General features: G+C 60.1%; 46 protein-coding genes and 1 tRNA gene (2 of these 47 cut by a window edge). 19 read left to right on the forward strand and 28 right to left on the reverse strand.

What is annotated here, in order from left to right; translation table 11 throughout:
• The 5 genes in view from K3819_RS12715 to K3819_RS12735 are tightly spaced (at most 15 nt apart) and all read left to right on the forward strand, a layout consistent with a single transcriptional unit that may run on beyond the window.
• Positions 1–2,443: the 3' portion of a non-ribosomal peptide synthetase gene (locus tag K3819_RS12715; RefSeq protein ID WP_221399443.1), read on the forward strand. 1,670 nt of this gene lie to the left of the window's left edge; only the last 2,443 of its 4,113 coding nucleotides appear in the window; its start codon lies off the left edge, out of view; its stop codon occupies positions 2,441–2,443.
• Positions 2,440–11,535 (forward strand): non-ribosomal peptide synthetase, encoded by a 9,096-nt coding sequence (locus tag K3819_RS12720; protein ID WP_221399444.1) that lies wholly within the window; start codon positions 2,440–2,442, stop codon positions 11,533–11,535. Before K3819_RS12715 ends, K3819_RS12720 begins: the two co-directional genes overlap by 4 nt.
• Positions 11,532–12,221 (forward strand): hypothetical protein, encoded by a 690-nt coding sequence (locus K3819_RS12725; RefSeq protein WP_221399445.1) that lies wholly within the window; start codon positions 11,532–11,534, stop codon positions 12,219–12,221. Before K3819_RS12720 ends, K3819_RS12725 begins: the two co-directional genes overlap by 4 nt.
• On the forward strand, positions 12,214–12,420 hold the full coding sequence (locus K3819_RS12730) for an MbtH family NRPS accessory protein (RefSeq protein WP_007958563.1): 207 nt from the start codon (positions 12,214–12,216) through the stop codon (positions 12,418–12,420). Before K3819_RS12725 ends, K3819_RS12730 begins: the two co-directional genes overlap by 8 nt.
• Positions 12,421–12,435: 15 nt before the next feature.
• Positions 12,436–13,305 (forward strand): TauD/TfdA family dioxygenase, encoded by an 870-nt coding sequence (locus K3819_RS12735; protein ID WP_221399446.1) that lies wholly within the window; start codon positions 12,436–12,438, stop codon positions 13,303–13,305.
• A 47-nt stretch (positions 13,306–13,352) separates the two neighbouring features.
• Here K3819_RS12735 and K3819_RS12740 read toward each other — a convergent pair whose 3' ends face one another.
• The 5 genes from K3819_RS12740 to K3819_RS12760 form a co-directional block, all read right to left on the reverse strand.
• Positions 13,353–14,042, reverse strand: a complete 690-nt coding sequence (locus K3819_RS12740; protein ID WP_260329054.1) for a hypothetical protein — start codon at positions 14,040–14,042, stop codon at positions 13,353–13,355.
• Positions 14,011–15,051, reverse strand: coding sequence for a GSCFA domain-containing protein (locus K3819_RS12745; protein WP_085610223.1), 1,041 nt, complete (start codon positions 15,049–15,051; stop codon positions 14,011–14,013). Before K3819_RS12745 ends, K3819_RS12740 begins: the two co-directional genes overlap by 32 nt.
• Positions 15,052–15,088: 37 nt before the next feature.
• Positions 15,089–15,604, reverse strand: a complete 516-nt coding sequence (locus tag K3819_RS12750) for a GNAT family N-acetyltransferase (RefSeq protein WP_064382008.1) — start codon at positions 15,602–15,604, stop codon at positions 15,089–15,091.
• Between the two features lie 111 nt (positions 15,605–15,715).
• On the reverse strand, positions 15,716–16,291 hold the full coding sequence (locus K3819_RS12755; protein ID WP_085610224.1) for a DUF4123 domain-containing protein: 576 nt from the start codon (positions 16,289–16,291) through the stop codon (positions 15,716–15,718).
• Positions 16,288–18,387 carry a type VI secretion system tip protein VgrG gene (locus K3819_RS12760; protein ID WP_085610225.1) on the reverse strand — a complete coding sequence of 700 codons (2,100 nt, stop codon included), beginning with the start codon at positions 18,385–18,387 and terminating at the stop codon, positions 16,288–16,290. The genes K3819_RS12755 and K3819_RS12760 overlap by 4 nt, the downstream gene beginning before the upstream one ends.
• Positions 18,388–18,656: 269 nt before the next feature.
• On the opposite strand from K3819_RS12760, the gene K3819_RS12765 reads away from it, so the two are divergent.
• On the forward strand, positions 18,657–19,568 hold the full coding sequence (locus K3819_RS12765) for a GNAT family N-acetyltransferase (protein WP_158090091.1): 912 nt from the start codon (positions 18,657–18,659) through the stop codon (positions 19,566–19,568).
• 23 nt (positions 19,569–19,591) lie between these two features.
• Positions 19,592–20,914, forward strand: coding sequence for a hypothetical protein (locus K3819_RS12770; protein ID WP_221399447.1), 1,323 nt, complete (start codon positions 19,592–19,594; stop codon positions 20,912–20,914).
• 108 nt (positions 20,915–21,022) lie between these two features.
• On the opposite strand, the gene K3819_RS12775 is transcribed toward K3819_RS12770, so the two are convergent.
• The 4 genes from K3819_RS12775 to K3819_RS12790 form a co-directional block, all read right to left on the reverse strand.
• Positions 21,023–22,072: an NAD(P)-dependent alcohol dehydrogenase gene (locus K3819_RS12775; RefSeq protein ID WP_221399448.1), complete on the reverse strand. Its 1,050-nt coding sequence runs from the start codon at positions 22,070–22,072 to the stop codon at positions 21,023–21,025.
• Between the two features lie 159 nt (positions 22,073–22,231).
• On the reverse strand, positions 22,232–22,924 hold the full coding sequence (locus K3819_RS12780; RefSeq protein ID WP_409348337.1) for an HlyD family secretion protein: 693 nt from the start codon (positions 22,922–22,924) through the stop codon (positions 22,232–22,234).
• A 71-nt stretch (positions 22,925–22,995) separates the two neighbouring features.
• Positions 22,996–23,409: a cupin domain-containing protein gene (locus K3819_RS12785; RefSeq protein ID WP_221399449.1), complete on the reverse strand. Its 414-nt coding sequence runs from the start codon at positions 23,407–23,409 to the stop codon at positions 22,996–22,998.
• Positions 23,410–23,438: 29 nt separating this feature from the next.
• Positions 23,439–24,194, reverse strand: coding sequence for an SDR family oxidoreductase (locus tag K3819_RS12790; protein WP_221399450.1), 756 nt, complete (start codon positions 24,192–24,194; stop codon positions 23,439–23,441).
• Positions 24,195–24,445: 251 nt separating this feature from the next.
• Between K3819_RS12790 and K3819_RS12795 the strand changes: the two genes are divergently transcribed.
• A complete protein-coding gene (locus tag K3819_RS12795; protein ID WP_221399451.1) occupies positions 24,446–26,014 on the forward strand; it encodes a winged helix-turn-helix domain-containing protein in 1,569 nt (522 codons plus the stop codon).
• A gap of 16 nt (positions 26,015–26,030) precedes the next feature.
• On the opposite strand, the gene K3819_RS29440 is transcribed toward K3819_RS12795, so the two are convergent.
• The 4 genes from K3819_RS29440 to K3819_RS12815 all read right to left on the reverse strand — a co-directional run bounded on the left by K3819_RS29440 (position 26,031) and on the right by K3819_RS12815 (position 29,829).
• Complete coding sequence (locus K3819_RS29440) at positions 26,031–26,507, reverse strand: phage infection protein (protein WP_260329055.1); 477 nt, start codon at positions 26,505–26,507, stop codon at positions 26,031–26,033.
• A gap of 82 nt (positions 26,508–26,589) precedes the next feature.
• On the reverse strand, positions 26,590–26,844 hold the full coding sequence (locus K3819_RS12805) for a hypothetical protein (protein ID WP_039771078.1): 255 nt from the start codon (positions 26,842–26,844) through the stop codon (positions 26,590–26,592).
• 225 nt (positions 26,845–27,069) lie between these two features.
• Entirely contained in the window at positions 27,070–27,708 is a 639-nt protein-coding gene (locus K3819_RS12810; protein ID WP_085611941.1) for a response regulator transcription factor, read from the reverse strand.
• A gap of 153 nt (positions 27,709–27,861) precedes the next feature.
• Entirely contained in the window at positions 27,862–29,829 is a 1,968-nt protein-coding gene (locus K3819_RS12815) for an alkyl/aryl-sulfatase (protein WP_221399452.1), read from the reverse strand.
• A gap of 105 nt (positions 29,830–29,934) precedes the next feature.
• Here K3819_RS12815 and K3819_RS12820 point away from each other — a divergent pair, with 105 nt between their 5' ends.
• From K3819_RS12820 to K3819_RS12835, 4 genes are all read left to right on the forward strand, one after another.
• Positions 29,935–30,858, forward strand: coding sequence for a LysR family transcriptional regulator (locus K3819_RS12820; RefSeq protein WP_221399453.1), 924 nt, complete (start codon positions 29,935–29,937; stop codon positions 30,856–30,858).
• Positions 30,859–31,138: 280 nt separating this feature from the next.
• Complete coding sequence (gene solA / locus K3819_RS12825) at positions 31,139–32,314, forward strand: N-methyl-L-tryptophan oxidase (RefSeq protein WP_221399454.1); 1,176 nt, start codon at positions 31,139–31,141, stop codon at positions 32,312–32,314.
• Positions 32,311–32,547 (forward strand): hypothetical protein, encoded by a 237-nt coding sequence (locus K3819_RS12830; protein ID WP_221399455.1) that lies wholly within the window; start codon positions 32,311–32,313, stop codon positions 32,545–32,547. Before solA ends, K3819_RS12830 begins: the two co-directional genes overlap by 4 nt.
• Positions 32,548–32,758: 211 nt before the next feature.
• Positions 32,759–33,781, forward strand: a complete 1,023-nt coding sequence (locus K3819_RS12835) for a restriction endonuclease (protein WP_221399456.1) — start codon at positions 32,759–32,761, stop codon at positions 33,779–33,781.
• Positions 33,782–33,998: 217 nt separating this feature from the next.
• On the opposite strand, the gene K3819_RS12840 is transcribed toward K3819_RS12835, so the two are convergent.
• From K3819_RS12840 to K3819_RS12855, 4 genes are all read right to left on the reverse strand, one after another.
• The gene (locus tag K3819_RS12840; protein WP_221399457.1) at positions 33,999–34,541 is read right to left on the reverse strand and encodes a hypothetical protein; all 543 of its coding nucleotides are present in this window, start codon (positions 34,539–34,541) and stop codon (positions 33,999–34,001) included.
• Between the two features lie 273 nt (positions 34,542–34,814).
• Positions 34,815–35,315, reverse strand: coding sequence for a DUF3916 domain-containing protein (locus K3819_RS12845; protein WP_221399458.1), 501 nt, complete (start codon positions 35,313–35,315; stop codon positions 34,815–34,817).
• A gap of 154 nt (positions 35,316–35,469) precedes the next feature.
• Positions 35,470–36,006 carry a hypothetical protein gene (locus K3819_RS12850; RefSeq protein WP_260329056.1) on the reverse strand — a complete coding sequence of 179 codons (537 nt, stop codon included), beginning with the start codon at positions 36,004–36,006 and terminating at the stop codon, positions 35,470–35,472.
• A 49-nt stretch (positions 36,007–36,055) separates the two neighbouring features.
• Positions 36,056–36,418, reverse strand: a complete 363-nt coding sequence (locus tag K3819_RS12855; protein ID WP_221399459.1) for a DUF6124 family protein — start codon at positions 36,416–36,418, stop codon at positions 36,056–36,058.
• A gap of 572 nt (positions 36,419–36,990) precedes the next feature.
• Between K3819_RS12855 and K3819_RS12860 the strand changes: the two genes are divergently transcribed.
• Positions 36,991–38,205: an aldose 1-epimerase family protein gene (locus K3819_RS12860; protein ID WP_221399460.1), complete on the forward strand. Its 1,215-nt coding sequence runs from the start codon at positions 36,991–36,993 to the stop codon at positions 38,203–38,205.
• A gap of 328 nt (positions 38,206–38,533) precedes the next feature.
• Positions 38,534–39,940, forward strand: a complete 1,407-nt coding sequence (gene gabP, locus K3819_RS12865; RefSeq protein WP_221399461.1) for a GABA permease — start codon at positions 38,534–38,536, stop codon at positions 39,938–39,940.
• Between the two features lie 59 nt (positions 39,941–39,999).
• On the opposite strand, the gene K3819_RS12870 is transcribed toward gabP, so the two are convergent.
• The 4 genes from K3819_RS12870 to K3819_RS12885 all read right to left on the reverse strand — a co-directional run bounded on the left by K3819_RS12870 (position 40,000) and on the right by K3819_RS12885 (position 43,875).
• Entirely contained in the window at positions 40,000–40,572 is a 573-nt protein-coding gene (locus K3819_RS12870) for a DUF4157 domain-containing protein (protein WP_409348340.1), read from the reverse strand.
• 25 nt (positions 40,573–40,597) lie between these two features.
• Positions 40,598–41,032, reverse strand: coding sequence for a DUF6130 family protein (locus K3819_RS12875; RefSeq protein ID WP_221399462.1), 435 nt, complete (start codon positions 41,030–41,032; stop codon positions 40,598–40,600).
• Between the two features lie 134 nt (positions 41,033–41,166).
• Positions 41,167–41,673 (reverse strand): peptide-methionine (S)-S-oxide reductase MsrA, encoded by a 507-nt coding sequence (gene msrA, locus K3819_RS12880; RefSeq protein ID WP_221399463.1) that lies wholly within the window; start codon positions 41,671–41,673, stop codon positions 41,167–41,169.
• A gap of 600 nt (positions 41,674–42,273) precedes the next feature.
• Positions 42,274–43,875, reverse strand: coding sequence for a sensor domain-containing diguanylate cyclase (locus K3819_RS12885; RefSeq protein WP_085611937.1), 1,602 nt, complete (start codon positions 43,873–43,875; stop codon positions 42,274–42,276).
• A 219-nt stretch (positions 43,876–44,094) separates the two neighbouring features.
• Here K3819_RS12885 and ycaC point away from each other — a divergent pair, with 219 nt between their 5' ends.
• A complete protein-coding gene (gene ycaC / locus K3819_RS12890) occupies positions 44,095–44,727 on the forward strand; it encodes an isochorismate family cysteine hydrolase YcaC (RefSeq protein ID WP_007958138.1) in 633 nt (210 codons plus the stop codon).
• 88 nt (positions 44,728–44,815) lie between these two features.
• On the opposite strand, the gene K3819_RS12895 is transcribed toward ycaC, so the two are convergent.
• Positions 44,816–45,805: a zinc-dependent alcohol dehydrogenase family protein gene (locus K3819_RS12895; protein WP_221399464.1), complete on the reverse strand. Its 990-nt coding sequence runs from the start codon at positions 45,803–45,805 to the stop codon at positions 44,816–44,818.
• A gap of 126 nt (positions 45,806–45,931) precedes the next feature.
• Between K3819_RS12895 and K3819_RS12900 the strand changes: the two genes are divergently transcribed.
• From K3819_RS12900 to K3819_RS12910, 3 genes are all read left to right on the forward strand, one after another.
• The gene (locus tag K3819_RS12900; RefSeq protein ID WP_085611906.1) at positions 45,932–46,813 is read left to right on the forward strand and encodes a LysR family transcriptional regulator; all 882 of its coding nucleotides are present in this window, start codon (positions 45,932–45,934) and stop codon (positions 46,811–46,813) included.
• A gap of 107 nt (positions 46,814–46,920) precedes the next feature.
• Positions 46,921–46,995: transfer RNA gene (locus K3819_RS12905), tRNA-Arg, on the forward strand.
• Positions 46,996–47,019: 24 nt separating this feature from the next.
• Entirely contained in the window at positions 47,020–49,296 is a 2,277-nt protein-coding gene (locus tag K3819_RS12910) for a hypothetical protein (protein ID WP_085611905.1), read from the forward strand.
• Between the two features lie 77 nt (positions 49,297–49,373).
• Here K3819_RS12910 and K3819_RS12915 read toward each other — a convergent pair whose 3' ends face one another.
• From K3819_RS12915 to xylA, 4 genes are all read right to left on the reverse strand, one after another.
• Positions 49,374–50,510 carry a sugar ABC transporter permease gene (locus K3819_RS12915; RefSeq protein ID WP_221399465.1) on the reverse strand — a complete coding sequence of 379 codons (1,137 nt, stop codon included), beginning with the start codon at positions 50,508–50,510 and terminating at the stop codon, positions 49,374–49,376.
• Positions 50,511–52,067, reverse strand: coding sequence for a D-xylose ABC transporter ATP-binding protein (xylG, locus tag K3819_RS12920; RefSeq protein WP_221399466.1), 1,557 nt, complete (start codon positions 52,065–52,067; stop codon positions 50,511–50,513).
• 166 nt (positions 52,068–52,233) lie between these two features.
• Positions 52,234–53,235, reverse strand: a complete 1,002-nt coding sequence (gene xylF, locus K3819_RS12925) for a D-xylose ABC transporter substrate-binding protein (protein ID WP_064595737.1) — start codon at positions 53,233–53,235, stop codon at positions 52,234–52,236.
• 142 nt (positions 53,236–53,377) lie between these two features.
• Positions 53,378–54,694 (reverse strand): xylose isomerase, encoded by a 1,317-nt coding sequence (gene xylA, locus K3819_RS12930; RefSeq protein WP_221399467.1) that lies wholly within the window; start codon positions 54,692–54,694, stop codon positions 53,378–53,380.
• Between the two features lie 188 nt (positions 54,695–54,882).
• Here xylA and K3819_RS12935 point away from each other — a divergent pair, with 188 nt between their 5' ends.
• A complete protein-coding gene (locus K3819_RS12935; RefSeq protein ID WP_221399468.1) occupies positions 54,883–56,058 on the forward strand; it encodes a XylR family transcriptional regulator in 1,176 nt (391 codons plus the stop codon).
• An 8-nt stretch (positions 56,059–56,066) separates the two neighbouring features.
• On the opposite strand, the gene K3819_RS12940 is transcribed toward K3819_RS12935, so the two are convergent.
• The gene (locus K3819_RS12940; RefSeq protein ID WP_221399469.1) at positions 56,067–57,329 is read right to left on the reverse strand and encodes an FAD-binding oxidoreductase; all 1,263 of its coding nucleotides are present in this window, start codon (positions 57,327–57,329) and stop codon (positions 56,067–56,069) included.
• A protein-coding gene (locus tag K3819_RS12945) for an aldehyde dehydrogenase (NADP(+)) (protein WP_221399470.1) crosses the window boundary here: on the reverse strand, positions 57,319–57,671 show its 3' end. 1,240 nt of this gene lie beyond the right edge of the window; 353 of the gene's 1,593 nt are visible here — the last part of the coding sequence; its start codon lies off the right edge, out of view — the gene reads right to left on this strand; its stop codon occupies positions 57,319–57,321. Before K3819_RS12945 ends, K3819_RS12940 begins: the two co-directional genes overlap by 11 nt.

A 57,671-nucleotide genomic window follows, 5' to 3' on the forward strand; every position in this document is an offset into this window, starting at 1 on the left:
CGAGCTCAATGCCCAAGCCAATCGGCTGGCGCGGCACTTGCGCACCTTGGGCGTTGGCCCGGACGTGCGCGTGGCGGTGTGCATCGAGCGCTCGCTGGAGTTGCCGGTTGCGTTGCTGGCGGTGCTCAAGGCCGGCGGCGCTTACGTGCCGCTGGATCCGGATTATCCGCTGGGGCGCCTGAGTCATATGCTCGGCGACAGCACGCCGGCGGTGCTGCTGACCCTCGGCTCGGCGCACGGGATTTTGCGCCAAACCGTGCAAGGCTCGACCTGGGAAGCGCCGATTCTCGACCTCGAACAAGATGCCGCGAGCTGGGCGTCGTTGGCGGCCGACAATCTTGATCCGCGCCATGTCGGCGTCACCCCGGACCATCTCGCCTACGTGATCTACACCTCCGGCACCACCGGGTTGCCCAAGGGCGCGATGGTCGCCCACCGTGGCTTGAGCAATCTGCTGCTGTGGTGTTTGCAGGTCTGCGGCGAAGCAGGGGCGATGCTGCACAAGATCCCGTTCGGTTTCGATGCTTCGGCCTGGGAGACCTTCTGGCCGTTGGCAACCGGCGGGCGATTGGTTATTGCGCGACCCGGCGGGCATTACGAACCAGCCTATCTGGCGCGCGAGGTGCGCGAACGGAAGGTCACGGCGCTGGTGTTCGTGCCGGCGATGTTGCAGCTGTTTCTGGAAGTCGACGAGGTCAGTCAGTGTGTGTCGCTGACCGATGTGTTCAGCGGCGGCGGTGAGCTGCCGCCAGCCCTGGCGCGGCGTTTTCAGGAGCGTCTGCCCCAGGCGCGGCTGCACAACGTCTACGGCCCGACCGAAACCACGGTGATCAACAGCATCTGGACCCTGGAGCCCGGCGCCGAGGTGCCGGCCCGGCAATTGCCGATCGGTCGGCCGATTGCCAACAACCGTTTTTACGTGCTCGATGACCACGACCAGCCGGTGCCGGTGGGTGTGAGCGGGCATCTGCACATAGGCGGCGTCGGTGTGGCCCGCGGTTATCTGGGGCTGGCGCAGCTCAGTGCCGAGCGCTTTATCGACAACCCCTTTGTCGTGGGGGATCGGCTCTATCGCAGCGGCGATCTGGCGCGCTACCGCCCGGACGGTCAGCTGGAATTTCTCGGTCGCAACGATTTTCAGGTCAAGTTGCGCGGCGTGCGCCTGGAACTGGGCGAAATCGAAGCCCGGCTCGAAGCATTTCCCGGTATCCGCAGCGCCGTGGTGCTGATGGTCGGCGAAGCGGCGCAGGATCAACGATTGGTGGCCTGTTGCGTGCTGGCCGAACCCGTGGACGAAGCAGCGGTGCACGCCCATCTGGCGACAACCTTGCCCAGAGCGGTGATCCCCGGCAGCTATCTGTGGCTCGAAGCGCTACCGCTGACCGCCAACGGCAAGGTTGATCGCGCCGCGCTGACAGCGTTGGCAGACGAAGAGATGATCAACCGTCAGGTCAACCTGAGCAGCCCGCGCGATCACATCGAGCTGGCGCTGTACCAGATCTGGAAAAGCCTGTTGCTGGCGCCGCAGATCGGCATTCGCGACAACTTCTTCAATGTCGGCGGCACCTCCATCGCCGCGATCAAAATGGCCCATGAAATCAGCCAGCAGTTCGCGGTCGAAGTGCCGGTGCGCGTGGTGCTCAGCTACCCGACCATCGAAGCCTTGGGCGGCTGGCTGCGGGTCGGGGCGAATCCGGCGTTGGCCCAGAGCAACCTGATCGAGTTCCGTCGCGGCAGCGGTCAGCACAACGTGGTGTGCATTCACCCGGCGGGCGGTACGGCGTTCTGTTACCTGTCGCTGGCCAAGGTGCTGCCGGATGAAACCGGCGTGTACGGGGTGCAATCGCCGGGGCTGAATCCGGGGGAGAGCACCGAGCCGACGGTCGAAGCGATGGCCGAGGCTTACTTGCGCCAGATCGAACCGCTGACGGAGCAACCGCTGATCCTCACCGGGCTGTCGTTCGGCGGCCTGGTGGCCTATGAAATGGCGCGGCGGTTGACGGCGGCGGGGCATCGTCAGGTGACGGTGGTGCTGCTCGACACCCAGGGCAGCGACGATCCGGGTTTCCGCGAACAGATCGGCACCGTGGACATGGCCGAGTTTCGCGACAAACTGGTGCGTTTCAACGGCATGTACCCCGGCATCGATGACGCCCAGGTCGAACGCTATTTCAACATCTACAACCACAACCGCCTGGCCATGGCCGCCTATGAGTGCGCGCCGCGCGCCGGCCGCGTGGTGCTGATTCAGGCGCGGGAAGATTTCAGCCGCCATCAATTGCATGAACTGCGCGGCTTCTGGCGTCGCCGCGCGGGCAGCGGCTATCTGGCGAAACTGGTCAGCGGCGGGCACTGGGACATGCTTGAAAGCGCGGAAATCCACCGGGTCTCGCAAATCATCCGTCGGGAGCTGCAACGCTTCGACGCGCAGGAGGCGAAATGATGAGTGCGTCCAATGACAGGCCATTGCTCGCGCGTTTTGCCGAGCAAGTGGCGGGTAATCCGCAAGCCTCGGCGGTGATCGATCAATCGGTCACGCTGACTTACGCCGAACTGGCCAGCGCCAGCGAGCGCATCGCCCGAGGGTTGCTGGCGCGCGGCGTCGAGCCCGGCCAGTCGCTGGCGTTGTGCATGCCGCGTTCATGGCAATGGCTGGCGGCGATTATCGGTGCGTTGAAGGTCGGTGCGGTGGTGGTGCCGCTGGATCGGGCGAGCCCGCGCAAACGTCGGGAGTTGATGCTGGCGGATGCGGCGTGTGTCGGCCTGATTACCCTGGATGAAGAGCCGCTGTGGTCGCCGTCACTGTGGCAAACCAGCGTCGAGGCCTTGCTCGATCAGCCGGACGCTCCGCCGCAAACACTGGCCGAAGACTTTGCCGAGGTGATGTTCCTGTTCTACACCTCGGGCACCACCGGCACGCCAAAAGCGGTCGAGGTTGGCGAGCGTGGCTTGTTGCGGTTGGCGCACACCGACGGCTATATCGAGATTCGCCCGACGGACCGCTTCGCCTGCCTGTCCAACCCGGCGTTCGATGCGTGCAGTTTCGAACTGTGGGCGCCGCTGCTCAATGGCGGTTGCTGCGTGATGATCGCCGACGAGGACGTGCTGGACGCGCGTCGACTGGCTGAGGTGCTGGAGCGCACCCAGGTCGACAATCTGTTCATGACCGTGTCGCTGTTCAACACGTTGATTGCCGAGTGGCCGTCGTGCTTTTCCAGCATGCGTCAGGTGCTGATCGGCGGTGAGCAGATCAGCGCTGCCGCCGTGCGCGGCTGGTATCGGGCCAACCCTGAGAGCCGCTGCCGGATCTTCAACGTCTACGGCCCCACCGAATGCACCACGTTTGCCCTGTGCTGGCCGATCAGCCGCGATTTTGCCGGTGACTCGGCGCCTATTGGCCGACCGTTGCCGGATACCGGCGTGCAGGTGCTGGATGAGCAGCAACGCCCGGTGCCGGCGGGCGAGGTCGGCGAGCTGTATTTGAGTGGCAGCGGTGTCGCCCGTGGCTACCGCAACCGGCGCGAAGAAACTGCTCGCCAGTTCGTCCGTTTGCCCGACCTCGACGGTGGCGCGCAGGTGCATTACCGCACCGGTGATCTGGTGCGACGCAATGCAGAAGGCTTGATCGAGTACCTGGGGCGGGTCGACCGGCAGGTGAAGATTCGCGGCTTCCGGATCGAACCGGGGGAGGTGGAGCAACGGATCCTGGAGCATCCGGGCGTGGCGCAGGTGTACGTCTGCACCCGGCGTCAGGCGGCTGAAGATCATCAGTTGCTGGCGTTCATCGTGCCGCGCGGGGATCTGGACTATCACGCCTTCGAAAACCATCTGCGGGCACAACTGGCGCCGTATATGCGGCCGCATCAGCTGTTCCTGCTGGAGCGCCTGCCGCTGACGGCCAATGGCAAGATCGATCGTGATGGCTTGCTGGCCCAAGGGTTGAGTCCGTGGCATCCAGTCCTGGCGGCTACGGATAACGAAAACGCTTCACCGGCGCTGGACTGGTTGCTGAGTCAGGCCCGCTCGCTGCTCGGCCAACCGGCTCTGAGCGCGCAGGACGACTGGCTGGGCAGTGGCGGCGATTCGCTCAAGGCGCTGCGCCTGCGTTCGGCGATTCGTGTCCACTGGCAGCGAGAGATCGCCATCGATACGTTGCTCAACGAGCCTTTCTCGTCATTGGCCGCACAACTGAGCGGTGAGACGAACGGCGAGTCGATTTACCCACCCGCGCCTCCGATCAGCAGCGCCAGACGCCTGCCGGCCACCGCCGAACAGCGCCGCCTGTGGCTGTTGCAACAACGCTCGCCGACCTCGACCGCCTACAGCGTGCCGCTGATTCTGCATCTGGCGGCAGGTGTCGAAGTTGCGGCACTGGCCGAGGCTTTGGGGCGTCTGGTGCAGCGTCATCCGGGATTGCGCACGGCATTCGCGGCGGGTGCCGACGGACTCGATCAAGTAATCGCCGAGCAGGGGCCGACCTGTCGCACCTTCGCGGTCGGGCATTTCACCGAGGACAACTGGCAGGCTTTCGCCGAGCTGGTGTTCGCCGCGCCGTTCGATTTGACCACCCCGAAGCTGTTTCAGGCCTGGCTGTTGCCGTTCGCCGATGGCAGCTGCCGGCTGTTGCTGAACCTGCATCACATCATCGTCGATGGCTGGTCGGTGAACCTGTTGTTCGATGACCTGACGCAGCTTTACGCCGATGCCCTGCAAGGCCGCGACAGCCTGCAACCGGCCGCCCGATTGACGACGCTGGAGTTTGGCCAGTGGCAGCGTCAGTGGAGCGTCGATCCGCATTATCGCGACCAGCGCCGCGCCCTCGCCGAATTGCATCGCCGTCAGGAAGAACCGTCGCCTGCATTGATGCCAATGCGCGAGATCAGCCCCGACGCCCGGTTGCACCGCGAACCCTTGGGCACCCTGCGCAGTGCGGCCCTCGAGCGCTTTTGCACCCAACAACGGCTGACCCGTTTCGAAGTGCTGTTCAGTGTCTTCGCCTGGAGCCTGTACGCCCTGACCGGGTGCGAGCGGCCACGGATCGCCAGCCCGGTGGCCAACCGGCCACTGGCGGAGTTCGAAGACACCGTCGGCATGTTTGCCAACACCGTGCTGATCCCCACTGCCGTTGAAAACCCATTGACCCTGAGCGAGCAGTTGCGCAAACAGACCGCCACCGTGCGCGAAGTGCTGGCGTTGCAGGACGTGGCGCTGGCGGATCTGGTGGAAGACCTGCGGCTGTCGTCGAGCCCCTCGTTGTTCGACTTCATGTTCGTGCTGGAAAACACTGACTACGCCGCACTGGCCGACTCAAACCTGCGCGCCACGCTGGCATTCAACGAGCAGTTACATGCCAAGTGCCCGTTGACGTTGTTGATGGTGGGCAGCGGTTCGCAGCTGGAATGCTGGTGGGAATATCAGTGCAGCTATTTCGATGCCGAACAGATGCGGGCGTTGAACGCGCTGTTCCGCCGGGGTCTGGATCTGTTGCTGGAAAACCCGGCGGCCAACTTCAACGATTTGCTCGGCCCGTATCGACATGGTTTGCCACCGGCCAGCGAAGGTCCGCAGACTGCGCTGCCGTTCAACACACTGGCGGACGGGTTCGAGCATCAAGTGCTTTGCACGCCGGAGGCGGTCGCGCTGGTTCAAGGCCAGCAGCGCCTCAACTACAGCGAGCTGAATGCGCTGGCCGATGCTCTGGCGGCAAACCTGATCGAGCGCCATCCGTTGCCGGCCGGGAACGCGCCGTTGCATGTCGTGCTGTTCCTCGATGCCTCGGTGGAGCACATTGTCGCCTTGCTGGCCCTGGCCAAACTCAACCTGACCGCCGTGCCGCTGGATCCCGCCTATCCGGTGGCGATCCAGCGTCAGGTGCTGGAGCAGGCGCAGCCGCTTTGTGTGCTGTTCAGCGACGCGACCAAGGCTGCACTGGATGACCTGAACGCCGGACGATTCGCCACCCATCGGGTTGATCTGCGCGCCGATGCCGGAACATTCGAGCGTCCACGCCACGCCGGCGAACGGCCGCTGTACACGCTGTTCACCTCCGGATCGACCGGCACGCCCAAAGGGGTGCAAGTGTCCGAGCGAACCCTGTGCAACCTGCTGCAATGGCAGCGCACCGAAGGGCAGTTGCCGGCGAAAGCGGTGACACTGCAGTTCTCGATGCTGTCGTTCGATGTGTCGTTCCAGGAGATTTTCAGCACCCTGTGCGGCGGCGGTTGCTATCACCTGATCACGCCGCGCTGGCGTCAGGATGCCGAGGCGTTGCTGGATTACATGGTCGAGGCGCGAATCGAGCGCCTGTTCCTGCCGTACGTGGCGTTGCAGCATCTGGCGCAAACCGCCGTGACTCGGGGCATTTACCTGTTGGCGTTGCGCGAGGTGATCACGGCCGGCGAGCAATTGCTCTGCACCGATGCGCTGCGCAACTGGTTCGACGGCATGCCACAGGCGTCGCTGTTCAACCACTATGGCCCGACCGAAACCCACGTGGTCAGTGCCTTGCGCCTGCCGCCCGTGGCGCGGAACTGGCCACTGCGCGCGCCGATCGGCCATGCCGTCGGCAATGCGCGGTTGCTGCTGGTGGATGAACACGACCGCCCGGTGCCCAACGGCTCTCGCGGCTATCTGCTGGTGGCCGGGCCGATGGTTGCCCGCTGTTATCTGGCCGATCCTGCCCTGAACGCCGCACGGTTTGTCGAGCTGGCAGACGACTGTTTGTACTACCGCACCGGCGATCTGGCGTGGGCCGATGCCCAAGGCTGCCTGCATTACCTGGGGCGTGACGATCAGCAGATCAAACTCAGCGGCCATCGTCTGGAGCTGGGGCAGATCGAGGCGGCACTGATGCAGATGCCGGAAGTGGTCAACGCGGTGGTGGCGGTGCAGGCCGATCCGCCCCGGTTGATCGCCTGGCTGCAACTCGAAGGCGAACCTCCAACGTCGCAAGCGCTGGATCGTCAGGTCGCGCAGCTGCTGCCGGCCCATGTGCGAATCGATGAATACCGGCGGATCGACCTCTGGCCACGCACCCCCAGCGGCAAGATCGACCGCAAGGCTTTGCCGAACCTGGGCGAGGCGCTGGAGCGGCGCAGCACGCCACAACCGGTTGTTCAACTGAGCGCACTGGAACGGCAACTCAGCGAGTTGTTCCAGGGTGTGATCGGCCGTGACATCGAGCCGGAGCAGACCTTCTTCGAGGCCGGCGCCACCAGCCTCGGCCTCATGCGTTTGCATGGTCGTTACGCCGAAGAACTGCCGCACAAGGTGACGATGGCCGACCTGTTCGAACACGTCACGGTGCGGCGTCTGGCGGCGCATCTGTCGACCGCGCCAGTGGCAGCGGTGCAGCAGGTACGGCAAACCGATGCTGGTCATCAGCCGATGGCGATCATCGGCATGGCGGTCAATGTGGCCGGGGCGCAGAACCTGTCCGAGTTCTGGGCCATGGTGCAAGGCAATGAGCTGGGCATCGAGCACTTTGCTGCCGAAGAAGGCCTGGTCGGTGCCCGCAGCCAACTGGCGGGCATGCTCGATTTCGATCCCGAGTACTTCGGCATCAGCCGCCAGGAAGCGCGCCTGATGGACCCGCAACAGCGGCATCTGCTGATGGCCTGCGTACAGGCCCTGCAACACGCGGCCATCGTTCCGTCGGCGGACGGTCCGCGCATCGGCCTGATCGCCAGTTGCGGCGAAACCACGTACTTCCAGCAAATGCTGCGCGAAACCGCCGACGACGATCTGCCGGACGGTTTTCAACTGGCGCTGCATCACGACAAGGATTTTCTGGCGACCAAAGCCGCGTATCACCTGGACCTCAACGGTCCGGCCCTCAGCGTGCAAGCCGCTTGCGGCAGCTCATTGATCGCCGTGCACCTGGCCAGTTCGATGCTGCGGCAGGGCGACAGCGACGTGATGCTCGCGGCCGGGGTGCTGATCGACCCGACCCTGACCGAGGGCTACCGGCATCGCTCGCAGCACATCTTTTCCGCCGACGGTCTGTGCCGTCCGTTCAGCGACGACGCCAGCGGCACCCTCGGTGCCAGTGGCTACGGCGTGGTGGTGCTCAAGCCGCTGGCCAGGGCGCGGGCCGATGGTGACCGGATCTATGCGCTGCTCGAAGGCTCGGCGTTGAACAATGACGGTCGGGCCAAGATGAGTTACACCGCACCGTCGGTGGCCGGGCAGAGCGCGGTCATTCGCGATGCCTTGAGTCGGGCCGGATTGACTGGTGCCGACATTGGCTACATCGAGGCCCACGGCACCGGCACCTTGCTCGGCGATCCGATCGAAGTCGCGGCGTTGACCAAGGCTTTCGGCGATGCGCCGGCCGGCCAATGTGCGCTGGCCTCGGTGAAAAGCCAGATCGGTCATCTGGGCGCGGCGGCGGGGGTCGTCGGGCTGATTCGCGCCAGTCTCGCGGTGTTCCATGGCGTGCTGCCGCCGAACCTCGGTTTTGGCCGGATCAACCCGCAGATCGATCTGCAGCATTCGCCGTTCTACGTGCCGACCACGTCCCGGCCATGGCCGCAAGGGCGGCGGCGACTGGCCGGTGTCAGCAGTTTCGGGATTGGCGGGACCAATGCGCATGTCATCGTCGGCGCTGCGCCCACGGCGCAGGAAACGGTCGAGGAAACATTGCCGCTGCTGATGATCTCGGCCCATAGCCGGGCGGAGTTGCTGCGCGATATCGCGGCGATTCGCGAATACCTGCACGCGAACCCGGAACAGCAGACTGCATTGCTGCGGCACTTGCAGTCAGGTCGTCGGCAGCTGCGCTGGCGCTTCGCGATGGTCTGCCGGTCGGGTGATGACATTCCATCGCAGCCGACAGCGATCAAGGAAGTCACGGTCTCAAGCGCGCAGGTGATCGCCCGTGATCAATCGCCGCAGGCGCTGCTGGACGCCTGGTACGAAGGCGCGAATATCCAGTGGCCGCAGCGCTCGGCACCGCCGCCCTGGGATTTGCCGCCGTCGTCGTTCGATCTTCAGCCGTATCGTTTCCAGACTCCCGTGGCTAACCAACCTGCTGCGCCAGCCCTTGAGCGGCAACCGCTGGCGGACTGGTTCCACCAGCGCCAGTGGGTGCGCACCCGGCGATTGAGCGCGACAGCGACGGCGGAATCCCGTGAGGTGCTGATTCTGTGCAGCCCTGAAACGCCGGAATCGACCTTGCTGGCGAGCCTGAACACTGTGTACCGACGCGTCATTCACGTGCGTGCCGGCAATGGCTTCAAACGCCTGAGCGCGGATCGTTTCGAACTTGATCCGCTGGACACTGAATCACTCAACCGCTTGCTCACCGAGGTTGCAGAACCTGAACTCGGCGAACTCGACTGGCTGCATGCCTTGCCGCTGGCGGTGTCGGGCGCGGTCAACGAGCAATCGCTGGATCTGGCGCAGTGGGCTTGTCTGGACTCGGTCTGTGCGCTGATGCAGGTCTGGGGGCAAACACCGCGCACGACACGGCTGCGCTTGTGGTTGATCTCATGGCAGGCGTGTCCGTTGGACGGCGAGGTTCAGCGTCCGGAGCTGGCGGCGCTGGCCGGCATCACCGAAGTGGTGCCGCAGGAATACCCGGTGCGTTGCCACTGGCTGGATTTGCCGTCGTCGCGAATCGAAGCGCAGGCCGGCGGGTTGGCAGCGTTGCTTGCCGATCCGGTTTCATTGCCTCGGCGAATGGCAGTGCGCGACGGTTACCTGTGGCAGCCACGCTTGCTGCCTCAGCCTTTGAACGGCCCGGCAACGACGTCTCTTTTACCGGAAGATGGAACATTCCTCGTGCTGGGCGGCAGCGGCGGCATCGGCCGAACCCTGTGCGAACACCTGCTACAGGCACCCGCGCGCCGTGTGGTGCTGATCTCGCGCCAAGGGCAATTGCCTGAGTCGCTGGTGGCGTACACGTCGCGGATCGACTGCATCAAAGCAGACATCGCCGACCTGTCGCACTGGCCGCAGATTCTCGATCAACTGGCCGTTCGCTACGCTCGCCTGAGCGGTGTGATTCATGCGGCGGGCGTCGGTGCGGGCAGCCTGATTCGCCACCGCGATGCCCGGCAAATGGCCGAGGCGATGGCCGCCAAGACTCGCGGCATGCTGGCGGTCGAAGCCTTGATCGAGCACCTGAAGCCGGGTTTTGTCCTCTATTGCTCTTCAATGTCGGCACTGTTCGGCGGCGCGGGGCATCTGGACTACGCGGCGGCCAGCGGAGTGCTCGACGGCTTCACCCACTATCGCCCGAACCCCGCCGACACTTGCTTGCGACTGGGGATCAACTGGGACATCTGGCGCGACATCGGCATGGCCACCACCAGCAACGGCGGGGACACCGCACATCTGGAGCATCTGACGGTCGGTCTGTCGGCAGAAGAGGGCTGTCGGGTGTTCGATCTGGCGATGGCGACGCAGTTGCCGCAGCTGCTGATCTCCACCACCGGCATCGACACGGCGCGGCGGTTTTATCCGGTTCGCCATGGTGCCGTGGCCGCCCCGATCGAGGCGCCGAAGGGCGTGGATCTGTCGGCGCGCTTGCGTGAGTGTCTGTGCAAGTGGCTCGGTGTGACGGAGCTGGAGGACGACGATTCGCTGTACGACCTGGGCGCGGACTCGCTGACGCTGCTCGATCTGATCGATGAACTGCAAGCAGCCACCGGTGAGGTGTTCCAGCTGTCGCAATTCAGCCACAAGGTCAGCCTGAGCGAGGTGCTGGGGCTGGTCTCGACCGCCACGGTTGAAGAGGCGTCCGGCGTAACACAGCAGGGCTGGCGCGACGCAGTGCGGATCGATCAATGGCATGCCGGTGCCGGCCGCGACTGGCTGTACCTGATCCACCCGGTGGGCGGCGATGTTCAGGCCTATCGGGAACTGGTCTCGGGGCTGCCGGCGGAGCTGGGCGTGTGCGTGATCGCCGACCCGGCGCTGCGTCTGCCGCAGTTGCCGAACGTCAGCGTGGAGGAACGTGCACGCTGGTATCTGGCGGCGATCAAGGAGCATCTTCCGCACGGCAGCACTTGGCGCCTTGCAGGGTGGTCCTTCGGAGCATGGGTGGCGCAGGCGCTGTGTCATCAGGCCCAGGTCGACGGCTTCAGGCAGCCGTTGTTGTACCTGATCGACCCGCCCGCGCCGGATGCCGGTGCGCAACTGGCCGGCATCGACGAGCAGACCATCGAGCAGGTGTTCCAGCGCGAGTTCGCCCAGCGCTGGCCGGCGGTCGAAGGGCAGGGCATGGCCGAAGAACGGCAGGCCTATCTGCAACGGCTGACGGTGTGTTGCCGCAATAACATGACCAGCATGATCGACTTCCAGCCGCCGGCGCTGACGAGCACAGTGGTGCGGTTGTTCAGCGCCGGGCACGCCAATCCTTACGGGCTGGGCAATGCCTGGAATCCGGATGACCTGCAACGCAACTGGCAGGCCTTGCTGCCGCAATTGCGCAGCTGGCAAACCCTCGACACCGATCACTACGGCATCGTGGCGGGCCGTTGGGCGCGGTTGCTGGCCGAAGTCATCGGTACGGATGAGCCTTCGCCATGAATGAACCAATTTCTATACCGAAATGGTGGCTGGCCTTGACCAAGGTGTTGTGTGAAGCCGAGCCGGACGAGGCCTTGCGTCTGCGCTTGAGCCGATTCCACGGGCAGGTGCCGTTTCAGCTGTTTCATCTCTGGCAGGCCGAGGTGGTCATGCCGATGCTCTGCGAAGCCGTGCCGGAGCATCAGCAGGCGTTGCTTGCGTTGCAAAGCCTGCATCAGCGGGCGGCGCTCGGCGTGATCGGGCGTCAGGGCGAATGGCGGGCCACGCTCAAACCGGTGTTGCTGGCGCTGTATCGCAAGGCTTATGCCTATGACGCGGCGTACGCCAAGGCCCACGCCAGTGCGCTGACCTACGGCCTCGCACCGGCCAACACCGCCATGATTGCCGAGCACTTCGGCGATGCCGAGGCGTTCGCCGAGTACTACGCGCAACTCAATACCGAGGCCGCTGCCACCGCGTTTGCCCAGGCTCATGCCAGCGCCAACGCCGAGGTGTCGGCCCGGGCTTTCGCGGCCGACGATGCAGACACCTGCGCTCAGGTCTGCGGGGCGTCGGTGCGGGTTTACGTCGGGGCCTGCGCTTCGAGCGACGAACAGCGGCAGGCCGCACTCAACCATCTCGCCGCCGGGCTCGACCGAAGCCTGGCCACGCTGCAATCCCGTTCAACAGGAGAACGACATGAATGACGCACAACTGCAATTCGATGTGGTGATCAACGCTCAGGGTCAGTATTCCCTGTGGCCGGCGGGCAAGCCGATGGCCAGCGGCTGGAGCGAGGCGGGGATGCGCGGCGAACGCCAAATCTGTCTGGATTACATCAACGAACACTGGATCGACATGCGCCCGCGTTCGCTACGCGAACAGTCATCAGCGTCGTTCCAATAAAAAGGGTGAGGGAACATGGATCAGTTGGCACTCAAGGCAATCGAGCGCATCGCCGCCGAACGGCGTGCGCCGTATCAGCACATCACGGTCGAGCGGGTCACGCCGATCATTGGCGCCGAGATCGGCGGCGTCGATCTCTCGCAACCGCTGAGCGACGAGCAGCTCGCGGAAATCCGCCGGGCCTTTCTGGAGAACCACGTGGTGGTGTTCCGCGATCAGCACCTGACGGTGGACGAGCACAAGGCGTTTGGCCGGCTGTTCGGTGAGCTGCGGGCGCTGCCGGTGGAAGACATCGACGGCGATGACCCGGAGCTGGTGGTGATCCGCGCCAATGCGCAATCGCGCTACGTGGCCGGCGAAACCTGGCACACCGACGGTACCGCCGATCTGGCGCCGTCCATGGGTTCGATGCTGTACGTCAAGGAAACCCCGGCCATCGGCACCGGTGGCGATACGCTGTTCGCCAACATGCACCTGGCGCTGGAAATGCTGTCGCCGACGATGCAGCAGTTTCTCGGCGAGCTGACCGCGATCCACGACGGCGCGATTCCGTGGAAGGGCTATGAGGCGCCGGCCAACCTGCCGAAAACCGAACACCCGGTGGTGGTTCGCCACCCGGAAACCGGGCGTAAAACACTGTTCGTCAATTCCGGGTTCACGTCGCACATCGTCCAGTTGTCCGGCGGTGAAAGTCAGGTGCTGTTGAACATGCTGTTCGATCTGGTGGCGCGGGAGCCGGTCCTCAGCTGTCGCGTGCGTTGGGCGCCGAACAGCCTGGTGTTCTGGGATAACCGCTGCACCCAGCACCATGCGGTCTGGGATTATTTCCCGCACTCGCGGTATGGCGAGCGGGTGACGATTCTGGGGACGCAGCCCAAGGCTTGATGACCCTGAAAGTCCCTCTGTGGGAGCTCGCTCCCACAGGTTCGGGTCTAAATTCCTCGATTGAGCAGTTGCTCGACGATCAACTCGCCGAACGCCAGATTCCCGTGCAGCGGGTCATCCACTTCGCAGTACGCCGGAAGCTGAAAACCCAGCTCATCATTCGCTGCCGCGCGCACATCGATCAGCTCGATGCCGAGCCCCTGCAGGCGCTCGATCAGCAGCGCCTGCGCGGCCATGAACACACGCGGATCGGACAACTCTGGCACCCGTTGCGGCGGCAGCACGGCGAACACCTTGAGGTTCATCGCCCGGGCCTGTTCATAGAACGCCAGCGCAGGTTTGGACAAGGTGTCGACGATGGATTCGAACAGGGGCCCGGCGAGAAAACCTTCGTCGAATTCGCCGTCCGGTGTCTGGTAGCAGGTCCAGTTCGGCGCGGTGGCGAGGTAGTGCAGGCTCAGGCCAATGGTACTCACCAGCGGCACCCCGACCTTCGCCAGTTGCGGCACTTCAAAAGGCGCCAGGGCCTGGCGATACAGACGTTCCATCTCGGCCTCGCGAAACAGCACGTCATGGCGGGTCAGGCTGAAAAAATCCACCGCGAAATCCCGGCCGGTGCCCAGCGGGCCGCCGCTGAACGGCAACTCACGGGCCTGCGCGGCCTTGCCGATGACCCCGGCATGGGAGTCGCCCAGCAGCAGAAACCTAGGCGTAGTAATCGAGCACGGCGTCTTCACAGACAAGCTCCTCGCTGGACACGCAGGTGGAGGGAATGCTGGCCGGCGTTTGCAGCGGTTGAACGGCGTCGAGCCCGGCGAAAAACTGCTGCATGACGAACGCCACGCCTTCGGGCGTGACCTCGCGCTGGTTGGGTTGGTAGAACGCGCCCTTGAACGGTGTGCCGGTGATGATTTCGTAAGAGGGGAAATAGTCGACGTCGTGCAGGTCTTCGCACAGCTGCCCGGCGACGGCGCGCAGGACCGATTTGGAATAGGTGGTGGCGCTCAGCACATGTTCGCCCGTGGCCGTCGCCGTCAGGGGCACTGGTGACACGGTGAGCAGCAGGCGCAGCTGCGGGTTGATCGAACGCATCAATTCCAGCGCCCGCACCATGTCGCCATAGGTGTCCATGAAGCCGAAATTGCAGAAACGGTGCAGCTGCGGATCGAAAGTGCCGCGCACGGTGCCGGGGCACACGGGATAAACCAGACCGGTCTGGCGGTTTTGCCAGGCTTCGGTCAGGCCGAGGGTGAACACGAACACTTTGGCTCGGCGCAGGGCGCTGCGGATGGCGTCGAGGGTGGCTTCACGCGAGGCGAACAGCGCGTCCTCGCTGGCAAAACCGTCGGGTTCCACGGCGGGGCGGAATGGGTCGAACCATCGCCCGTCATGTGCCCAGGTTTCGTCGGGGGGCAGGCTCACGCCCAAGGCCCATTCGAGCCATTGGCACAGCATCGCCGGGGTGTACAGATTGCCGGTGCGGAACGAGAACACCCCATAGTTGTGGGCCTTCCAGTCGGCTGCGGGCAGTTCGGCCGGGGCCGGTTCCGCGTCCAGCCAGTTCATGCCGCGTTCGCCCAGCGCCCGGCCGATGTGCTGGGCGAAACACGAGCCAGCGGTGACGATGGCGTCCTTGGTGCCGATCTCGAATTGTGGCGTCCACAGTTGATCGATGTTCAGCGCGGGCTTGTCAGCCACGGCGGTGCGCCAGAAAGCGCGGGGTGGCAGGCATTGATAAGGATTCACGACGAGGGCCTCCTTGGCGGTCGCTGATAAAACGGGGTCAACTGATTTGATAGCGGTAGATCAGGTCGTCAAACCACCGATCTCCAATCTGATAGGCCTGCGGCACGCGGCGTTCGAATACAAAACCGCATTTCTCCAACACCTTGCAGGACGCGATATTACCGTCGGTCACGGTCGACTCCAATGAGTCCAGGCCGATGGCGGCGGCATAGTCGATGATCGCCTGCCGCGACTCGGTGCCAAAGCCTTTGCCCTGATGCTCGGGTAACAGCAGGCAACCCACCTCGGCATGCCCCGGCGACAGGATGCGAAAACCGGTCACTCCCAGCTCCTGCCCGCTGGCCCTGTCGGTCACCACCAGACACAACCAGTGATCCGACTGCGGCCCCCAAGCCGGAAGCCGATGCTCGAAGCCTTTGCGCACCTGTTCTTCGGCGATTTCACCGAACACGTACTGCATGGTCTGTGGCTCGGAATGCAGCCTGAGGAACAGCGGCCAGTCGGATTCGACCATCGTGCGCAGGTCCAGGCGTTGCGTGGTGAGTTCGAGCATCCGGTGCACCTTGCAGAGGTGGAAAGGAAAGAGGTTTTTTACTTGGTGCCGGGGCAAAGATCAATGATCTGTACTGCTCGGTGGTTTCAATGTTTTTACTAAACCTGCCGTTTACTTAAGGCTGTTAGGCTTCAACTGCCGTGTGTACTCGATAGAGGGGGCGGCAGAGTAGGCATCCAGTGAGTCCTGCGTTGTTGATTCTGCGATGAAAAGCAGAGAAGGCCCGAAGAGGGCTTTACGTTCTTCCGGCATGCAGGTCGGCAAGTAGGTGCGCAGCACTCGCGGGTCGTAAAAGCGAAAGGCGAGCTCATTGCCTTCGAAGTCCACTACTTTGAGTAAGGTGCGAAAGTGACGGCGTAACTGGCGGAGGGAAACATCGGGTGGTGCAATGACAAAATACCCCCAGCTTGCTCCCCATCCCACATCAAGCAGTGAACCGGTGAACGCTTGATCAGGATCAAGATGCACCAGATAGGGGGCAACGGCAGACAGCGCCGGAGTGAGACTGCCTGCATACAGGCAGGTAAAATCGGAATTGCTCAAACGGATCATGGGTTCGATTCGGTCATCGCGAGCTCCGTCCAGCAATGCATATACCTGCGGTGCCTGCGGACCTTTCCCTGCGCTCCACAGCTCCCGAACAAGCCATGTGACCAGGCTCAGGTCTGATTCATGCGGGGCACTCATTTCGAACAGATCTCACAGAATGGCTTTCCGTCTTCGGCCGCCTGTTTCAGAGATCTGGCTTGGCGATCCTGGCGCTGTATGCGGGCCTTTTTGAGTTCGACAGCAGAAATACGGGGGGCAGTGGCAGCAGTAGCGGCGGTCAGCCGTTGTCCGGCTTTATCGCTGTCGGCTATCCAGGGAATGACGGGCGGCAGAATTGCAATTCCGGAACCCACACCCGGCGCACCGCCGGTATTGGCCTTTACCTCGGCACCACTGATGGTCACACCACCCGCGTCGACCTTGACGAAACTGCCGCCAGCCTTCGCCGTCAGTTCCATGCCGCCCTCGATCACGACCTTGTCGCCGGCGTGGTAGTGAATTTCCGTGCCCGCCTCCACGAACTGCCCGGTGCCGACCTTCACATGCTGGGTCACGCCGACAGTCAGGTGATCGTTGGCGCGCATTTCACTCTTGCGGTCCAGGTGAGTGATGCGGTGTTCCTCGACCTTGAATTCACTTAAAACATTGGCTTCAACGATGTCATGCCGTTCATTGCCGACGCGGATCTTCTGGTCGTGCTCGATGTTTTCGTCCCAGTCGCGCTGGGCGTGGATGTAGATCTGCTCAACGCCTTTCTTGTCTTCGATGCGGAATTCGTTATAGCCCTTGCCGCCCGGTGAGCTCAGGGTCTTGAAGGTGCTGCGGGTCTTGTTCGCCGGCAGGTCGTAGGGGACGACGTTTTCCTTGTGGTACAGGCAGCCGGTCACCAATGGCTGGTCGGGGTCGCCTTCGAGGAAGGTCACCAGCACTTCCATGCCGATGCGTGGGATGGCGATGCCGCCGTACGCTGCGCCGGCCCAGCCGCTGGCGACGCGCAGCCAGCAGGTGGTCTTGTCGTCGGCCTGGCCGTCGCGGTCCCAGTGGAATTGCACTTTCACGCGGCCGTACTGGTCGCAGTGAATCTCTTCGCCAGCGGGGCCGGTGACGATGGCGGTCTGGCTGCCGAGGACTTTCGGTTTCGGGTGTTCGAGGGCAGGGCGGTAGTGGGCGTCCCACGGGGTGGCCACGAATGAGTTGCGGTAGCCCTGGTGGAAATCGGTCTTGTTGTCGGTGACGTCGCTGGTGACGTTTTCGCCCAGTACTTGCGGCTGCTTGCCTTCGTGAAAGACTTCCAGCAACAGCCACAAATCGTTCCACTCGGCGCGCGGGTGTTCGGCCAGGGTCATGAAGTGGCCGCTGGTCAGGGTCGGCTCGTCACCTTTGCCTTCGGCGAGTTTGTAGTCGCTGCGATGGCGTTCCAGCGCGCGGGTCGAGAGGAACTTGCCGCGCTCGCGTGTGGTGAAGCGGCCGGGGTAGTCGTAGTCTTCCAGGTCCGGCATGAACGCGGATTTGACCGCGCTTTCGGGCAGGATCTTCGGTTTCTCGAAATCGTAATCGCGGCGGCTGACGCGGCTGGTGCGGGTTTCCAGGCGCAGGTTGAAGCGCTTGATCACCGGTTTGTCGGCTGTCATGCCGGAGTCTTGCTGGTAGTTGACCGGTTTCAGTTTGCGGAACACGGTCTGGTCATCGCCGAACACCAGTTTGTGGCCGCTGCTGCTGTGCTGGAAGTGGAAGTGAATGCCTTCCTCTTCGCACAGGCGCTGGATGAAATGCAGGTCGGATTCGTCGTACTGCACGCAGTAGTCGCGTTCCGGGTATTCGGCGCCGAGCTGGAAGCTGTAGGCATCGGCCAGGATCCCGCGATCTTCCAGAACGCGGGCGATGATCTTCGGCACCGTCAGTTGCTGGAAGATCTGCTGGTCATGGTTGTGCCGCAGGTAGGCCAGTTGCGGCACCAGGCTGAGGCTGTAACGGGTCAGGGTCTTGCCGGAATCGCCTTGCTCGATGCGATACACCAGACCGTGAATCTTGCCCTCGCCAGTGGCGCCGAACGTCAGGCAGCCAGGCTTGTGCAAGAGTTCTTCAAGGTTGAGGTCGGGACGGGCGCTGACCAGTTCGATGTCGAAACGGAACGGTTCGTTGAGGGCTTCGCGACCGGTGAAGCTGAGGACTTGCAGGTCGGCCGAAGCGCCTTCGAGCGTGAGGGTAATGTGGGTAGCGTTGGCGTCCAGCATGCCTTGAACTCCGTCCTTGTCGGCACAACGAGACGTTGCGCCAGATTGAAATCCATTCCTTTTAAAGCTGAAGCGACCCTATGGCTGACAGCGCTTGTGTCTGAGTCGCCATTCCCGCGCGTCGGGCGATTTGCCGGTATGCGGTTGATGCGGCATGCATAAGGTAGTCTGCAAAATGGCTGAATGCCACTATCCTGTGGAGTTGAAGGTGTGCAAACGTGAGTTTGGCGTAGGCAGGCATGCCAATAAACCAAGGGACGGTCGATTGTATGCTGATGATCAGGCATGAGCAGATGGAGGCGTTCAACTACAACGCGCGCGAACAAGTTGGCAGGAAGGTGATACTTGACCTGAAGGAAACAGCCCCGCATACCGTTATGGGATTGTCATCGGCGGAGATGGACGCTCGGCTGGCAACGGCGCTGGAGATGGCTGAGAAATACACTTTGCGAGAGGCGCCGGATCTTCGCTCATTCATACGGCTTTGCTTTGTAGTCGGGCCGCTGTTTGCAGAGTATCCCGCTGCACATGATTTATTGATCTCGGCGGGGCCGGACAAGAGCCGGCGCATGACACCGTTGTTCGAAGGTATGAAAACGGACATCTGGGAGCGTGCTGCCGACAACGATATCGTCACTCGAGCGCAAACTCCGTTTCCGTTCGACAATCCGTTCGCAGGCAGGCTTTCCCGAAGCGCTGGAGTCTGCGCGCCGGTTCGCCCTTCGATATCCATTGAGCCTTTGGCGACAGTCCATGCCGAGCGATATTTCCACTATGCACTACACCCGGATGTCTGGAGGCTTGGCCGAATGCTGCCGCGTATAAGTCTGGAACAGATTCGGACGCACATCAGGTCGGTCAGTGCCGGAAATGGTCAGGAGGCCTACGCGATCAGACACTCGGAGGCTGGATTCATTGGAGCGATCACGTTACGTAACGAACTGCCCTTCACATCCATCGCCTATTGGGTCGCCCGGCCGTTCTGGGGCTATGGAGTTGCCACCAATGCCATTGGAAAACTGCTTGTGCATCTGAGCAAACAACCGCACTCGATAAGGTTACGGGCGAACATTGCACGAACGAACCTGCCGTCGATACGCTTGGTCGAGACACTGGGGTGGAAAGAGCTGGCGCGAACGCGCGAAAGCAAGGGCAACAGGATCTACGAGTTTCATATCTAGGGACAGTGACGGAGCGTGTCGAGATGGAAATGGATCAATCCAGCATGATGGAAGAGGATATCCAGGCGGCATCCGGTATCTATGATGAGGATGACGAACACTTCGCCGAACACATGATCATGCAAGAGTGCCCGATAGAGATTTTTGACGACACATTCAGTGTGGCACTCGGATTGGGTTACCCGCAATTACCGGCGAAACTTTCAGATTTCAAAAAGGGTGATGCGGTGGCCTATTGCTCATTCGTTTATCGATATCACGATAACGGTGGCAAAGGCGCCATGAAATATCAGCCCGTGGGTTGCTCTAATATTTATTTGCCAGCGCAGTGTGAAGAGCTGCGCCAACGACGAGGAAGGGCAAAGGTCAAGTTCAAGTTTGAAATGTTGCTGAAGCCCGGATGCAATGACGTTCATCGCAAAGTCATGGCTGTTCCGACAATTGGTTGTCCTGCGCTGCTGAAAGACATCAATTTCTGCAGAGCACTTTTGTGGGCGGCCCATGCCGAAGAACGCCCTACGTTCCTCGTTGTCCATGGCGCGGAGGCAAAGTGTTATATGGATAATGTCGGAGACGTCATGGAAAAACTTAACGTCGGAATTGTCTCCTGGACGTGCGATCAACCGATTGCAGGCTTTGGTGTTTCAAGGCTTGCCGCCCAACAAGCCGGACTGCATTACAGTCACAGAGGCATTGTCGTGATGTCGGATGTCAACGTTGTCAATACCGGCAACCTGCAGAGCGGTTACGAGACTGACAGGGAAGATAAACTTCCCTTCAAATCCACCTATCGATATTCCTCTATGGGCAGTGGTTCCGGAGTTCCTGTTTATAAATGGCGCGATCCTGTAGTTGCCGATGAAGTTGAAGATGGCGCTCAGGTCGGGATGATGGTCGAGGCTAAAAAGAGCGAGGGGGGCGGTGGACGGCCGCTTGAACAGGTCATCATGATCAGTGACGAGTTGATGTATGACCCATGCTTCATCACATCCTCAGAAGACTCTGATGTGACCGCAACATTTGTAGCAGAAGAAAGAAGCTGGCGATCCAGAGGCAGAATCGATCATAAAACCTTTCGGGTGAAGAGCAGAACCATTGAAAAAGTCGACATGGGGAATGTGTTCTTGACTCAGGCATACGGGAAGTTGCGCGATGACTATCTGGCTACGTTGACGTGGGAAGATGATGTGAAAATTGAATATTATGAGGACGAAAAAATACGGACCACCACTGTAGGGACGCTAGCAAAAGAGTTTGCCGACAAACATAAAATTTCAGCATTGCACATTCGTTCGTTGATTATCGAAAAGATTTTGCTGAAATATAAAGAGCAGGCGCTTTCATGAGTGAAACAGACCGTTGACATGAAAACGAATCAGAAGATAGCCCCCACTGGAAACAGGGGCTACCTTCGCGCCGGTCAAAGTCTGCGGGTTTCTTTCGTCATGATGTATTCAGCCAGCCAGCGTCGCGTTATCGATCACAAACCGATACTTCACGTCGCCTTGCAGCATCCGCTCGTAGGACGCGTTGATCTGATCGGCGCGAATCAGCTCGATGTCGGAAACGATGCCGTGCTCGGCACAGAAATCCAGCATCTCCTGGGTTTCGGCAATGCCGCCGATCATCGAATCGGCGATGGTCCGGCGCTTCATGATCAGGTTGAACACGTTCGGTGACGGATGCGGCGAGGCGGGCGCGCCGACCAGCGTCAGGGCGCCGTCGCGCTTGAGCAGCACCAGATACTCGTCGAGATCGTGAGGCGCGGCGACGGTGTTGAGGATCAAGTCGAAGCTCTTCGTGTGCGTGGCCATTTCCTCGGCGTTGCGCGACACCACCACCTCATCGGCGCCCAGTGCCTTGGCGGCTTCGCGCTTGGACTCGGAGGTGGTGAACGCCACGACATGCGCGCCCATCGCATGGGCCAGTTTGATGCCCATGTGGCCCAGGCCACCGATACCGACCACACCGACCTTTTTGCCCGGCCCGGCATTCCACTGACGCAGCGGCGAGTAGGTGGTGATGCCCGCACACAGCAGCGGCGCGACGGCAGCCAATTGAGCTTCAGGATGGCGGATACGCAGCACGTAGCGCTCATGCACCACGATGTTTTGCGAGTAGCCGCCAAGGGTCCAGCCCGGTGCGTCCGGGGTCGGGAAGTTGTAAGTGCCGATCATGCCGTCGCAGTAGTTTTCCAGACCGGTTTCACAATCGTCGCAGTGTTTGCAGCTGTCGACGATGCAGCCGACACCCACCAGATCACCGACCTTGTAGTCGGACACATGGGCGCCGACCGCCGAAACACGGCCGACAATTTCGTGCCCGGGCACGCAAGGGAATTGCGTTCCGGCCCATTCGGCGCGCACCTGGTGCAGGTCGGAGTGGCAGATGCCGCAGAAGGCGATATCGATCTGCACATCATGGGCCGCCGGAGCGCGGCGATTGATCTGCATCGGCTCAAGGAGTTGGTCGCCGGCATGGGCGCCGTAGGCGTGTACGAGCATGGGAAAGTCCTTGATGAATGTATCGAAGAACCATTCTTCCCGGATTGCTCGCACAGCCTGTAGTGTATTTCTACCGATTACTTGCCTGATTCTGTTTTCGAAGAAAGCAACGTACCCCCGACGTGTACCCGGGGTTTTCACTGAGTGCGGGGTGAAAGATCAATGTTTTGATCCGGCTTGTTTCGCAAAGCCGATCTTGATCGCCACCAGCAGCGGTGCCGCCACCGCAAATAGCAACGTCACCGCCATGAACGCACTGTCAAAGGCGAGCACCAGCGACTGCTCCGACACCGTTCGCCCCAGCAGACTGGTCGCGGAACGGGCCGCCACCGTCTCATCGACCAGCGCCATGCTCACGGCATTGCTGGCGACCAGTTTACGGTTGCGGTCGTGGGTCTTGCCGGCGAGGTTCATCTGCGCGGCGGCGGAGCGGCGCTCGGACTCGACCTGGCGAATCTGCGCATGTTGCAGTTGCGTCTGGGCATCGACATCGCTCAGGCGTGCCTGTGCCGATTTGAAGTTGGCTTCGGCCTGGGCGAGGCGGGCGCGATAGTCCTGATCGTCGATGCGAAACAGCACGTCGCCGCTCTGTACCGACTGGTTGTCGCGCACCTCGACGCTGGTGACGTAACCGGCAATCTTGGCCGCCAGTGACGTGACATCGCCACGCACATAGGCGTTGTCGGTCGAGATACTTTTGCCGCCGTACAGCACGATATAACCGCCCGCCACAATCGCCAGAGCGGGGGCGCACAACAGCAGTCCTGCCGCCTTGCGCTTGCCTTGGCGCGGTGTCGCCGGCGTTGTTTCGGATTGCACCGTGCTGGCGGTGGTGGGCCGGGGCGCGTTCATGTTCGGGGTCCCGCGCAAGGCCGATTCCTTCGGCAGCCGGGCTGCCGAAGGTGGATCGGCGAATGGATCGGTTACGGCTTGACCGGTTTGACCAGGTCGGTCTCGTTGCTGTCGAGCACGAACACTGCCAGCAGACGTGACGGTTCGGTGGTGCTGGCATTGGCGCTCACCGCGTGGAAATCGCCCGGTTGTTCGACGAAGTTTTCCCCGGCCTTGTAGACCTTCTCCGGCCCGTCGCCGACCTTGCTGCGTACGGCGCCCTCAAGCACCGTGGCGTAGATGAACGCGGACTTCGGATGGAAGTGCGCCGGCGAAGATCCACCAGGCGCGTATTCCACCAGCACGCCCCGCATGGATTTACCCGGAACGTTGGGCAGGGCGCGGTCGAACACCACGGTGACCTTGCCCCCCTGCGGCTCGGTGGCCGAGACGGATGAGATTGAAAGGGCCGCAAACGTGGCGGCCAGCAGAATTCGGCTGAACATGACGATACTCCTTCAGAGGTAGGGGTGTTTCAGCGCTGGATCGATTGCGCCAGCCAGTCTTCAAAGCGCGTCGAGCCCAGGCGCGGGTTGCTGCTGCCGGGGGTGAGCGACTGGTCGTCGAGCACGTCGCCGAAGTAGCGGGCGTGGACGTCCGGGATCACTTTGCGGGTGTCGTGGGTGGCGCGGAAAAAACGCCGGACCAACTCGTCGAGCGGCATGGCTTCGGGGCCGGCAATTTCCTGTGTGCCGTTGATCGGCGCTGCCAGTGCCACATCCGTCAGCGCAGCAGCGACGTCGTCAGAAGCCATGGGCTGGATCAATGCCGGCGACAGGCGCACTTCGTCGCCGACGGTGGCGGACTGGGCGATGCCGCCGACAAATTCGAAGAACTGCGTGGCCCGTAACAGGCTGTATGGAATGCCGGACGCCTTGATCAGATTCTCCTGCGCGACCTTGGCGCGGAAGTAACCGTTGGCGGGCAGGCGCTCACTGCCGACAATCGACAGCGCAACGTGATGGCGAACTCCGGCGGCGGCTTCGGCGGCAAGCAGGTTGCGGGTGGAGGTCTCGAAGAAGTCGAGTACGGCCTGGTCTTCCCACGACGGCGCGTTGGACACGTCGACCACTACCTGGGCACCGTCCATTGCTTCGGCCAGGCCTTCGCGGGTAATGCTGTTGACGCCGGTGTTAGGCGAGGCGGCGCGGGCATCGTGTCCGCGTTCGCGCAGATTGTTCACAAGTTTCGATCCGATGAGGCCGGTGCCTCCGATAACGACTATCTTCATGACATCTCTCCACTTGCCGACCGCAACCGTTGCTGTCGATGTGGCATGAGCATGCTTGCGGCGCTCGGGCAAATCCTTGTGGTGACCTTGGATTTGCCTTGGTTTTTTGTCCAGACAGGCCAATCCGTCGGCAGATGCGTAGACCAATGCCCAGACCGGTGCGACGGCCCAGGGTCTGCCGTATCATTGGGCGCACGACAATCGCCCGCTCGGACACGGAGTCGGGGGCGCCAGACCAGAGAACAGCCACCGTGCAATTCGCGTTTGAAGACTACCTGCTCGATCAGCTGCGCCGGGAACTGACCTGGCGCGGGCAAGTCGTGACGGTCGGGCCGCAGGTCTTCGATCTGCTGTTGCTGCTGGTCAGCAACCGCGAGCGGGTGGTGAGCAAGGACGAATTGTTGAGCGCCGTGTGGAGTGGCCGGATCGTTTCCGAGTCGACCATCACCAGCCACATCAACGCCGTGCGCAAGGTCATCGGCGACACCGGTGAGCAGCAGCGCCTGGTGCGTACGGTGCCGCGCAAGGGCTATCGCTTCGTCGGCGAAATCACCTTGAGCGACAGCCCCGTCAATGCGCCCGAAGCGCCTGCGATACCCGAAGTGGCCACGACACTTGTCCTGCCGGAAAAGCCGTCGATCACCGTCCTGCCGTTCCAGAATCTCAGCGGCGACCCCGCGCAGGACTACTTCGCCGACGGCATCGTCGAAGACATCATCACCGCGCTGTCGCGCCTGCGTTGGCTGTTCGTCATCGCCCGCAACTCCAGCTTCACCTACAAGGGCAGGGCGGTCGACGCGCGGGGCGTCGGGCTGGAACTGGGCGTGCGTTACGTGCTGGAAGGCAGCGTGCGCAAGAGCGGCAACAAGATCCGCATCACCGGCCAGTTGATTGATGCGTGCAGCGGCACGCATCTGTGGGCCGAGCGCTTCGAAGGCCTGCTCGACGATATTTTCGAACTCCAGGATCAAGTGGCCGAGAGCGTAGTGGGCGCCATTGCGCCGCAGCTTGAACGAGCGGAAATCGAGCGGGCCAAGCGCAAGCCCACCGACAGCCTCGATGCCTACGATTACTACCTGCGGGGCACGGCCAAACTGCACATCGGCACCCGAGAGGCGATCGAGCAGGCACTGGCGTTGTTCTACCGGGCAATCGAACTGGATCCGGAATTTGCCTCGGCATACGGCATGGCCGCGTGGTGCCATTTCTGGCGCAAGCTCAACGGCTGGATGACCGACCGGCCCCGGGAAATCGCCGAAGGTGCGCGGCTGGCGCGCATGGGCGTGGAGCTGGGGCGCGATGACGCGGTGGCGCTGACCCGTTGCGGTCATGCCCTGGCCCATCTGACCGGGGATGTCGACTGCGGCATCGCCCTGCTTGATCGAGCTCGATTGCTCAACCCCAATCTGGCGCCGGCCTGGTATCTGGGTGGCATCCTGCGCGCCTTGGGTGGCGAAACCGAAGCCGCCATTGCCAACCTTGAACATGCCGTGCGCCTGAGCCCGCTGGATCCGGAAATGTTCCGCATGCAGGTCGGGATGGCGCTGGCGCACTTCTTCGCCGGTCGCTTCGAATGTTCGGTTTCCTGGGCCGAGAAAGCGCAGGGAAATCTGCCCAGTCTGCTGGTAGCGGCGGCCCTGATCGCCGCCAGCCACGCGCTCAGCGGGCGAACCGACAAAGCCGGGCAGGCCATGGAACGGCTGCGTCAGCTGGACCCGACGTTGCGGGTGTCCAGCCTGCGCGCGTGGTTGCCCATTCAACGACCTGAAGACGTTGCCCGGTTTGCCGAAGGTTTGCGGTTGGCGGGGTTGCCGGAGTAAGGGCTCAGCCGGCCAATCAATCCATCGAAAAATGCATTTGCATGTTCATCGCGGCATCGTACTGATTGCTGGCTACCCGGCGTTCGAGCAGGCGATCAGAGCCGCCTTCGGCCACGCGGCGTTCGATCAGGCGATCGGAGCCGCCTTCGGCCACGCGACGTTCAATCAGGCGATCGGATCCGCCTTCGGCAACGCGGCGTTCGATCAGGCGATCAGAGCCGCCTTCGGCTACCCGGCGCTCGATCAGACGATCCGAACCGCCCTCGGCAACACGACGCTCCATCAGCCGATCCGAACCCCCTTCGGCAATCTGGGTCGGCGCCTTTCTGGATCGGTGCTGTTGCACTGATGAAGTTTCTGAATCCGGAGCACTGGTTTCCTCCCTGTTCGCCACTGGCATATCGGGCAGGCAACTTGCGCCGAATGCATGAGTGGCAACTATCCAGGTAGCTGAAACAATGGCGACGGGCAATACCAATCCAATAGTTTTCATCGTGATCATCCTGAGTCGTAGTGGGATTTCGTTAATGAACTTCCGGTTGCAACCAGACAGGTTTGAATTCAATCGAATACTTCTAGTGGGAAACTCCATGTTCCTGTGCTGCCAGGCGAATACGGTTGTACGCAATCAAGCGCATGACGTAGCCCAGCTTGATCGCGGTCGGCCCGAGGATCGTCATCCCGTGCGCGCCGACCAGCGTGGGCAAGTTCAAGTGAGCGTCAAACACATAAGCCAGGAAAATCCCCACCATCAACATGCCCAGGCCACCGACCAGCAACACGTGGGACAACTTCAGCACGCGGTACGAGTCTTCAAAAAAGTCATACATGTTGATCAGTCATCCCTGAGTCAATGAGTGGATCGACAAGTGTCGGCGCGCGAGGAAACCGCGAAGTCAATAACTTTGCCGGCCGTCGCATTTGATGGAGGGATTTTACTGTTGGCGGTAGGGATCAACCATGTTGCATAAGTTTGGTTTTATCCTGCCAGCGTATGGAGAAGTCATACCAACGTATATAAACAACTCTATGCGCGCCGCATAAGGGCGATACATCTAATGGTTAATGCCCAGACTTTCGGCCATTCGAACCAGATCGGCAAACGACTGCGCGCGCATCTTGCGCATGGCCTGGCTGCGGTGAATTTTCACGGTGATCTCGCTCAGGCCGATGGCACTGGCGATCTGCTTGTTTATCAGACCCGAGACGGCCAGCGCCATCACCGCTTGCTCTCTGACCGTGAGTGTCCCGTGGCGTGTGCGCAATTCATTTTGGCGGCGTTCGCACTCGCGGCGCGACCTGTCCCGCGTATGCGCGGCGACCACGGCGTCGATCATGGCCTGCTCGCGAAACGGTTTTTCCAGGAAATCGACGGCACCGGCTTTCATGGCGCGAACGGTCATGGCGATGTCGCCGTACCCGGTCATGAAAATGATTGGCAAATGGATGTTGGCGTCGGCGAGCGCCTGCTGAAAGACCAGCCCGCTGGTGCCTTGCAATCGCACATCCAGCACCAGGCAACTGGTCAGGTCAGGTCGCTGGTATTGCATGAAGTCGGCGACCGATCCGAACAGCTCGACGCGCAGGCCGATGGAGCGCAGCAGGCTGCCAAGCGACTCGCGCAGAGGAGCGTCATCATCGATGATGAAAACGATGGATTCGGGGTTTCGCTCGGGTGCAGGTTCTACGTCCATACGCTGGATGGCTTCGCGGCGATCGGGTTGCGCAGGATGCTGAACAATCCAATGGAAAGCTTTGCCCGAGCCTCCGGTTTTCATTGGATTTTGCTTGGGTAAACGTCCAGAGGCCATCGACCGGGAGTTTGATCAGTCGATGGCCTCGGTGGGTCAGTTTCCTGCCCGGGCGACTATCGCAAAATTCCCCGGCGCCTTTTCCAGCAGCCCCAGAAACCTCACGAGATCGACCTTGCTGCCATCCACCTTCAGATCATCGGAGGTGAACGCTTCCTTCAGTCCGGCAGCGCCGCCCAGCAGTTGGACGAACAGGTCCTTGGTGACAGTCAGCGTTGCGTTGGCGTTCGCCGCCGTCGGGCCTTTTCGGTAGTGCAGCACGGCGTTCTCGATCCACAGCACGAACGATTCGTCGGTATCGGTCAGCACCAGATTGAAGGTCCAGTTCTTGCCATCCGCCGCCGGTCCGTCGAGGCTCGCGGCCATGGCTTCGAGGAAACGTTCGGTGGGCGTCTGCTTCATCAGTTCGATCAGGTCGGAGCGTTTGACACCCTTGGCCGGCGGGCCGTTGCGCAGCTCCATGGCAGCGGTCAGGTAGCTGTTGCGCCAGGTCGCCGATTCCGCCTGATAGCCCATCTGTTCGTACGCGCGGGCCAGCAGTTCCTTGGCGACGGTGTCGTCGGGTTTGACCAGCACCGCCTGATCCAGCAGCTCGGCGACCCAGCGGTATTCGCCCTTGTCATAGGCCACGCGCGCGGCCTCGACCACCTTGGCGTTACCTCCCATCAATTCGACGTAGCGCTTTGCCGATTCCTTGGGCACCAGCGGATTCAAGTGGGCGGGGTTGCCATCGTAGGCGCCCAGGTACAGCTGGTAGATCGCTTTGACGTTGTGGCGCAGGTCGCCGTAATAGCCACGGGTGCCGAAGTACGACGCCAGCGAATCCGGCAGCTGGATCTTGTCGGCGATCTCGTTGGGGGTGTAACCGGTATTCATCAGGCGCACGGTCTGATCGTGCAGGTATTTGTAGACGTCGCGGTGTTTGGTGATGAATTCGCGGATCCGCTCGTTGCCCCAGATCGGCCAGTTGTGCTGACCGAAATAGACCTCGGTGTCGCCCAGCTCGTCGAGGGCGATTTGCATGTAGTCGGACCAGCGCAGCGCATCGCGGACCTTGGCGCCACGGATCGGCAGCAGGTTGTGCATGGTCTGCGTCAGCAGCTCCGCACCGCCGTATGCCTTGAGCGCGGGGATCGAAAAGGTCAGCTCGGCCGGGGCTTCCGCGCCGGGCATGTTGTGGAATACGAAGCTGACGCCGTCGAGTTCCAGCGGCTGGATCGGCTGGTCGATGATCTGCGTCGGCGGCAGGATGCCCATGCTGCCGTAGGCGACGTTCTTGCCCAGCCCGGTGTCGACGATGCCGGTGGCGCCCGGCGTCAGGTTCTTGCCGAACTGATACATCGAACGCCGCGCCATCGCCGGGCCGGCCAGGATGTTTTCGCTGGTGGCTTCCTCCATGAACCCGGCGGGCGCGACGATGGGAATGTTGCGCTGGGCCACTTCGCTGCTCGAGGTGATGCCCAGTACACCGCCGAAATGGTCGGCATGGTCGTGGGTGAAAATGATCGCGGTGACGGGCTTGTTGCCCAGATGCTCGCGGGCAAATGCCAGCGCCGCGGCGGCGGACTCCCGGGAGGTCAGCGGGTCGACCACGATCCAGCCGGTTTGCCCGTCGATCAGCGTCATGTTGGCGATGTCGAAACCGCGCAACTGGTAAATCCCATCGCGAACCTTGAACAGGCCGATCTGTGCGTTGAGCATCGCGTGCCGCCACAGGCTCGGGTTGACAGTGGCCGGCGCTTGGCCTTCGACGAAACGGTAAGCGTCGAAATCGATCAGGACATTGCCGTCGGAGCCGAGGATCTTGCCGGTGGGGCGGGCGATGAAACCGCGTTGGGCATCTTCCATGTCGCGGTTGTCGCTGAGGTCCAGGCCCTTGATCGACGCCTGGATCAGCGCGGCCGTGGCGGGCGTGGCGTCGCCGGCTGCGACGCCGGGCTTGTTGTCGCAGCCGCCGAGGGACACCAGCGTCAGGGCAAGGATCGTGTAGAGGGTCGGTTTCATTCTTGTTGTTCTCCGAGGGTCGAATGCGCTCCAGCCTAGGGGCAGGGCAACGATGTATCCAATGCATTGTTTACATCCGGATAATGCGTCGCTAGCATCGTGGGAATGGACCTCAAACGACTGTCACACCTTCTCGCGCTGGCCGATGAACGCCATTTCGGCCGCGCGGCCGAGCGCGTGCACCTCAGCCAGCCGGCCCTGAGCCGCAGCATTCAGGCGCTGGAGAGCGAAACCGGGCAGCGCCTGTTCGATCGCGACACCGGCGACGTCCGCCCGACGCCGGCGGGGGCGTTTCTGATCGAGCGGGCGCGGCGGTTGCTGTTCGATGCCCGGTCGCTGGAGCGGGACATGGCGCTCTACAGCGATCACCAACTGGGCAGCCTCGCCTTCGGCGTCGGCCCGTTCCCGGCGGCCATGTTGATGCATCAAGTGGTGCCGCGACTGCGCCTGGATCACCCGGCGGTCACCCTGCGCGTGGAAGTGAACAACTGGCAGATTCTCGAAGCGCGGCTGCGTGCTGAAGCGATCGAATTCTTCGTTGCCGACATCCGCAATTTCACGGCGGAATCCGATCTTTTGATCCGTTCGCTGGGCCAGGTCTCGGCAGGCTTTTTCGTACGCCCGGAGCACCCGCTGGCCGGACGCCAGGTGTCGATGGGCGAACTGGAAGGCTACGGCATCGCCACAACGCGCCTGCCGGAAGTGGTGAAACTCGAGACCGCCCGAACCCTCGGCATCTCCACCCGCCAGGCACTGCCCATCGTGCTGGAGTGTGATGATGTGGCGTTGCTCAAGACCGTTGCTGGTTCAACCGACACTATCCTTGGCGTCATCCATGGCGCCGTGGCCGAAGACATTCGGGTGGGGCGTTTGATTGAGCTTCATGTTGTCGACAGGCCGGGGTTTCATTCGGAAATTGGCGTGGTGAGTTTGCAGGGTAGAAGCCTGTCGCCGACGGCTCTGTGTGTGATCGAGGCGGTCGTTGCCGAGATGCAATCCATTCACGTCGAACAATCCCCACGTCTTTAAAGACGCGTCCTACAGCCACGATTTTCCTGCTTCGTTAACGTCGTGCAGCCCCTTGCGAGGGGCTGCCGATGCATGAACGAAAGGACAATCAGTGGCTGGTCAAAAGGACATTCCCCGGGTTCCCAACCTCAAATTTCGCTTGATTACAGTTAGTACCGACAGACAACCTGATTGAATTAGCCCGGCTCCCGCATTTTTGCCTGGGCGCGGCGTTCAACGGATTGTTTTCCATCGCCTGATCCGCTTCACTGTGGCTCTTTTGTCTGAGCGGAAATCAATCATGGAACGATGCGAAGCACTGGTCATCGGCCTCGGCGCCATGGGCGCGGCCACGGTGTATCAACTGGCGAAAGCCGGGGTCAACGTGGTCGGCATCGACCGCCACCATCCGCCGCACACGTTCGGCTCCAGCCATGGCGACACCCGCATCACCCGACTGTCCGTGGGCGAGGGCGCGCAATACGTGCCGATCGTGCGCAACTCCCACCGCATCTGGCGCGAACTGGAAGCGCTGTCAGGCGAGTCGCTGTTCGAACAGTCCGGCCTGCTGGTGCTGACCTCCAGCCCCGACTTCGATCCCGCCGACGAAACCGACTTCACCCTGCGCACCATCGCCCTGGCACAGACCTACGGCATCGAACACGAAGTCCTCGACGCTGCCCAAATCCGCCAGCGCTTCCCGCAGTTTGCCCAGGTGCGCGACGACGCCATTGGCTACTTCGAGCCCGAAGGTGGTTTTGTACGGCCCGAACGCTGCATCGACGTGCAACTGAGATTGGCCGAACAACACGGCGCCACGCTCTACAAGGGCGAGACCGTGACCCACATCAGCTCGGACGAACAGGGCGTCACCGTCACCACCGACCAGCGCACCGTGCGGGCGAACAAACTGGTGGTCACCGCCGGCAACTGGGCGGGCGGCTTGCTCGGCGCGCCGTTCGACAGACTGCTCAGCGTCTATCGGCAAAAACTGTTCTGGTTCGAGACCGAGCCTGACGCGGAACTGGTCGGCCACTCACCCACGTTCATCTTCACTCACGGCCCGGACGACGATTTTTATGGTTTTCCCGCGTTGCCGGGAGAGGGCAGTTTGAAAGTGGCTACGGCGCAATATCACAGCGCATCCACGCCTGAGACTCTGGATCGCACAGTCTCGGCCGAGGAAGAACGCGAGATGTACGAGCAGCAGGTGCAGGGGCGGATTGCCGGGCTGACGGATCGGGTGGTGAAGTCAGCTGTTTGCGCCTACACCGTTACGCCGGATCGGCATTTCATCATCGATGAACATCCACGGTTGCAGCACACGTTGGTGGTGTCGGCATGCTCCGGGCATGGGTTCAAACACTCGGCGGCGCTGGGGGAGGCGTTTGCGCAGTGGTGTTTGCGGGGGGAGAGTGAGCTGGATCTTTCGTTGTTTTCGGTGGGGCGGTTTGAGCGGGAGTGCCAATCTCTATGAATCATGAACTTTGGCAGGAATCCGATGGCTGTCAGACTTTTTGTCTGGCCGGTCCTCGTGGAGATGGTGCACGTGCACTGATGGATCCGGGGGCGACACTGGTGTGGGAGGTCGAGGCAGAAAGTCATTTTGAAGCGATGACCCAATACTATGCGCACATGCAGTGGGGTGAGTATGTGACGGACTTTCCCGAACAGGACAAGATGTCCTATAGAGAGTTGGAGTGGGAATGATCCGCCAATCAAAGGTATCGAACCGCGAGAAATTGGGTTGTGAGTGTGGGCCATCGACCCCAATCGACCCAGAACCACCCATTGAGATAGGGCAAGCTGGTCAACTGCCAGAGACCATTTGTAAGCCCCAAAAGGCCTCAAATCATTAGCTTCGTATGCCGCGACGGGCTAAGGTTAAACACTATTTTTTACGTCGAGCTTCACGAGAATTATGGGTACTAATTGGATTTCACCGGACGAGTTTGCAGGGTTCCTTGGAGATCGCGTTGGCTATAAGTCAGGTCTTGCGCTAACACGAGATGAGCTAATCCAACACATGGATTCGACCGATCCGTTGATTGATATTATGTCCGCGTATTCGGATCAACCAGTACCCCTCCGAAGCGATAATATTGAAGATACATTTCAGATTGTACTTTATAGGTTAGGAGTGATATCTCGACCATTCGTTGGGCATGCGCCGACAATCTTAGATCTAGAATTTCGAGCCGATGAAAATCGTAGATTACTTCTTGTTGATATCCTTCAAGATTTGGGGAATGTCCACTTTGAAAAAGGGCATCGTTTTCTCGGCAGAGACTTTAATGAAGACGCCTTTTTTCATCTGATCTATGAGAAGCATTCAGAGTCAGGATTGGAAATTGCCAAACGTTTAATTAATCTGACCCGTGAAAGTGAAGAGGCCAGCCCTTGGCCATGGATTAAATGCAGGCAGGTCGAGTGGAGTAATGAGCTTGAACTCAGAGCCTTGTTTGACAGCGAATCACTTCAGACGCCGCATGGTCAATTTATTGATCAAAGATTTATTGATTATCTAGAGCGCAATCACCCCAGGCTTGATGAAATGAATTGGCGAAAGTTTGAAGGACTTACAGCTGAATATTTTTCCAGAAAAGGTTTTGAAGTGGAGATAGGCCCTGGGAGAGATGATGGTGGTGTTGATGTTCGGGTATGGAGTCCAGGGCAGAAAGGTCAACATCCTCCTGTGACGCTAATACAATGCAAGAGACAAAAACAAAAGATTGATAAAGTTATCGTAAAATCGTTATGGGCAGACGTATCTGATGAGGGTGCTGATTCTGGACTAATTGTTACAACATCATTTCTGAGTCCAGGAGCGGACAATGTGAGAAAGGCAAGAGCTTACCCTATTGATTGTGCGAATAGAGCGAGAATTACGTCCTGGTTGAGTGAGTTAAGAACTCCGGGCAGAGGGGTTTTTTTTGGCACGTAGCAACATCGGCAAAATGGGGGCGGATTTGTTATTCAATTCCCGGGTCGAGGTGGAGCCCGGGTCAATCTCGAAAGTGCAAAAAGTGGAATGATTTATTCTTCTGAAGAAATAAAAAAATGGGGACGGATTTATTTGATTTCTATCCTGAAGAAGGACTGATTTATTTTTAGAGATAAATCAGTCTGCATTATTTGTTATTCATGGCTCCATTTTTTGGTCATCGTCTAGCCCCGGAAACAGTCACTTCAATGACTTTTGTGTTTGTGAAGAACTTGCAATTCGAACTGTTGATTTTTGTTATATCTTGAACTTCTTTTAAGTCGCAGATATAGCTTTCGCAAGATGTTGTGGCAGTTATTTTTCCATCGCCGGCTTGTTGCTGAGATGCGCTGAAGGCTCCGAGCGCCTTGTCACCGATGTCCAGTACTTTTCCAAAGGTTGTCTCAGGGCTTTTGTATTCACCGTTAATTGAGCTCAACATCCATCCGTTGTTAAAGTCTGCCTTTACATTGTTGTCACCTAATCGGTTTTTAATTTTTAATGTGTAGGGTCTGCTGTAGTCTGGTACATATTTTATGTCGTCAGTATAGGTGATTGCTCCTTTCTCATTGATGTTGCAGCTATGGGAGTAAAGCGCTTTTGGTGCGTAAAATACATAGCCTTCGTTGTTATCCTGTTCTCCGTAGTCCTTATGAAGGATGTCAAAGCTGGAGCAGCCGGTAAGAAGTGCCGAAGACAATAGCAATAATCCAGATCTCATTTTAAGCTTCCTTGTTTTGGTAACCCATTTGGGCAACCTTGAGAGTAGTTCACTATTGCCAAGAGGTGTCAATGTTCAGCACTAAAATCGCATTGATCACATTCTGGTAATAAAAGGGGTTGATTTGTTTTCTGAAATAAATCAGCCCACTTTTATTCTCTTTTGTTATTTATTACTCTGATCAATCCCCAATTTCTACGAGTGCGCGGAAAAATGGGGACGAAAAAATGATCTTTGAAAAGGGGAGTCTCAGGACTCCGATCCACCCATTGATCAAGCACGTTCCCCGATACACCACCACTGAACTTCGATGTCATCATCGTCCTGGGTTACATCATGTCCATGCTCAATGAATTGCTCGGGCACATCCAAGGCAAGCCTGTCGCTCAAGTGTATCGGAGCAAGCGAGTTCTGCTGCCCCAGAAAGCTCATGTAGTACTCACGGTCATAGAACACGGTCACTTCACTCTGGTGTAACCAGGGCCAAGTCAATAAGCAGGCGACGCGGTAGTAGCCTTGGCTGCGATCCGCCGCGCGGGAAAGGTGGGCCGCTGCTTCGAGCAACTGCTGGACACAGAAGGCCTGCACTTCGATACGTGCTTGCGGACCTTCAACGAGGGTATTGATTACCGGGATTTTCCAGTTTGAGTAGCGCTCGTGCTCATCGAAGCGAGGATGGAACTCGCCGCTGAAACTCGCGGCCCAGTATTCCAATGCACGGAGATGTCGGGGTATGTTTCGGAGCTTTTTGTTACTGAGGCGCAATCTTCGCAAGGGCATGTCCTTATGGGGTTGATGAAGCTAACGGCTCGGGCACTCATCGTAGGCAGCGAAATGGTCAGCGTTATAGCTGGTTTTGCAAGAGCGGGTTGGAGATTTCCTGAAATCCATCAATCCTCGATTTTTACGAGTGTTACCAGCTCCTTAGTCAGGACCGATTGCAATCTGGATATTTTCCCCACGTGCACACGTACTCCCAGAGCAGCTTTCGCTCTAAGTGTTTGATGTAGGCAGTGGTGTAAGGCTGGCCCATGTCGACAGGGCAGGCTGAAACCCAAAGATGCTCAAGTGGCGTGGTTTCGAGAAGTGTCAACCTAAAGGTGTTGCCTCCAGAATGTCCGGGGCGTTCGCTGAATGCTGACGTGTTGAATTGACGCAACCGGTCTGCCAATGTCTGGCCTGTTGTCTCGCCAATGTAGATGATGAAATCGTTGTTTACCCGGTAGTTGTCAGGTTTCTTTTTACTGCGCGCGATGAAGTAAACACCCGGGAGATTCTTTCCTTCGAGTTCTGTCCGTTCAGACCAAGGACGCCAATCACAAAACCCAACCTCGCCCACCATATTTGGCCCTATCCGAAAAAAGTGTCTTTTTAACATCATCGGTGCAGCCAAGGGCGATTGTTTTTTGCGCAAATGTTTGCTTTTTGGCCAATAGCTGCCATTCATCGTGGCAGCTACGGCCAACGCTCATGCCTTCTTTAGCCGCGTATATTCGGTCGCAGAGGGCAAGCGTTTAGCTCTTCACCTCAACATGATCCAACGCCTGATTCACTGCCAACTCACTCAACATCACCAACTGCGCAATCCCGATCGCCGTCTTGCGATGGGCAGGCTCCAGCGTGGCCGCAAAGTTATTGAGCATTTCACTGGCCGAGCCCAGTGATTCGCTGGCGTTGGCCAGGAGTGATTCGGTGTTGTAGGCCGGGTTGGCCATGTACATGGGGTCGTGTTTGTGGTGGCTGCCCATGATCCGTTGCTGCGGGGTGAGATAGTGATCGAGGGCGCGTTCGGCGGCTTCGTTCAGGGCTCGGGAGTCGGGGAATTTGTAGGGGGAAACCGGATCGGTTTCCGGTGGGTTCGGTGTTGGCTTGAACATAGATGTAACTCCAGGGTGAGAAAGTGGAGCCATCAGCCTCGCTACCAAACGAGGGTGGTGGCCATACGGAGGTTGGTAGACCGGTCACCTGGATACCCGGCGCGTCCGAAGACGCCCTACGCATGGCCACCATAAAACAGCGGACGAAAGAGTCCCTGCAATCTGGTGTTGCGATGCGACAGGTAATCCGGGCTACCAAACCCGATCACTGTTTTTCAGTGACCCGGAAACGATAAAACCCGCACCCCAGACGCACAAGCCGGCGGATTCTGGCGTAGTCGTAGGCAATGACGCAAGACGCTGTAGCCGTGGGGAAGTAATGCCGGGCGTTTCTAAACACCATTCGAAAAACGCTTAAACACGCCGCCCTCGCCATGTCGAAATCAGACGCCCATGCCGCTCCTGAATAAAAGCGGACTCCCGTCTGCGGGATAACACGTTCACATCGATTTCAATTCTCCTGTCCGTACCCATTCTTTCTCATCATCTACCAGCGCGCGTCGCTTTTTAAGCTTGATGAAACGTTTCAGCAGGTTTATAAAAACCGCACAACTCCAAGAAAGGCTGCTCCCATGACCCCGCTCAAACTCGTTGTTGCCCTCAGCGCACTGTCCGCTGCCTCCCACGCCATGGCCTGGGATTACGTTCTGCTCGACACCGACAAAGCCGCTCAGAACTGGCAGATCACCAGCCAGCAACTCGGCGTGAAAACCGACAAACCCTTCAGCGTCAGCCTGCGCACCTTGCATGGTGGTCGGCAGGAGGGCGTCAGCATTGTCGACATCGATAACGGCACGATGAAACTCTCGGTGGTGCCGACGCGGGGAATGAACGTCTTGCAGGCCTCGGTCGGCAATGTGCGCATGGGTTGGGATTCGCCGGTCAAGGAGGTGGTCAATCCGTCCTTCATCGAACTCAATGGTCGCGGTGGTCTGGGCTGGCTGGAGGGCTTCAACGAGCTGGTGACCCGCTGCGGATACGAATGGGTCGGCCACCCCGGCGTCGACAACGGCGAACTGCTGACCCTGCACGGTCGGGCCGCCAACATTCCGGCGAACAAAGTCACCTTGCACATCGATGAAACGCCACCGTACGCCATCACCCTGCGCGGTGAGCTGAAAGAGCAGGCGTTCAAGAAAGTCGACTTCTCCGTCGCCACCGAACTGGTCACCGAGCCCGGCAGCGTAGTGTTCGCCCTCAACGACACCCTGACCAACAACGGCGACTATCCGAAGGAATACCAGGCGCTGTACCACAGCAACTTCAGCACCCCGTTCCTCGAGCAAGGCGCTCGTTTCGCCGCGCCGGTGAAACAGGTGTCGCCGTTCAACGACAAGGCCAAGGGCGATTTGGCTGAATGGCAAACCTACCGCGCACCGACCAAGGACTACGACGAAACGGTTTACAACGTGGTGCCGTATGCCGATGCCAAGGGCGATACGTTGACCGTGTTGCATAACCAGGCCGGCAGCCTGGGTGTTTCGGTTGGCTTCAATACGCAGACATTGCCGGTGTTTTCCCTGTGGAAGAACACCGATACCCAAGGCCAGGGTTATGTCACCGGGCTGGAGCCGGGGACGAGTTTTTCCTACAACCGCCGTTATCAGCGGCCACTGAACCTGGTACCGACAATCGGGCCGAAGGAACACAAAAACTTCCGCATCAGCTACAGCTTGTTGGCGGATAAGGCGGCGGTGGACAAGGCCTTGAAGCAGGTGAGCGACATTCAGGGCGGGCGGGAGACCGAGGTGCGACAGGCGCCGTTGGTTGATCTGACCAAGGGGTGACACCGGCCAGAAAAAGGGGGGCTGATTTATTTTTCCTGAATAAATCAGTCCCCCTTTTTTATTCTGTGATGGCGCTCTCGAACGGGCCCGAATGCCATTCACCATGTCGAAATCAGACTCGTCCATGCCGTTCCCAGGCTATTTGCGATCAACGCCGGGCACGTAAGGTGACGCATCATTTCATCGCCCTGCGTCGTCGTCCGACCGATTTGTAACGCTGCAGCGCTTGAGGTGCGCCGCTCTGGAGCAGGGCAAGAGGAAGAAATGATGATCGCCTGACACGTCGTCAGTACGCCCAAACGTCGATCACCAGAGAACAACAAAAACAATGAATAGCCTGAACTCGAAGGACTCGAACGGTCAGTTGGCGCAGGGCTTCAAGCCGCGTCATGTCACCATGCTTTCCATTGCCGGCATCATCGGTGCGGGGCTGTTTGTCGGCTCCGGCCACGCCATTGCCGCCGCCGGCCCGGCCGTCTTGCTCGCTTATCTGTTTTCCGGCCTGCTGGTTGTGCTGGTCATGCGCATGCTCGGTGAAATGGCCGTGGCCCATCCGGACACGGGATCGTTTTCCACCTACGCCGATCAGGCCATCGGCCGTTGGGCGGGGTTCACCATTGGTTGGTTGTATTGGTGGTTCTGGGTGCTGGTCATTCCGATCGAAGCGCTGGCCGCCGGGCATGTCTTGAATCAGTGGTTTCCCCAGGTCGATGCGTGGTTGTTCGCGTTGTTGTCGATCATTTTGCTGGTGGTGACCAACCTGTTCAGCGTGTCCAAGTACGGTGAGTTCGAGTTCTGGTTTGCGATGGCCAAAGTGGTGGCGATCATCGGGTTTATCGGGCTGGGTTTTGCGGTGTTGATGGGCTGGATTCCCGAACGTGAGGCCAGCGGGTTGAGCCGCTTGATGGAAGAGCACGGCGGGTTTGCGCCCAATGGTTTGTCGGCGGTGGTCGGGGCCTTCATCACCATCATGTTCAGTTTTATCGGGACGGAGGCGGTAACCATCGCGGCAGCCGAATCGAGCAACCCGGCGCAGAACATCGCCAAGGCCACGCGCTCGGTGATCTGGCGCATCGGCGTGTTTTATTTGCTGTCTATTTTCGTGGTGATTTCCGTGGTGCCGTGGAACGATCCGCTGCTGGCGTCCGTCGGTTCTTACCAGCGCGCGCTGGAGCTGATGAACATTCCCAACGCCAAATTCCTGGTCGATGTGGTCGTGCTGATCGCAGTGGCCAGTTGCATGAATTCCTCGATCTACATTTCTTCGCGGATGCTGTTCTCGCTGGGTCGTCGTGGCGATGCTCCGCAACCGCTGAAAGTGACCTCCGCGGCGGGCGTGCCGAGGGTGGCGGTGATCGCCAGCACCGTGATCGGTGCCGGGGTGACGCTGTTCAGCTATTTCATGCCGGCCGGGTTGTTTCAGTTTCTGCTCGCCAGTTCCGGCGCGATTGCGTTGCTGGTGTATCTGGTGATCGCGATTTCGCAATTGCGCATGCGCCGGATGTTGCGTCGGCAGAACGTCGAGCTGACGTTTCGCATGTGGCTGTTTCCATGGCTGACGTGGCTGGTAATCGCGTTCATCTGCGCCGCGCTGGCGGTGATGATGGTGACGCCCGAGCATCGTCTGGAAGTGACGTCCACTATCGGCCTGGCGCTGGCGATTTCCTTTATCGGGCTGGTGACCACGCGGCAGCATGGGCAGGCGAGGGCGACGGTTTCGGCGGGCGAGGCCTAGGTTTTTTCTGGTGCTTTAACGGTGGGGCTGGCCCCGGCATGGACGCAGGGGATGTCCGATCACCGGGCTTCGGCTCGCAGCCAACGTCTGACTTCGCCCTGTATCGCATAGGCCGGAGCCTCGACCGCATTGAAATCCTGCGTATACCGCTGAGCAAACCCTTCGACTCCCCATTGCTGAAACTGCTGCACATGCTTCAGTTCGTGCGCCCAGAGCGCCACGTTCTGCTCTGCGGTCTCAGCGTCGCGGAACAGAATGATGTCGATCAGCGTCACCGCGCCGACATCCGGGTTTTGCAGAATGGCCGTGGCGGCGTTGTATTGGCCGTCATTGGTGACTTTGTAGTGCACGGCATCGAGGACGCCGGGGTCGTACCAGCGCAGCAGTTGCTCCCGGATGTGCGGGGGAATCGGTTTGATCTCGGTGCTGGCGGCTTCGGCGCGGGCTTGGGTCAATCCCATCGCCAGAGCGGGTACCGCGATCAGGAACAGGTCTTCAGACAGACGCCCCGGGTCCGGCAGGCAAATGCAGCTGTCGAGACACAATTGTTTTTCGCCGGCGGGGCATGGGGCAGCCTGGGCCGGCGTTACAAGGGCAAGCCAGATGACGAAGCTGATGAGCGTGGAGGGCATGGGCGCTATTCGATGTATGGCCTCTTCAGGGCGTTTTCTCGGGTACGACAAAATCCACTGTCGCACGGGTGAGAATCCGGTGAGTCGGGTCCGCCACTTCAAGCAGAACCTTGTGTGTGCCCGGTGTCAGCCCCACCAGGATGATCGGATCTTCACTGGTGTGCGCCCACGTGCCTTTCCAGTCGTCGACCGTGACATGCAGGTGACCGAGACGAGGTGACACATCCGCTGCCGTTTTGCCAAACACCGGCATGATCCGGGCGTGTTCGGTTCGGTACTGGATGATGACAACGCCGCGCGCGAGCGGCTCGGGGAGCGGCGGGTAGGCGATGAGTTGCGGCGCCGATTCGGATGGCAGGGGAAGGATGGCCGGCGGCTGAAGCGGATCTGCGTCCTGAGCCTGCGCTGCCATGCAGACAAGGGTCAGCAGGACGAGCAGGTTTCCGGGAACGAGGGGCATGGTGTTCTACTCCCGCGTGATGTCCTTCAAGGCTAGATCAAGCTGGGAGGTTGTCTACGTATTACATGTCTGGCGAAGAAAGGGATCAGGCACAACGCGACGAACACCGCGTTGCGCACCGACCCCGCTGCACCTCAACCGCGTTTCGGCAGTTTCCAGTTCGGGCGAATGAAGTGGCAGGTGTAGCCGTTCGGAATGCGCTCGAGGTAATCCTGATGCTCCGGTTCCGCTTCCCAGAACGGCCCCGCCGGTTCAATTTCGGTTACCACCCGGCCTGGCCACAGGCCTGACGCGTCGACATCGGCCGCAGTGTCTTCGGCGATATCGCGTTGCTGCTCGTTCAGGTAATAGATCGCCGAACGATAGCTCGGACCGAGGTCGTTGCCCTGGCGGTTGGGCGTGCTCGGATCGTGAATCTGGAAGAAGAACTCAAGGATCTGCCGATAGCTGATCACGGCGGGGTCGAAGACGATTTCGATGGCCTCGGCGTGGTTGCCATGATTGCGGTAAGTGGCGTTCGGCACATCGCCGCCGGAATAACCGACCCGCGTCTGTAGCACGCCGGGGTAGCGGCGCAACAGATCCTGCATGCCCCAGAAGCAGCCGCCGGCGAGAATCGCAGTTTCGGTTTGAGTAGTCATGGCATGTCCTTCCTCTCGAATGGGTCGCAGATGTTCCTTGATATGAGGGAGTGTGGGCCGATTCCAAGGTTGAGTCGGTAAATAAATCATGAAGCGCGGGCTTTCGGAATTCTCCTGCTTTTGCTTCGCGTCACTGTCTTTGGAGCGCCCGGCGCGGGGCGCGCCAATATTGAAGCGAAAAAAAACCGCCAATCAGGCGGTTTTTTCAAAGCGGGATTCAGGTTCTGCCACCGGCGAGCCAACCATCAGGCTCCATTTCTTTGCCACACGTTGCGGCTACTTTCAAAAAATGCCGCTGACTAGCGGAAACCCTGATGGGCAAACCGGGCTCTTCGGCACGAAGTCTGGAAGCAAGCGCTGGTTGAGCTTTTGGCTTCTTGTGTTTCATGGACACCTCTCGTGTCTTCGTTGCTTGAATCGATCTTATGGGTGGTCTAGTGGAAAGACGCCTTTTCTTCGCATCGTCTGTGTTCTGTCCGGATCAGGCAGCAGACGGTATCGAAGGCGAGGGTGCCCACGTAATCAGGCGTGAGGGACGGCTGCTGTAGGACGCTGCTTATGTACTTGAAGGACGCTGGAATTGGCGGGTGGTAGTTGCTCTCAGCGATCCGTCCGCGGCATCGCCGCAATCGGCTGGATTTGCCGGGATGCCTGCGCCGAGCACCAGCGATTCCGCCCTTGCTGCTTGGCCTGATACAGACAAGTATCGGCGGATTTGAGCAAAGTAACCGGGGTCACCGCATCGTCAACCGGATAGCGGGTGGTGATCCCCGCACTCGCAGTGACATACCCCAGCGGATGCCCGGCATGTTCAAGCTCCAGCGAGCGAATGGTCTGCAGAATGTCTTCAGCCACCTGAATCGCCCCGGCGTTGTCGGTGTTGGGCAGCAGCACGGTGAACTCTTCGCCGCCGTAGCGCACGGCCAGGTCGGAAGGCCGCTTGACCGCTTTGCGGATGCCGTCGCCGACCGCGATCAGGCAGTCGTCGCCGGCAGCGTGACCGTACTGGTCGTTGTAGCGCTTGAAGTAGTCGACATCGAGCATGATCAACGACAGCGGCGAACCCTGACGCCGGGCCAGGCGAATCTCGTCCGTCAGCGCCGCGTCCAGACGACGGCGATTGCCGAGGCCTGTGAGGCTGTCGGTCAGCGCCATGTCGCGCATGGTCTTGTGCGCGGAGCGGATCTCCCGTTCCATCGCCATCCGCTGACGCAACTGGCTCAGAACGATGAGCCCGAAACAGGCCAGGACCAGAATCAGGAACACCAGCACGAAGCCGTTTTTCAGCAGGTCCTGGCGCCACGGCGCGATGATGGAGTCACGGGACAAACCGGCCTCGACCACCAGCGGGTAGGTGGTCAGGGCGCGATAGCCGTAAAGGCGTTCGGTGTCGTCGACCACCGCCCGGATCTGGACAATGCCCTGGTTGGCGTTGGGCAGGTAAGTCTTGAAGATCTCGCTGTTCGCCAGGCTTTTGCCGACCACGGAGGCAATGAACGGCCGGCGCACGAGGATCGTGCCGTCGCGCATCGCCAGCACCAGCGCGCCTTTGTCATCGATGCGGAAGTCACCGTAGTAGTCGACGAAATAGCTGACCTTGACTGTCCCGAGCAACACGCCGGCGAACGAGCCGTCGGGGTTGTTCAAACGCCGCGAGATCGGAATGATCAGGTCGTGGGTGGAACGGCTTTCCACCACCTGACCGATGCGCACGTGCCGGTCTTCATGGGTGCGGTGGTACTGGAAATAATCGCGGTCGGCGTTGTTGGCGGTTTCGGGCGTGACCTCCTTGTCGGTCACGATCCACTGGCCGTCCGGGCCGTAGATGAACAGGCCATGCAGCTGCGGCATGATTTTCGACTGCTGGATGAGCAGCTTGTGAATCCGTGCCACATCCAGGTTCTGCAGCCCATCGCCTTCAACCCGCTCGGCCAGCCCGGCGGTCAGCACATCGACCTGGCGGATGGTGTCCTCGGCGTGTTGCGCCGTGGCACGGGCGAGGTTGGTCACCGAATCGCGCGCAGAGGCAAACACCGAACGGTAATCGCGCCACGTCCTCCAGCTCTCGACGGTCAAAAAAGCCACGACCACCATCAGCATGAAACTGACGGTCAGGCGAAAGGTCGAGCCGGCCTTCACGCCTTGGCGAGGCGCGCGCGGTGTTTCATCTGGGGTGGGCGCTTGCGTGTTGCGTCCGGGCATCAACATTCCCTGGCTGTCGTTGTGAGCGAGTGAACAGTATGACAAGGATCGGGGGGAAGGTCGGGCTGGCTGTGTGATCTGCTCGGCAGTTTGAACGAATTGTCCGTTTTGAGTTGACGGTGAAACGCTTTTCAGACGATTTATCGCTTTCAGGCGAGTCAGTAATCTGTGCCCATCTTGAACGCAAACGAACTTCCACAACTAAAAAGGGATTCACACATGAGCACTCCAACCTACAACCGCCTGAACAAAGACGACGCCGTAGTTCTGCTGGTCGACCACCAGACCGGCCTGATTTCTCTGGTTCAGGATTTCTCGCCAAACGAGTTCAAGAACAACGTGCTGGCGCTGGCCGATCTGGCGAAATTCTTCGAATTGCCGACCATCCTCACCACCAGTTTCGAACAAGGCCCGAACGGCCCACTGGTGCCGGAACTCAAGGAAATGTTCCCGGACGCGCCATACATCGCCCGTCCAGGCCAGATCAACGCCTGGGACAACGAAGACTTCGTCAAGGCGATCAAGGCTACCGGCCGCAAGCAGATCATCATTGCCGGTGTCGTGACCGATGTGTGCGTGGCGTTCCCGACCCTGTCGGCGCTGGCGGAAGGGTTTGACGTGTTCGTGGTGACCGACGCCTCCGGCACCTTCAACACCACCGTGCAACAAGCCGCATGGAATCGCATGACCCAGGCCGGCGCGCAGATGATGAACTGGTTCTCCGTCGCCTGCGAACTGCACCGCGACTGGCGCAACGACATCGAAGGCCTGGGCAACCTGCTGTCCCAGCGCATTCCGAACTACCGCAACTTGATGAACGGCTATGCCGCACTGACGGCGCATCAGAAATAACCGGATGCCGGATAGACGAAAGCCTGCTTTTTTCAAAGCAGGCTTTCGTCGTTTCTACCGCAAAGAGAAGAGCAGGGGACTCGTCACCTCAAACCGTGACGACAATCTTCCCGACCTGCTGATTGGCCTCAAGAAAGCGATGCGCTTCCTGAATGTCATCCAGGGCGAATGTCCTGGCAATGATCGGTTGTAGCGCACCTGACGCCAGCCCGTCGCCGATGAAAGTCTTGGCGCGTGCCAGGGTGGCCGGGTCGGAGACGACCTCCGAGTAGAGGTAACCCTTGAGGGTCAGGCATTTTCCCAACACGGTGAACAGCGGGAACGGCGTCGGCTCAGGGCTCAATGCGCCGTACTCCAGCAGGATGCCGCCACGCGCCATGCTTTGGGTCAGCGGTTCGAACGACGGGCCGCCCACCGGATCGAACACCACCCGCGCGCCTTTGCCGTCGGTCAGCGCCATGACGGCTGCAACCATGTCTTCTTCATCGCTGACGATCACGTGCGCGGCGCCGGTGTCGAGCAAAGCCTGTTTCTTGGCGCGGGTGCGGGTGACGGCAATCGAGGTGGCGCCGACCATTTTCGCGATCTGGAAAGCTGCCAGGCCGACGCTGCTGGAGGCGGCGGTGACGATCACGAAATCGTCCTTTTGCAATCTGGCCTGTTCGACCAGCGCACCCCACGCGGTGACGTATTGCATCCAGGACGCCGCCGCTTGTTCAAACGTCAGGTTCTGCGGGTGCTTGACAGTGAGGTGGGCGGGCACGTTGGCCAGTTCGCCGTAAGTGCCCCAGCGCGCGATGTCCAGCGGCGGAATCAGGCTGACGGCATCACCGATGTTGAATTCACTGACGTTGACGCCAACCGCGACCACCACACCGGCGGCTTCGTAGCCGAGACGGCTGGGGAACTCCGCTTCCTGTAAATAGGCGTGGTTGCGGAACATCACTTCGGCGCGATTCAGGCCAAAGGCTTTGACCTCGATCTGCACTTCGTCCGCAGCGGGGGACGGGACGTCGACGTTTTCCAGTTTCAGGACGCTCGCGTCACCGTATTCATGAATCCTGACAATGCGTGCCATCTGTACTTCCTCGGTTATCGATGAAATTGCACCGACGTGATCCGGTGCCATGGACGCCAATTTAGGCTTTGGCCTGCTCCGGATAAAGGCCTAGGATGGCGCAACACTAGAAACAATGAGTTTCCAATGGATCGCCTCACACTCATGGCCACTTTCGTCAAAGCGGTGGAGCTGGGTTCCTTCAGCGCGGTGGCGGACGAACTCAACCTGTCCCCGCAAATGGTCGGCAAGCAAGTGAAAATGCTCGAGCAGCATCTGGGCGTTTCGCTGCTCAACCGCACCACCCGCAAGCAGAGCCTCACGGATTTCGGCCGCACGTTCTATCAGCGGGCGAAACTGATTCTGGCCGACATGGACGCCGCTGAAGAAATGGCCGCCGTGACCCGGGGCGTGCCCAGTGGCCGGTTGCGGATCAATGCGCCCGTCACGTTCGGCGTCAGTTCGCTGTCGCCGAAGCTGCTTGAGTACATGGTTCGTTATCCGCAAGTGTCGGTGGACCTGACGCTGTCGAATGAACTGGTCGACCTGGTGGACGGCGGATACGACGCGGTGTTCCGCATCGGCGAACTAGCCGACTGTGGCCTGAAGGCACTGCCCCTGATGCCCTATCAAATGGTGCTGTGCGCAGCGCCGTCCTACCTTGCACGCCGCCCACCCATCACCACGCCTTGGGATCTTCAGGAACATGAATGCCTGGCGTTCGCCTATTCCGACGGCCGCTCACACCTGCGATTCGAAGGTCCGGAAGGCTGTATCGACGTGCCGATTAAAAGCCGATTGACGATTAATCAGGGCGATCCGTTACTGTCCGGGGCGGTTGCGGGGCTGGGGGTGGTGATGCTGCCGCTGGAACTGGTCAAGGATTCGCTGCGAAGCGGCACGCTGGTGACTCTACTGCCGCAGTACAGGGTGCCGGTTTCGCCGATGAATCTGTTGTATGCGCCGGATCGGCGGCTGACACCCAAACTGAGGAGCTTTATCGATTTTGTGCGCGTAGCGTTTGGATAAGCGCTGCATTGAGTGATGAAGGCTTAACGATCAGAGATTTGTCGCAACAAAATCCCTGAATCCGTGCTTCACATACTTTCGCGACTCATCGACAATGCGCGCTCTGTTCCGGGGTAGTTCAGCGGTAGAACACTCGGCTCCTAACCGGGTGGGCGCTGGTTCGAATCCAGCCCCCGGACCCACTACATAGTAGGTCACAAGGAAGTATGTCCAGGCCTGAGGATGAATCGGGTGCGCTCGGCGGAATAAACGCCGGTTATGCGCACTTTCAACTGTCTCGCGCGCTCACTGCACGCGACAACGACGCCAGTCCGAAAGCACTTGCCCGGATCGAACGCTGGCAAAAGGTTCTCGAAAACCTGATGCATGGCCGTGCACTGTATGGCTCGCGAACACCGTTTGCCGACCTGCCAGAATGGATCACGCTGGAAGTGGCCACTGGCGGCTTTGCAACGGGCAACCTTCTGGCCGGTGGCGAGCTGACCGCTCATGAGCGCCTGTTGGCGTCATCGATTCCCGGCATTAGAGCGGGTTACGAACGACTCGATTTGAATAGGTGGCATCTTTCAGACGAAGGCGTCAGAACGCTGCAAGAGCGATTGACGAACGAAGACTATCGGATCGATGTACCGGAAGAGGCCGCGTTGCTGACAGTGGCCTGGTTTCTGGGGCAGCAACGCGTCGAAGAAGCCAGGACGTTGATCGAGCAGATCGCGCCTTTCTTCGAACGAGTGCGTTTCTTTCCCGCGGCAGCCAACGAGCGCCCGCTCTCGATGGCTGAAGTTGAAGTTTTCAATGCTGGCCAAATCAGCCTGCGCCTGTCCGTTCTCTCACCCCAGCCTCGTCTTGCCGTTCAAAAGCATGTTGTTGAACGCAGGTTGCCTCTCTACGACGCGGCGGTCTCGCTATTCCTGCTGACGTACAACGATGGTTGGCCTTGCCGGCATTACCCTGAAGGGTGGTTCGAGCGTGCTTCGGTGCTTGGTAAAGAGTTTGATAACGCCACTGAAGCTGATCCCCGTCGTACGGATAATTCCAGTGATCGAGTGACGGAGTTGCTGGCATTGCTCAAGCAATGCTCTATCGATCCTGCATCGCTAACGGGGCGCCAGGTTGGGCGAATTCGCAGAATCGTCGATGACTTTGTAGCCAAGCATGGACACCCTGAGTCCGAAGATCATTCCAGCAAGCGCGCACAGCAGCGTCATCACGTATCAGCTTCGGCACACCATCTGATTGCCAAGGCTGCTTCCGTGCGACTGGCGAGATATCCAGTCTCGGAAGGCATCTCTGATTTCGCCCCGTTACTGACGCCCATTACCGACGAAGAGGCTAAGGCTTACTCGTTGAAGGTGGGAGAGACCATTCCTCCTTCGATTCGTCGACGCCTCGAACGTTGCCGAAAGGGAACGGTTGCAGAGTTGATTGAACATAGGGTCATTACATCCGCAGATACAGTGGCAAAAGTGCTGCCGGCGATGACGGCGCAAATCTGTAGCGCCGGATATCGAGACGTAGCATTGCGGGCATTGTCTGTCGCTACCTATCGTGCGTTCAGGCGTCGACGCTCTCTATTGCTGCTGAACATGCAGCGTCAGGTGAAAATCGATGACTTGCCTTGGGTGAAAGCCTTGGAAACCGAATACGAGGCGGGTGCTCTTGCGGTTGAAGGTGCCAGGCAGGCTTTGGTCGAAGCGTCCGCGTTGACCCTTACCGCATTTCCTCAGGCCATTCTGCCCAACAAGTTGCTTCAGGAATTTTCTTCGCTTGCCGAATCGGCCAAGCTGGATCTTCCCTTCGTAGAGGAAATCGCGGCTGATATTTTCATGGGCGCTTTCTCCGGCAAGTTCGTAAAGGCTGCCAAGCGTTCAGTCCGGTTGATGGACGGGTCTCTTTACGCACGCTATTACGATATCGATATGGATGAGTTGGCTGCACTACCCAAGCAGCGGGATTCACGAAACAACAGTGGTGTGCTGGCTGGTTTGTGCGCGCGGCGGGCGAATGCCGACATCGGTAGATGGAGTCCAGCGAACAACGGCACGATCATCGAACAGCAACAAATATTGACCACGCAAAATCTGGCAATCCTGTTTGATGATCTGGACCTGAAGACGCTGTTACATGATCGTTTGGGCTCAATGGCCGAGGCATGTTTCAAATGGATATGCAGTCGGCAGCAGATGCAGATCAAGCTCTACCACGCGCGTCTGGTCATGTTGAAGAACACAGCGTATGCGTGGCGCCAGATGATGTTTTACCTGTCGATGCTGGATCAGTCCCGGCTGGAAACTGTGCTTGGAAACATTGAAGTGCATTTCGAGGCTCAACCCAGCGCATTTCAGGGGCGATTTCTTCCCGCCATGATCGGGTTGCGCATGGCGGTATCTGGGTGTCGGTTGACTTCGGCTCACCAAGAGCGTGAGGGAAGTAAGGTTTTTCTCGGGTGGACCACTGAACGGCACTGGCTGATGCCTTCCTAGATATCGGAAAGCTCCAGGCGTAACGAAAAGCCTGCCTTCAAAAGCAGGCTTTTTGCATTCTCAGAGATGCCTTCATTTCAACGCCGCCCAGTCCGCGTACTCACATCCACCCAGACAGCCAACACCAGAATGCTGCCCTTGACGATCATCTGCCAGTAGCTGTCGACGTCGAGCATGGACATGCCGTTGTCCAGGCTGGTGATGACCAGGGCGCCGAGGAGGGCGCCGTAGACTGTGCCGGAACCGCCGCGCATCGAGGTGCCGCCGATGAAGCAGGCGGCGATGGCGTCGAGTTCGCCCATGCTGCCGGCCGAGGGTGAGCCGGCGGCCAGGCGCGCGGTGTTGACCACGCCGGCGAGGGCGCACATCACGCCCATGATCCCGAAGATCCAGAGCTTCACGGCCTGCACATTGATACCGGACAGGCGCGTCGCTTCCATGTTGCTGCCCACCGAATACACGCGTCGGCCAAACACGGTCTGGCTGGTAACGTAGCTGAAGCCGCCCAGCAGGATCAGCAGAAGCAGGACCGGCACGGGAATGCCGTCATAGCTGTTGAGGGTCTGGACGAAACCGGCCAGCACCGCGCCGATCAACAACACGCGTGCCACGTCACGCACCAATGAATGTGCTGCCAGACCGTGAAGGGCGCGATTGCGCCGTTGTTTCCAGGTCAGGAACAACGTCAGTGCGAACAGCAGGACGCCCAGACCCGCGCCGATCGCATGTGGCAGATAACCCTGGCCAATGTAGACGAGTTCCGGCGACACCGGCGCAATGGTCGTGCCGCCGGTTATTCCCAGCAAAATCCCCCGAAAAGCCAGCATGCCCCCCAGCCCCACGATGAACGACGGAATGCGCAGGTAGGCCGCCATGTAGCCGTTGGCGAGGCCGATCAGCAATCCGCACACCACCACAAGACTGAGATTCGCCAGCAGCGGTATGTGATAGACGACATCGAGAATGGCTGCCACGCCACCGAGCAGGCCCAGCAATGAGCCGACCGACAGATCGATCTCGCCGCTGATGATCACCAGCACCATGCCGCAAGCGAGAATCCCGGTAATCGACATCTGGCGCAGCAAGTTGGAGAGGTTGCGTGGTGTCAGGAATCCGCCCTTGGTCTGCCAGCTGAAGAACAGCCAGATCAACGCCACGGCAAACACCAGTGCGAGCATCTTGTAGCGGGTGAAAAGTTGTTTGACCTGATTCATTTAAGCGGATTTCCGATCTTTATTGTTATGGCTGTCAGGCTGGCTGAGTGCGGCGGCGAGCACCTGTTCCTGGGTGAGTTCATGGTTGATGAAATCGCCCTGCAACCGGCCTTCGCCGATGACCAGGACGCGGTCGGAAACGCCGAGCACCTCGGCCAGTTCCGAAGACACCATGATGATCGACACGCCTTCGGCGGCCAGCATCCCCATCAATTTGTAGATCTCGTACTTGGCGCCGACGTCCACCCCTCGGGTCGGCTCGTCGAGAATCAGCACCCGGGGCCGGGTCAGCAGCATCTTCGCCAACACGGCTTTTTGTTGATTGCCCCCGGACAGGCTGGTGATCGGCAGGAACGGGCTCGCGGTTTTGAGGTGCAGGCGGGAAATTTCCCGATCGATGCTGCCCAGTTCGGCTTCGGCGTCGATGCGGGTCAGTTTCGAGAAACTGTCCAGCACGGCCAGGGTGATGTTCTGGCCGACACCCAGGTCGGGAATGATGCCCTGACGCTTGCGGTCCTCGGGCACCAGGCACACGCCGGCGCGGATTGATTTGAGCGGCGTGCAGGTGTCGATGAGTTGGCCGTCCAGCCAGACTTCGCCTTCGTGGCGACCGGGGTAGGCGCCGAACAGCGCGGTCACCAGCTCCGTGCGGCCGGCACCGACCAGCCCGGCGATGCCGAGGATTTCCCCGCGTTTGAGGCTGAAGGAAACGTCGTCGACCCGTTTGCGTTTGGGGTTGTCGACGTCGTAGCAGGTGATGTGGCGCGCCTCGAAAATCACCTCGCCGATGTCGTGGGGTTCGGTGGGGTAGAGGTTGCTCATTTCCCGGCCGACCATCTGAGTGATGATCTGTGGAATATCCATGTTCTCCATGGCGGTCGTGGCGATGTGTTGACCGTCGCGGATCACCGAAATGGTGTCACACACGGCGGCCACTTCATCGAGCTTGTGCGAGATGTAAACGCAGGCGACGCCCTTGGCCTTGAGGTCGCGCATGATGTCCAGCAGCACCTCGATTTCCGAACGGGTCAGGGCCGACGAAGGTTCATCGAGGATCAGCAGGCGCGCCTGTTTGTTCAGGGCCTTGGCGATTTCCACCAGTTGCTGATAACCGCCACCGTACTGCGAAACCGGCAGCGAAACGTTCATGTCCGGCACTTTCAGTTCACGCATCAGGGCTTCGGCGCGGTGGATCATCGCCGGGTAATTCATCCGCCCACCCGGCAGCGTCAGCTCATGGCCCATGAAAATGTTTTCGGCTACCGAGAGGTCGGGAACCAGCGTCAGCTCCTGGTGAATGATGACGATGCCGGCGGCTTCCGTTTCGCTGATCGATTGCGCCTTGAGCGGTTGACCGTCCCAGAGGATTTCACCGTCCCAGGTGCCATGGGGATAAACCGCAGACAGGATTTTCATCAGCGTGGACTTGCCGGCGCCATTCTCGCCGCACAGCCCGACGCACTCACCCGGCCGGACCTTGAGGTCGATGCCATTGAGCGCTTTGACACCGCCGAAAGTTTTGACGATGCCGTTCATTTGCAGCAGATAGTCGGACATGGAGAGGGCTCGCATAGCAAAGACTCACATGGCACTGATCTTTGTGGGAGCGAGCCTGCTCGCGAAGGCGTCAGCACATCCAATCGTGATGCAGGCTGAACCACCGTCTTCGCGAGCAGGCTCGCTCCCACAAGGGTTTTCGCATAACCAGGGATTGATGCCTTGGTTACTGTCCAGCGATCTGCGCCTTGGTGTAGAAGCCGTCCTGTTCCAGCAGGTCGATGTTGTCCTTGGTCAACGGGGTCGGGGTGAGCAGGATGGTGTCGACTTTTTTGCTGCCATTATCGTACTGCGAGCTGTAGACAGGTTTCTCGTTACGCGCCAGTTGCACCGAGAGTTTGGCGGCTTCGGAGGCAATCAGTTTCAGCGGCTTGTACACCGTCATGGTTTGCGTGCCGGCGATGACCCGCTTGACCGCTGCCAGGTCCGCGTCCTGTCCGGAGATCGGCACCTTGCCGGCCAGTTGCTGAGCGGCCAGGGCCTGAATGGCGCCGCCCGCCGTGGCGTCGTTGGAGGCGACAATGCCGTCGATTTTGTTGTCGTTGCGGGTCAGGGCGTTCTCAACAATGCTCAGCGCTTCGGTCGGGTTCCATTCCTTCACCCATTGCTGGCCGACGATCTTGATATCACCCTTGTCGATGGCCGGTTGCAGTACCTTCATCTGACCTTCGCGCAGGACTTTCGCGTTGTTGTCGGTGGGCGCACCACCCAGCAGGAAGTAATTGCCCTTGGGCGCTGCATGCAGCACGCCGCTGGCCTGCATCTCGCCGACCTTTTCGTTATCGAAGGAAATGTAGGCGTCGATATCGGCGTTGAGTATCAGACGGTCATAGGACACGACCTTGATGCCGGCTTTCTTCGCCTCGGCCACGGCATTGGTCAGCACGGTGGCGTTGAATGGCACGATGACGATGACATCGACGCCACGGGAAATCAGGTTTTCGATTTGCGAAATCTGCTTCTGCTCGTTGGCATCGGCCGACTGCACGAAGACCTTGGCATCCATTTTTTCCGCCGCTGCGACGAAGTAATCCCGGTCACGGGACCAGCGTTCCAGCCGCAGATCATCAATGGAGAAACCGATTTTCGGATGGGCAGCATCGGCCATAACCGGTAACGACAACAGCGCCAGGGCGCTGGCCAGCAGCGTGCGTTTTACGTTCTTCATGGTGGTGCGTCCTTTTATTTTTGTTTGAAAGACACGGCCTGACGATGAATATCGGGCTGGTGGAACTGTAGAGAATCAGCAGGCGAAACGGACTACAGATTTGTCGCGCAAATGTCACAGCGTCCGCAGTCCTCATTGGCGATCAGCGATAGATAAACCGGTTGACGACGTTCTCGAGCATTTCCTGCCGGCCGCTGACGGCCTGCGGGTTCAGTTCGTTGGCGAAGGCGTGCTCGGCCAGGGATTGAAGATTGAACTCACCCGCCAGCACCGACTGGCCGAAGGGCTGCTGCCAGCCGGCATAGCGTTGGTCCTTGAGCCGTTGCAGCTGGTCGTTCTGGACCATGGCGGCGGCCCGCTCGAGCGACAGGGCGAGGACGTCCATGGCGCCGACGTGGCCGTGAAACAGATCGACCTCGTCGAGGCTCTGGCGGCGTACCTTGGAGTCGAAGTTGAACCCGCCATTGCCGAAGCCGCCGGCCTTGAGGATTTCATAGGTGACCAGGGTCATCTCCTCGACGCTATTGGGGAATTGATCGGTGTCCCAGCCGTTTTGCGGATCGCCCCGGTTGGCGTCGATGCTGCCGAAAATCCCCAGCGAGACGGCCGTCGCCACCTCGTGATGAAAACTATGACCGGCCAGGGTCGCGTGGTTGGCCTCGATGTTGACCTTGATTTCCTTTTCCAGACCGAACTGCTGGAGAAAACCGAACACCGTGGCGCTGTCGTAATCGTACTGGTGCTTGGTCGGCTCCTGCGGTTTGGGTTCGATCAGCAGGTCGCCTTTGAAACCGATCTTGTACTTGTGCTCGACCACCATGCGCATGAAGCGGCCCAGTTGTTCGCGCTCACGTTTCAAGTCTGTATTAAGCAGAGTTTCATAACCTTCGCGACCGCCCCACAACACATAGTTGGAGCCCTTGAGGCGTTGAGTCGCGTTCATGGCGCTGAAGACCTGGGCCGCGGCGCAGGCGAACACTTCAGGATCCGGGTTGCTGGCGGCGCCGGCGGCAAAGCGCGGATTGCTGAAGCAGTTGGCGGTGCCCCACAGCAGCTTGATTCCGCTTTCTTCCTGATGGCGTTCCAGGTGATCGATCATTTGGGCGAAGTGGTTGCGGTACTCCTTCAGCGAGTGGCCTTCGGGGGCGACATCCGTGTCGTGAAAGCAGTAGTAGTCGATACCCAGCTTGGAGAAAAATTCGAACGCGGCCTGCGCCTTGCCAATGGCCAGCTCCATCGGGTCACCGGCGTGTTGCCACGGGCGCTTGAACGTCCCGGCGCCGAACACGTCGGAGCCCGGCCAGACAAAGGTGTGCCAATAACAGGCGGCCATGCGCAGGTGTTCGCGCATGGGCTTGCCGAGGATGATTTTGTCGGCGTCGTAGTGACGGAAGGCAAGGGGAGAATCGCTGGCAGGACCTTCGTAGCGAATCCGGTCGACATCGGGGAAGTACGGCATTGGCAATGTCCTTGTTGTTCTTGGTTGTTGTTCTTGGGCGTGTCCCGATACTAGCAACGGCCCTGTGCCTGCCGATTGCGAAAATCACCAACACGCAGTGCGATTTTGCGTATTGAGATTCGCCCTCTGCGCGCCTAGTCTGTGCAGACCGCCTCTACGGCAAGGGGCCCGGAACAAGCCTGAAAACAATGAAAACCCTACCGCCTGTTCACCGCATCGCCCTGTTGTTCAACGGGAGCAAGATCTATGACCGCGGCATCATCAGCGGCATCGGCAACTACCTGAGCAGCACGCGCGCGTCTTGGGATCTGTTCCTGGAGGAGGATTTTCTCTGCCGCTTGAAGGGCATCGAGCGTTGGCAAGGTGACGGGATCATCGCCGACTTCGACGATCCGCTGATTGGCGAGGCGCTGGCCGATATCAAGCTGCCCGTGGTGGCGGTAGGTGGTTCTTATCAGGATGAGCGGGCCTATCCGAAAGGGATCCCGTACGTCGCCACCGACAATAACGCGCTGATCACCATGGCTTATGAGCACTTGGTCGAGGCCGGGCTGCAACGGTTCGCCTGCTTCAGCCTGCCCGAAGCGCAGGCCAATCGTTGGGCTCAGGAGCGCGAAAAAGCCTTTCTACGATTGATGCAACGGGACGGCTTGCACGCCGAGGTCTATCGCGGCATGGGCACTAGTGCACCGCTGTGGGACAGCGCCGTCGAACAGTTGATCGCCTGGCTGCAAAGCCTGCCCAAACCCATTGGCATCATCGCGGTCAGTGACGCTCGCGCCCGGCAGTTGCTGCAAGCCTGCCTGACCGCCGGCATCGCCGTGCCAGAGCAGGTGGCGCTGATCGGCATCGACAATGACCCGCTGACCCGCAGCCTGACCCGGGTTCCCCTGAGTTCGGTGATCCAGGGCACCGAAACCATGGGCCGCACCGCCGCGCAACTGCTGCACCAGATGTTGCACGGCAAGCCGTCAACGGGCGCGCATGTCCTGATCCCGCCTGAAGCGATCAATGTCCAGGTGTCGAGCCTGCATCAACCGTTGGGCAACCCCTACGTGATGCAGGCGCTGCTGTTCATCCGCCAATATGCCTGCCAGGGCATCAAGACCGCGCAAGTGGCGGCTTATGTCGGCGTGTCGCGTTCCTCGCTGGAGTCGCATTTTCGTGCGGTGCGGGGCTGCAGCGTGCATGACGAGATTCTGCGTTTCAAACTGGCGGCGGCCACCCGCGGGCTGGAAAAAACCGACACGGCGATTGCGGACGTTGCCCGCACGTGCGGTTTCAAATCCGCTCAGTACCTGCACACGGTGTTTCGCCGAGAGTTCGGGTGTACGCCCCGTGAATACCAGCAGGGCGCCCGATAGACGGCCACTCAAAAGCGATCCAGTCGATAGGGCTCGCGCACCGGCAGAATGCGCGCCGTGTCCTGCGCCGATGGTGAAACCATCTCTTCAACCATCTCCGCCGTCACCGCCGCCTGCGTCAGCCCCAGATGCTGATGCCCGAACGCAAGCAACACCCTCCCGTCACACACCCGATCGATCACCGGCAGCGAGTCCGGCAGCGACGGCCGAAACCCCATCCACGGTGTGGCTGCTTCGACACTCAACTCATCACGAAACAAACCCTTGCTCAACCGATGCAACTGCCAGGCGCGGGCCATGGTGGGTGGGGCTTCGAGGCCGGCGAATTCGACGGTGCCGGCCAGGCGCAGCCCTTCGGACATCGGGGTCATGATGAATTTGCGTTCCAGCGAGGTGACGGGGAAGGGCAGTCGGTTATGTTCGTGAGGCAGCATGAGGTGGTAGCCGCGCTCGGTGTCCAGCGGGACTTTTTTGCCGGTCAGTGCAGCGGTGAGTTTTGCCGAGTGGGCGCCGCAGGCGATCAGTACCTGGCGAGCGGACAGGGTGCCGCTTCCGGTCATCAGATTGACGCCATGCTCGTGCAGTTTTCCGCCCTGAACCGCCTGCTTCACAAACTGCACGCCGCTGGCTTTCGCCGCTTCCACCAACTCACGCACGACGCGGTAGGGGTCGATGAAATGCCCGGTGTTCGGGAAAAACAGTCCGCCCTGAATCTGTTCGCTGAGTTGCGGCGCGGTCTCGCGTACCGCTCCGGCCTGCCACCAATCGACTGGCACTTGTTGCTGTTGCATGCGTCGCTGCAGTGCTTCGAGTGCCGGGCGTGAGTCGGGGCGTTCGAACACCAGCAGCGAACCTTCCATCTTCAACAGCTCGGGGCGCTGAATGTCGTTGAGCAAGCGGTGCCAGGCGTCGAGCGAGCTTTCATTCAGCGCCCGCAACCCGGCAACGGTGCGCTGGAACGGTGCCGAGCGCAGGTTCAGCAACAGCCGCGCAAACCAGGGCAGGGCGCGGGGCAGGTATTTCCAGTCCAGGCGCAGTGGCCCCATCGGGTCCATGAGCATGGCCGGCAGGCGTTTGAGGATCGAGCTGTCGGCAATCGGGAACACTTGCTCGGTCGCCAGGTGCCCGGCGTTGCCGAACGAGGCGCCGTGGCCCGGTTCCTGCGGGTCGATCACCACCACCCGCAAACCCTGACGGGCAAGGCGCAGGGCACTCGCGACGCCGATGATGCCGGCGCCGACCACGGCGATGTCGTGCGGGTTATTCGGCATTTTTCGCGGTTTCCCTTTGGCCATCGAGCAAGCGACGCAGCGACAGTGGATTGGCGTGTTTGAGCGCGATCGGCAGCAAGCTGTCGGGAAAATCCTGATAGCAGACCGGGCGCAGGAAACGCAGGATCGCCGCCGTGCCCACCGACGTAGTGCGTGAATCGGAAGTCGCCGGGAACGGCCCGCCGTGCACCATCGCGTCGCAGACTTCAACGCCGGTCGGCCAGCCGTTGACCAACAGGCGTCCGGCCTTGCGCTCCAGGGTCGGCAGCAAGGCGCGGGCCTGTTGCAGATCCTCGTCATCCAAGTGCAGCGTGGCGGTCAGTTGGCCTTCCAGCTGTTCGA

Origin of the sequence: Pseudomonas sp. 3-2, assembly GCF_019710535.1 — a bacterium.
Lineage (GTDB): Bacteria > Pseudomonadota > Gammaproteobacteria > Pseudomonadales > Pseudomonadaceae > Aquipseudomonas > Aquipseudomonas pharyngis.

Coding starts and splice junctions, on each gene's coding strand:
- xylG (WP_221399466.1), bottom strand. CDS start 52,067: ATGTCCGACTATCTGCTGCAAATGAACGGCATCGTCAAAACTTTCGGC.
- K3819_RS12775 (WP_221399448.1), bottom strand. CDS start 22,072: ATGCTCGTACACGCCTACGGCGCCCATGCCGGCGACCAACTCCTTGAG.
- K3819_RS12810 (WP_085611941.1), bottom strand. CDS start 27,708: ATGGACGTAGAACCTGCACCCGAGCGAAACCCCGAATCCATCGTTTTC.
- xylA (WP_221399467.1), bottom strand. CDS start 54,694: ATGCCGTACTTCCCCGATGTCGACCGGATTCGCTACGAAGGTCCTGCC.
- ycaC (WP_007958138.1), top strand. CDS start 44,095: ATGAGCACTCCAACCTACAACCGCCTGAACAAAGACGACGCCGTAGTT.
- K3819_RS12815 (WP_221399452.1), bottom strand. CDS start 29,829: ATGAAACCGACCCTCTACACGATCCTTGCCCTGACGCTGGTGTCCCTC.
- K3819_RS12820 (WP_221399453.1), top strand. CDS start 29,935: ATGGACCTCAAACGACTGTCACACCTTCTCGCGCTGGCCGATGAACGC.
- K3819_RS12860 (WP_221399460.1), top strand. CDS start 36,991: ATGACCCCGCTCAAACTCGTTGTTGCCCTCAGCGCACTGTCCGCTGCC.
- K3819_RS12750 (WP_064382008.1), bottom strand. CDS start 15,604: ATGCTCGAACTCACCACGCAACGCCTGGACCTGCGCACGATGGTCGAA.
- K3819_RS12885 (WP_085611937.1), bottom strand. CDS start 43,875: ATGCCCGGACGCAACACGCAAGCGCCCACCCCAGATGAAACACCGCGC.
- K3819_RS12900 (WP_085611906.1), top strand. CDS start 45,932: ATGGATCGCCTCACACTCATGGCCACTTTCGTCAAAGCGGTGGAGCTG.
- K3819_RS12790 (WP_221399450.1), bottom strand. CDS start 24,194: ATGAAGATAGTCGTTATCGGAGGCACCGGCCTCATCGGATCGAAACTT.
- K3819_RS12760 (WP_085610225.1), bottom strand. CDS start 18,387: ATGCTGGACGCCAACGCTACCCACATTACCCTCACGCTCGAAGGCGCT.
- K3819_RS12830 (WP_221399455.1), top strand. CDS start 32,311: ATGAATCATGAACTTTGGCAGGAATCCGATGGCTGTCAGACTTTTTGT.
- K3819_RS12730 (WP_007958563.1), top strand. CDS start 12,214: ATGAATGACGCACAACTGCAATTCGATGTGGTGATCAACGCTCAGGGT.
- K3819_RS12720 (WP_221399444.1), top strand. CDS start 2,440: ATGATGAGTGCGTCCAATGACAGGCCATTGCTCGCGCGTTTTGCCGAG.
- msrA (WP_221399463.1), bottom strand. CDS start 41,673: ATGACTACTCAAACCGAAACTGCGATTCTCGCCGGCGGCTGCTTCTGG.
- K3819_RS12915 (WP_221399465.1), bottom strand. CDS start 50,510: ATGAATCAGGTCAAACAACTTTTCACCCGCTACAAGATGCTCGCACTG.
- K3819_RS12895 (WP_221399464.1), bottom strand. CDS start 45,805: ATGGCACGCATTGTCAGGATTCATGAATACGGTGACGCGAGCGTCCTG.
- K3819_RS12755 (WP_085610224.1), bottom strand. CDS start 16,291: ATGAGTGCCCCGCATGAATCAGACCTGAGCCTGGTCACATGGCTTGTT.
- xylF (WP_064595737.1), bottom strand. CDS start 53,235: ATGAAGAACGTAAAACGCACGCTGCTGGCCAGCGCCCTGGCGCTGTTG.
- K3819_RS12870 (WP_409348340.1), bottom strand. CDS start 40,572: ATGCCCTCCACGCTCATCAGCTTCGTCATCTGGCTTGCCCTTGTAACG.
- K3819_RS12855 (WP_221399459.1), bottom strand. CDS start 36,418: ATGTTCAAGCCAACACCGAACCCACCGGAAACCGATCCGGTTTCCCCC.
- K3819_RS12910 (WP_085611905.1), top strand. CDS start 47,020: ATGTCCAGGCCTGAGGATGAATCGGGTGCGCTCGGCGGAATAAACGCC.
- K3819_RS29440 (WP_260329055.1), bottom strand. CDS start 26,507: ATGAAAACTATTGGATTGGTATTGCCCGTCGCCATTGTTTCAGCTACC.
- K3819_RS12780 (WP_409348337.1), bottom strand. CDS start 22,924: ATGAACGCGCCCCGGCCCACCACCGCCAGCACGGTGCAATCCGAAACA.
- K3819_RS12875 (WP_221399462.1), bottom strand. CDS start 41,032: ATGCCCCTCGTTCCCGGAAACCTGCTCGTCCTGCTGACCCTTGTCTGC.
- gabP (WP_221399461.1), top strand. CDS start 38,534: ATGAATAGCCTGAACTCGAAGGACTCGAACGGTCAGTTGGCGCAGGGC.
- solA (WP_221399454.1), top strand. CDS start 31,139: ATGGAACGATGCGAAGCACTGGTCATCGGCCTCGGCGCCATGGGCGCG.
- K3819_RS12840 (WP_221399457.1), bottom strand. CDS start 34,541: ATGAGATCTGGATTATTGCTATTGTCTTCGGCACTTCTTACCGGCTGC.
- K3819_RS12935 (WP_221399468.1), top strand. CDS start 54,883: ATGAAAACCCTACCGCCTGTTCACCGCATCGCCCTGTTGTTCAACGGG.
- K3819_RS12940 (WP_221399469.1), bottom strand. CDS start 57,329: ATGCCGAATAACCCGCACGACATCGCCGTGGTCGGCGCCGGCATCATC.
- K3819_RS12735 (WP_221399446.1), top strand. CDS start 12,436: ATGGATCAGTTGGCACTCAAGGCAATCGAGCGCATCGCCGCCGAACGG.
- K3819_RS12765 (WP_158090091.1), top strand. CDS start 18,657: ATGCTGATGATCAGGCATGAGCAGATGGAGGCGTTCAACTACAACGCG.
- K3819_RS12835 (WP_221399456.1), top strand. CDS start 32,759: ATGGGTACTAATTGGATTTCACCGGACGAGTTTGCAGGGTTCCTTGGA.
- K3819_RS12805 (WP_039771078.1), bottom strand. CDS start 26,844: ATGTATGACTTTTTTGAAGACTCGTACCGCGTGCTGAAGTTGTCCCAC.
- K3819_RS12725 (WP_221399445.1), top strand. CDS start 11,532: ATGAATGAACCAATTTCTATACCGAAATGGTGGCTGGCCTTGACCAAG.
- K3819_RS12770 (WP_221399447.1), top strand. CDS start 19,592: ATGGAAATGGATCAATCCAGCATGATGGAAGAGGATATCCAGGCGGCA.
- K3819_RS12785 (WP_221399449.1), bottom strand. CDS start 23,409: ATGTTCAGCCGAATTCTGCTGGCCGCCACGTTTGCGGCCCTTTCAATC.